The organism is Serratia sp. NPDC087055 (assembly GCF_044900985.1).
Lineage (GTDB): Bacteria > Pseudomonadota > Gammaproteobacteria > Enterobacterales > Enterobacteriaceae > Serratia.
This window is the reverse complement of the sequence record NZ_JBJDOG010000001.1, coordinates 2,127,015-2,184,106: the sequence shown is the minus strand read 5'-3', so window position 1 is coordinate 2,184,106 and position 57,092 is coordinate 2,127,015. Positions and strand designations below refer to the sequence as shown.

Below are 57,092 nucleotides of genomic sequence, written 5' to 3'. Positions count from 1 at the left end.
AAACCCAGCCAAACGCGCAGCCGGGAAAAGGTAAAATTGATTCTGGATTGTGCGACTGCACTGATCGCCGCGCAGGGCAGCGATGCAATGCGCATGAGTGAAGTGGCGCAGAATGCCGGTATTTCTATCGGGGCGCTGTATCAGTATTTCCCGGATAAAACGGCGATCGTCCGCGTGTTGGCACAAGGTTATAACCAGGAAGCGCGTGAATGTATTGAACAGGGGCTCGTCCAAGTCCAGTCGTTACCCCAGCTAATTGAAGCGTTTAACTGCCTGATCGATGAATATTATGCGTTGTTTCTGGCTGAACCTGTCATGCGGGATATCTGGGCAGCGACACAGGCCAACAAGACTCTGCGCGAAGAGGAAGTGGCGGAAAGCCGGCTGAACGGGGCATTGCTGGCAGCGGCGATACGTCGACTGCGGCCGCAAGCGGATCCTGCATCGGTTGAGCATGCTGCCTTCTTGTTGATGCATTTGGGGGAAGCCACGATGCGGCTCGCGGTGAGTACCGGCCCGGATGAGGGCCGCGAGTTGGTGGCGAGTTATAAACAGATGGCGGCAAAGATGCTGGCAGATGCCTAAAGCTTGTCTTGCACCAATGCCTGATTCCACTCTTCAGCCAGCAGAGCGTAAATCAGCTCATCACCCCACTCACCGTTGAAGCGATCATTTTGTCGTAGGTGCGCTTCTTTACGCATTCCCAAACGTTCAACCACGCCGATCGAGCTGCGATTGGCGGCATCGAGACGGGCAAAAATACGGTGAAAACCCACTTGGTTAAACCCGCGCTCCAGGACTGCCCGTACTGCCTCAATGGCATAGCCCTTACCCGCATAGGCCGGGTTGAAGATATAGCCAATCTCTCCTTGTAACGCGGCGCGATTGGCCAGCTTTAACAGGACTTCACCGATCAGATCGCCGCTGTCTTTCACCGTGACGGCACAATAAAAAACGTCTCCGTCTTTGCTAAAGCGCGAAGCCACTGCATCGGCAAGCAGGTCGGCCAGTTGCACGTCGTTGGGTGTTGGCGCGTACAGGTACCGATAAACCTCTGGCAAGCGATGGTAAGTTGCATAGGCATCGAGATCGGCAGGCGTAAAGCGGCGCAGTTGCAGACGTTCTGTGGCGAAGGGCAAGGTGATCACATTCAAAAATAGCTCCTTATTGTTGGGCAGGCTGACACCGGTTTTTCAACAAGCGGGGTAACAGTTTTTGCAGGGTTTGACCAGCGGTCATGATACTCAGAGCAGTCACTTGCAGCTCAACGTTGCCGGGAGTGATCGGGCCTTCGAGAATGAGGCTTAGCCTGCCTGATATCACAGACAGAATCAAAACCGATTTTCACCGAGAGACGGCATGAAAGCAAACAAGGAGCCAGCCCAACGGAGTAACGCCGTAAAAAGTTCTTCTCATAAGCGAAAATGGCGCTTCAATATAGCAGCTGCAGGGGGGTTTTAAAGGGTAAAGGCCCCATTCACCGCCTGAAATACAAGGGATGAATGGGGGTCAGATTTAACCAGCCACGGGCTTACTTAATCGCCATGGCGTCACGCATGGTATAGAACAGATCGGTTTGATCGGTTAGCCCAACCACGTTGGCGGCATGTGGGCCGTAGGCGGCGACCCGCAATTGTGTGCCGGTGTGCCCCTGAGAATCTTCTTCCGAATTCCCGTAGCTGATGGTCATTGGCGCACCATCTTTGGTGGTCAGCATTTGCGTCAGGCCGGGGGCCTTGGCATCGGCAGCGATAATCTGGCTGGAGTGGGCATGGTCAGCGGTGACGATCACCAGGGTATTGCCATCGGCACGGGCGAATTCCAGCGCTTTTTGTACGGCCTCATCCAAATCGACAGTTTCACCAAATTGACCGCATGGGTTAGCGGCATGATCTTGCTTGTCGATCGACGCCCCTTCAACCTGCAAGAAGAAACCGTTTTGATTGGTTTTCAGCAGATCGATAGCTTTTTCTGTCATGGCTGCCAGCGTTGGGATATCCGCAGTGCGTGCCGGGTTGTTTTCGCAGGTTACCGCCGGTTTGTCGATATTGCCGTGATAGGTGGCTTTCGGCCCTTGCCAGCGAACGGGCATATTACCGCCGGCAAACAGCCCCAACAGCGGTTTTTGCTGATTAGCCACGCTCACGGCGTTCAGGGCATCGAGGTTCTCAACCCATTGATAACCAAGTGCCGTTGCTTGGTCTTTCAGTGATTTTCCTTTCCACTCGCCGCTTTTCGCGAGCTGATTAAAGGATTTGGCACCTCCGCCGAGCGTGACGTCGGCGCGGGCTTTGAGTAACTGCTCACTGATGGAACCACGGCCACCGTTTTCCAGCGCGTTGGTTGCGCATTTTTCGCTGGTCTCTTCCGGGCCGTAGCATTTACGCGAGGTAACGTGAGAAATTTGTGCTGCCGGCGTAGCGTCTTGCAGTTCGGCAGTAGAGACGTTGCCCGTGGCTTTACCCGCAGCTTTGGCAATCTCTAACAGCGTCGGCTGATCTTTACCGTTGACGTCGACGCCGAGAGCCCCGTTATAGGTTTTAACACCACTCGACCATGCGGTCGCTGAGGCGGCGGAGTCGGTGACATAGTCGGGTTTGTGGGTTTTTTTATCGAGTGAGTAATGGGTATATTGGCCGGTCAGCGGCAGGGCATCGATGCCTTTAAAATAGCCGCCTGCACCTTCGGCATAGTTACGTGCCGAGGTAATTTCAGAATCACCCATGCCATCGCCGATCAGCAAAATCACGTTTTTGGCCGTGGTGTTGGACAGTGACGCTTTCAGTGCCGCGGTTTGGTCGCCGCTCAGTCGGCGTGCGCCACCAGGCTCGACGATGTCGCCGCGTGCTGCACGCTCGGAAAGGCTTGCGGTATTGACGGTGGTGTCATCGGCGAAGGCGGTGGCACACAGTAAGGCGGATAACACGGCACCGGCGATCAGGGAAACGGAATGTTGCATGGGGGAAAGCTCCTTGTCGTAATATAACAACATAATTAGCATCAATTTGTTACGTAAGGAGGGTAGAGCAGGTGCGTGACACTTTTATGACGGGAGTGAGAATGGGATAGCCGGGCGGCTATCCCAGGCGATAAATTATGCGTTACGGGCGGGGATATTCAAACCGCGCTGCACTGCCGGGCGTGCCAGGCCACGCTCCAGCCATTGTCCCACGCGTGGGAAACTGTCGAATTCAACCAGCTCGCGGGCTTCATAGAAGCCGATCAGATTACGCACCCAACCCAGCAGTGAAATGTCGGCGATGCTGTAATCCTGGCCCATGATCCAATCACGGCCTTCCAGTCGGCTTTCCAGCACGCCGAGCAGGCGCTTGGATTCATTTGTATAGCGTTCTAATGGGCGCTTATCCTCATATTCGCGGCCGGCGAATTTGTGGAAGAAACCAAGTTGACCGAACATGGGGCCGACCGCCGCCATCTGGAAGAATACCCACTGAATAGTCTCATAACGCAGGGCAGGATCCTGCGGCAGAAACTTCCCGCTTTTCTCCGCCAGATATAACAGGATGGCGCCGGATTCAAACAGGGCCAGCGGTTTGCCATCAGGACCATCGGGATCGATGATCGACGGGATTTTGCCGTTCGGATTCAGCGACAGAAATTCCGGTGTCCATGTCTCGTTCTTGCCGATATCAATCAGGTGCGGTTCATAAGGTAGACCTATCTCTTCCAACATGATGGAAACCTTGACGCCGTTGGGCGTAGGCAGAGAGTAAAGTTGTAGCCTTTCAGGATGCTGGGCGGGCCAGCGTTTGACGATCGGGAATTGGGTTTGATCGATCATGAAGAGTCCTCGGGTTGACGTTGTGCTTTCTCAGTATTGCAGCAAAGCTAACGCGGCGCAGGGTTAGAGCGTGATATCAAAATGTGCTTTCAGCACTTTTTTACCGGCGGGGGTGAGTTGCAATTCGCGGCTATCGAGTTGGCGTCGGATCCAACTGCGTTCGATAAATGTATTGAGCAACGCGGCACCCAGTGCGCCACCAAGATGGGCTTTACGTTCGCTCCAGTCCAGACAGCCGCAGGCGAAACGCCGCCGGGAAAGTGCCGCAGAACAGTCAACGCCCAACTGAGTTAAAGCCGTCCGGCCCATATCACTCAACCGGTAATGTTCGTCGCCTTCCAGCCAGCATAGCTGGTGCAAACGATCGTGCAATTTTACCGCGATTTCACCGGCCATATGGTCATAACAGGTACGGGCGAACTGCAGGGACGTTGGGGTACTGCTTTTTACGATGGGTTTTTCGACACCGGCCAGCGCCATCAGCGTTTCCAGCGCGGCTGCGACCGCCGGCCCGGCCAGACGGAAATAGCGATAGCGCCCCTGCTTGATACACAGGATCAATCGCTGCTCCAGCAGGCGCGCCAGATGGCCGCTGGCGGTAGAGGCCGCCACTTCAACCGCCGCACTGAGCTCCGTTGCGGTGTAGGCACGCCCATCCATCAGCAGGCACAGCATACGTGCCCGGGTTCGGTCGGCAATGGCGGCAGTCAGCGCTGCCAAACGGTCTTCAATATGGATGTCATTCATATTTCGAGCTTAGGCGAAGTATTGCAGTCCGTCTAGCGCTAGGATGTGTCTTCACACCGGCCTGGCGTGAGGGAGAACCTCATGGCAGTTTGCCCTGAATTTACCTCTGACAGGAGCACATTATGATTGCCGTTATTTTTGAATTGCAGGCTGCCGACGGGCAACGTGAAACCTACCTTAATTTGGCTGCCGAACTGAAACCGCTGTTGGCGGAAATTGACGGGTTTATTTCCATTGAACGTTTTCAAAGCCTGGCCGATCCGCAGCGGTTGCTGTCGCTTTCCTTTTGGCGTGATGAGGCGGCAGTTCAACAGTGGCGCAACATCGAACAGCATCGGGCTGCGCAGGCGCGTGGGCGCCATGACGTGTTGGCGTACTATCGCCTGCGGGTAGCAGAAGTGGTGCGCGATTATGGCCTGGATCAGCGGGAACAGGCCCCTCAGGACAGTCGCGGCTATCACGTTGGTTAAAAGCCCGCCTGAGCGGGCTATCAGGGCGCGATTATTTGGCTTCGCTGCCGACGTTCATTGCGCCAGCGTAGTTTGCCCCCATGCCCCAACTGGCGCCATGTTCACTGGCAATCTTTAAAACTCCGCCGGCCGTGTTTTTGTGGCTCCAATCCTGCTGCCATTCCAGCATCAGCGCCACCCAGTTTACCGGTGTGGCTCCGGCCTGAATCAGTCGCTGCATCGCATTGTGTTGAGTATCTGCGGTGATATCCCCGGTGACGTCCGACAAAATGTAGACTTCGTAACCTTCTCCCAGTGCAGACAGCGCCGGCAACATGACGCAACTGGCCGTCCACAGGCCGCCAATAATGATCTTCTTGCGACCAGACTGCTTGATTTGTTCCACCACCCGAGGATCTTGCCAGACGTTAATTGCGGTGCGGTCATACACCTTCAAATCAGGGCGGGCTTGGGTTACCTGCTGAAAAAACGGGCCAGCAAAGCTTTTGGCATTAGCTGAGGCCAAAATGGTGGGCACATTAAATACCTTGGCTGCTTTGGCGATGCCCGTGGCGTTGTTCACCAGGTTGGTCTGATCAATAGAGGAGATGGTCATGCCGAACATGTCTTGCAGATCGACCATCAATAACAGACTGTTTTCGGCAGTAAGGGGTTGAACGTAGCCAGCTTGACGCGTTGCGGTGTTCGCTGTCGGTTGCGCCAACGAGGCGAGCGGTGTTGCTGCGCTGCTCAGGCCGAGCAGCAGGGCGATGAGGGTCTTTTTCATTTTGAACTCCTTGATGATCAACTTATTGATTTCACTTCACGTTATGAAGTGGCTGATCTGGAGTTTACTGATGTTGTTTAGGTTAATAATCTGTGGTTTATTTAATTTATAATTAACTTTTTGGAAATTATATGGACGTTTTACTGGCGATGCGGGCATTCCGCCGAGTGGTTGAACGCAACAGTTTTTACAAGGCAGCCGAGGACTTGTCGGTAACACCCGCGGCCCTCAGCAAGCAGATCAAGCAGTTGGAAACTCGGTTGGGCACGGTGTTGATCGCGCGCACCACGCGTACCATGAGCCTGACCGAGGCGGGACAGCTGTATTATCAGGAGGCGTGTCGGTTATTAGCAGAGTTTGATGCGCTGGAGCAGTCGGTTGCTGATACGACTCAACGGGTGGCCGGCACGTTACGTGTCAATGCGCCGCTGTCATTTGGCCTGATGGTGTTATCACCCTTGTTGCCGCAGTTTATGCAACGCTACCCTGAACTTCAGGTTGAACTGACGCTGGATGACCGAGTGTTGGATGTGGTGGCGGCGGGTTTTGATATTTCTCTGCGTATTCGCCGCCATTTACCGGATTCTTCTCTGAGTGCCCGCGCCCTTGCCGAGGTACAGCAACGGATTTGTGCTGCACCGGCTTATCTGGCGCAATACGGCACTCCGCAGTCGTTGGTGCAGTTGCAGCAGCATCATTGTCTGGCATATTCATTAGCTGAAAAGCCTGGGCATTGGCATTTTACGTTGGGTGAAGAAGATATGAGCGTGGTGGTCAAACCGCGGTTCACTGCAAATAACAGCCTGATGCTGCGTGACATGATTGGCGCAGGGTTAGGCATTGGTTCGTTGCCATCATTTGTCGCCGATCCCGAAATTGCTGCAGGTCGGTTGGTGAGATTATTCCCGGATAGTGTCAGCCACACCCATCAACTGTTCGCGGTGTACCCGACGCGTCGCCATGTTCAGCAAAAAGTTCGGCTGTTTGCCGATTTTATCCGTGACACCTGGTGCGCTTAGCGCGTTTCTTTGATCGTTGACAGCCTGGTCCTTTTGTCATATTCATAACTGATGAACAGAAGCCTTTTTTCATTCGCGCAGATTATTATCACCATTCTCAGAGTGGTGGGATAGCGCGTCTGTTTTAAGCGAAACCCCGCCAGTCAGGCGGGGCAAAAAGGTCCTCCGACTGGCAATATAATATCCCCAGGAGGCACTTATGAAGAACCATCCCCCCGCCGTTTTACACCTGATGTGCGGTAAAGCCGGCTCCGGCAAGTCAACATTGGCGAATAGCCTGGCACAGCAAGCCGATACATTGTTGCTGGTTGAAGACAGTTGGTTGGCGACGTTGTATGAACAACAGATGGCGACCCTGCAAGACTACGCCCGTTATTCAGCTCGCTTACGCCAGGCGTTGAGTGAGCACATTGTGCAACTGCTGGCTAATGGGCTGTCTGTGGTACTGGATTTCCCGATGAATACGCCGGATCGCCGGCTGTGGGCCAGGCAATTAGCCGATCGGGCTGGCGTTGACCATTGCCTGCATTTTTTGGAAGTGAGCGATGCGCAGTGCAAGAGCCGGATAAGAATCAGAAACGAGCGCGGCGATCATCCCTTCGTGTTAACCGAAGAGGCATTTGATTTACTCACTCAATACTTTGTGGGGCCTTCGGAAGAAGAACGATTGACCATTGTCCGTTATGGCGATCAAGCGTAAACACCCTGTGTTAAGGCAGGCCCTGATTCGGGCACTGCCTTATGTAGCGTTATACCGTAGCGTCAAATGCACAATGGAAAGTGACCGTGCCCTGCGGGAATGGGCCACTGAATGACAGAGCCTGGAAATACTCAGCTGGAATGCCCGGCAGTGTCAGACCTGCCTGTGCCATGAAACCAAAGCGGCCGTAGTAAGTCGGATTGCCCAGCACCACACAACCCGCTCCGCTGCTTTCTTGCAGTTCGGTCAACAGTTGGCGGATCAATTGGCTGCCTATCCCCTGATTCTGGTAAGCCGGCAGCACCGAAACCGGCGCCAGTCCGTACCAGCCTTTCTCGCCGTTGCTGATCGTTACCGGTGATAAGGCGGCGTGCCCAATCAGTATGCCACCCCGCTCGGCAACCAAAGATAAGGATAAGGCACCGGCACGTCGCAGCGCGTTGACAATAAACTGCTCCGTATGGCTGCTGTGCTCCTCACTCAAAAATGCGGCAGCGGTCAGGGCTTCGATGGCGCAGATGTCGCCCGATTCTTCATGACGAATAATAAAAGTCATAACAGTCTCCAAATAAGAGTGAAACCGGCCAAAGCCTAGGCCTGACCGGTAAAAATGATTAGCGATTATCCAATTGCGCACGTACGGCTTTCAGCCCGGTGATAGTTACGCGATAAGGGCGTCCCTGGCGGGAAAGGATCATGCGTTTGGTTTTGAGTTTGGTAAAGATGGGTAGAGAGCAATCGGCCAGGCCTAGCCCTTCGCGGGTAAAGCATTGAACGTGGGTCACACGACCCGCGTTATCACGGGTGAACGCGATATAACCACCTTTAGCCAACACGTGCAGCACGCGTTGTTCCGCTTTGGAAATGTTCATGTTGAGAAATCCTGCAGTAAACCCAGATACACGCATCCCCACGCAAATGCGTGTCGGATACGTCAGAACCTCCTGCCAAAACGGCAAGGAAGTGACTATCGGGTCGCTACAATCTCCAACATACAGGCCTCGGGTAGTGAAAAACGCCAGAAAGGCGTTAGAACGCAGTTAATTTAGCCAAGGATTGTCGGGTTGTCAATTTGCCGGTGGGGGCCACCGGCAATGGGCTATCAGAAAGGTTTAGTGGGCAGGTATTTGCCGTCCAGGGTGATCACGGCACGTTCGCCACCGTCCGGGTCCGGCACTTTTTTGATGTCCAGTTTGAAGTTGATCGCGCTGATAATGCCGTCGCCAAACTGTTCATGCACCAGGGCTTTCAGCGTGGAACCATAAATCTGCACCATTTCGTAGAAGCGATAAATGGTCGGATCGGTCGGTACACCGCCAGGGATACTGCCGCGTAGCGGGATGGTTTGTAGCAGACGTACGGCATCTTCGTCCAGATCGAGCTTAGCGGCAACGGCGCGGGCAGCCTGTTCTGGGAGTGGATGCTGGCCCAGCAGCGCCGCGGTGACAAACGCCAGGCTCAGGCCGGTACCTTCATTAATCGCTTCGAAGGTCAGGTTTTTGCGGATCTTGGCGTCCATAATGATGTCGGTTAAGGCTTCGCGTGAAGATGAGTGATGCAGTGACTGTGTCATATTGTCTCCTTTAATAAATGAAATTAAAAACGGGCTACGGCAGGGGTTGCCGTGACTTCAGGATTAGTGGCTAACGGAATAAAGCGTCGGGTTTCACCATCCAGCGCTTCGATGCAGCCGCTGGCGATGTCGTAAACCCAGCCGTGCAGCTTCAGTCGCCCCTGTTCAAGCGCCAGGGCAACGGAAGGGTGGGTTTTAATATTGGTCAGTTGCGCGATGACGTTCTCACGGACCATAGCACTGACGCGTTCCCCTTCGGAGGCATGCGGATAAGCCTGATTGACCACCTTGGCGGAATCGGCGTAGCGCAGCCAGTTTGCTACGGTCGGCATATGATCCAGGCACTGGCAAGTGGCAATCGCCGTCATCGCGCCACAGTCGGAATGCCCGCAGATCACGATATCTTCCACGCCGAGCGCAGAGACGGCATATTCCACTGATGCGGAGACGCCACCCGGCTCGGGGCCGAACGAAGGCACAATATTGCCGGCATTGCGGATCACAAACAGGTCGCCAGGTTCACGCTGGGTAATCAGTTCCGGCACCAGACGGCTGTCAGAACATGAGATAAACAGGGTGCGCGGGCTTTGTTGGGTAGCCAATTGCTGGAACAATGCCGTACGTTCGACGAATGCTTCGCGCTGGAACTTCAGAAAACCCTCGATCACTTCTTTCATATTTTCTCCATCGGGTTGCTGTTAAGCGATGGATGCATCATGCGCCGTACTGGCTATAGGGTCTAAGACCCATTTATAATGATGGTCATAGGAATTACCAATAGTAGGTGCGCTATGCTGTTACGACACATCCGTTATTTTCTCGCCGTTGCCGAGCAGGGTAATTTCACCCGCGCGGCCGAAGTGCTGCATGTCTCCCAACCCACGTTATCGCAGCAAATCAAGCAGTTGGAAGAGCAACTAGGCACCCCCCTGTTTGATCGCACTGGACGCGCGGTACGTTTGACCGACGCCGGCGCGGCCTGGATGCGCTATGCCCGGCTGGCATTGCAAGATCTGGAGGCAGGAACGCGGGCAATTCATGATGTGGCGACATTGGAACGCGGTAGCCTGCGGTTAGCCATGACACCCACGTTTACCGCCTATCTGATTGGGCCGGTTATCGACGCTTTTTATCGGCGTTATCCGGGCGTTTCGGTGAGTATTCATGAAATGACGCAGGACAGGATTGAGGCGCAGTTGGCGGAAGATCGGTTGGATTTGGGCATTGCTTTCGGCCAGGCGCAATCGGCGGATATTGAAGCAGAGGATTTGTTTAGCGAGTCACTGAATATGATGGTTGGGACTCATCATCCGCTGGCTCAACAGCGCGAACCTTTGTCTGCGCAAGCGTTCGAACAGCAGCCGTTGGTGTTGCTCAGTGAGGACTTCGCGACTCGTCAGTTTATCGACGATTATTGCCAGCGGCTGGGCATTCGTCCCCGAGTGGCGATGGAGGCCAATGCGATTGGCGCCATCATTGACATTGTGCGCCGTAGCCAACTGGCGACCTTGTTGCCGGCGGCGATTGCCTTAGAAAACCCCCAGTTGCACCCGGTATCACTTATTGACGCCATGCCTGTGCGCCAGGTGGTAATGCTGCAACGCAAGGGTGCCTACCGTAGCGCAGCGTCGCAGGCGTTTATCGAGGTTTTGCATCGGCAAAATTTTATGTAGGGATGTCCGGGTATGCTGGCTAACCTGGCGGTCGCAAATCACGGGATCCTGGCGGTTTGCAGACAGAGTTCCTGCTGCCATCGCAGAGTCAAGAAATCAACCAGCGCTCGCGCTGCTGGCCCCACGGGCCCCGGCGGATAAACGGAATATACACCGGTCTCTCTGCCAGCCCATTTCGGCAATACCTGCACCAACGCCCCCAAATGCATGGCATCGGCCATGGTCACTGCGGAATGAAAGGCGATGCCTTGTCCGTCGAGGCAAAATTGCTTAACAGCATCACCATTGTCCGCACGCATTCGGCCCTTGGGGCGAAAAACGGTTTCACCCGCAGGACCAAACAGGCGCCAGTTATCGCCGTCGTGGCTTGCCGTCGATACCAGACAAGCGTGCTGTTGCAGTTCTTCCAGATCGGTGGGTTCGCCAAATTGTTGCAGATAGCGCGGTGAGGCAACCAGAATACGACGATTATTGAGAAGCTTACGCGCGACCAAACTCGAATCCGGCAAACGACCGATGCGGATAGCCACCGCCACGCGTTCCGCGACGATATCGACATAACGGTCGGTCATCAGCAGGTCTACGCGTAATTGGGGATATTGCACCATAAAGGACGACAGATGCGGTGCCACATGGAGGCGTCCAAAAGACAACGAAGTGCTGAGCCGTAGCGTTCCCCTTGGCTGGCTTTTTTCATCGCGCATGCGCTCATAAGCGATGCGTAATTGCTCAAGGGCGTTACTGCAATCAATGAAATAACGTTGTCCGGCGTCGGTGAGTGACATTGCGCGGGTGGTGCGATTGATCAGCAACATATCAACCTGCTGCTCAAGTTTCTTGACCAAGCGGCTAACTGCGGAAGGGGTCATGCTCAGCGCTTGCGCCGCCTTAGCGAAGCTTTGGTGTTCCGCCACGGCGACAAAGGCTTTCACCAGGTGCAAGGAAGGCTCTTCCATTCGTTCTCCTAAGGAATGAATGTCTGAAATTCGTGGCTATTATCATCCATATTTGCGGTGGTTAGAATGCGTTTTTTCGGGAGAATTTTATGGACCTCAATAATAACGCCAGCGTTTTTGCCCATTTACACCGTCAACCTCATCCATTGCGGCTACCCAATGCCTGGGATGCCGGTAGCGCATTACTGATTGAAAGCCTTGGCGCCGCGGCGATTGCGACAACCAGCGCCGGCGTTGCGTGGTCATTGGGCTATCGCGATGGAGATAAATTGCCGTTGGAGCTGCATCTTGCAAGTATTGCTTCGATAGCGCGCGTGATTAACGTACCGCTCAGTGTCGACATTGAAGGTGGCTATGCCACGGCGGAACACAGCCTTGAACGTGTAGTAGCACGTTTTATTGATGTCGGCGCGGTCGGTATCAATATTCAGGATGGCGTGGACCAGCCGCAAACGCTATGTGAAAAAATTGGCCTGGCGCGCAAAGTCGCGGAACGGATGGGCGTCAAACTTTACATCAATGCCCGTACGGATGTTTACGCGCGCAATTTGGTACCTGCCGCCATGCAGGTGGATGAAACGTTGGCGCGTGCCAAATTGTACCGCGACGCAGGGGCGGACGGCCTGTTTGTTTTGGGGGTGACCGATCCGCAGGCCATCCGTGAAATTTCCGACAATACGGAACTGCTGCTAAACGTGATCGCCTGGCCCGGTCTTTTGCCTGCCGATCAGCTTGCCGCCCTGGGAGTAAGACGGGTCAGCGTCGGCTCATGGATCCCGCAAACGTTATGGTCGCACACCGCAAAATTGACCACGGATTTTCTTACGGATGGCGGTTCCGAACCCTTGTTTAGTGACGCGGCACCCTATGCACACATCAATGGCTGTTTTCCTGATTGAGCCATCGCTCTATTGAGAATAGAAACGGGCTACGCCAGTGATTTCCAGCGTCACGTTAACCCCAAAAGATGAACCAAGCCGACGCCAAGGCAAATTAATGAGCTGAGGATAATAAAACGGTTGATCCTGCCGGTCCGCGTAAGGCGAAAGGGCCGGCAGCCCAACCCGAGGCGCTTAGCGTATGGAAATAACATTAATCTTAGGGTGTGATATGACACCTTAATAGCAGAAAGGAAAATAGAAAATAAGTGACAGCTTGAGGTTATTAACTTACTCATCATGGGTTAGATACAGAATAATAATATTATCTTTTGTAATCAGGTTGACGAGTTTATTTTGTGCAACTATTACTAATAAATATTGATGAATCAATAACTCAGCAACGAGGCGAGCATATGGAGCAAATTCTCCGGCATCCTCTGTTTTTGTTTTTAGCGCTTTTTGCCCTGATGTCGCTGGGGTCTTTGGGAAGTATTTTTCTGCTCAGAAGGAAAAAACGCCTTGATGGTGCAGAGTTGGATGATTTTAACCTTGTGCAAGGAGCGACCTTGACGCTGTTGGCGTTGCTGATTGGTTTTAGTTTTTCTATGGCCATCAGCAGATACGATCAGCGGAAAAACTATGAAGAAGAGGAAGCCAACGCCATAGGTACCGAATTTCTGCGGGCCGATTTGGTTTCCAGCGACAGGCGCGAAAAGATCCGCAGTTTGCTAAAACACTATGTCCAGCTGCGAATAGACTACTACCAGACACGCGACGTCAAAGCTCTGGCGGCGCTTGCCGAACAGACCAATGGGCAACAGGCGCAGCTGTGGGCGGAAATCCAGCAGGCGGCAAAAGAGCAGGCGACACCCATTGTCGCGCTGGCGGTGTCAGGCATGAACGATGTGATCAATACGCAGGGTTATACCCAGGCCGCATGGTTGAATCGTATACCGGTTTCCGCCTGGATCTTGCTGATCGTGATTGCGCTGATTTGTTGCATGTTGGTGGGATACAGCGCTCGGAGCCAGGTAGGGAAAAGTATTTTCCCGCTGGTGCTACCGGCGATGGTGGCTTTATCGATGGCGATGATCGCCGATATTGACACCCCCCGGGGAGGATTAATCAGAGTGGTACCGCAGAATCTGCTTAGCCTGCAGCAAAGCTTGCCTTAGTGATATCGACGGTACTGTTGCTGCGCTGCACCAGCCCGAATAGATGATTCAGGCCAGCGCCACGGAAAGCCAGCGTGTGATGGCTAGGGTCAGGTCGTGAACGTTCCCCTCAGTCTTTGTGCCTTTCTCTGAACAGGGTGGTTGCAATCAGGCTAATCGTCAGCATACCGGTGACGTACCACGCTGGAGCCAGTGGATTGCCGCTCACATCCAGCAGCCAAGTGACGATAAACTGTGCCGAGCCGCCAAACAGCGTCACGCCAAAAGCGTATATCATCGAGGTGCCGGTGGCGCGGACGTGGCGCGGTAGCGCTGAGACGATCAGCATGGTACTCGTTAACATGTTGATGCCCAGAGCGCCGATCAGCAGGATGCGGATAACGATGGCTAACCATAGATACTCGGCGGAACCCAAAAACCAAAAGGTCGGGTAAATCAGCACCAATGAGGCAAAAATCGAGAGAATCAGCGGTTTTTTGTAGTTTTGCACGCGATCCACATAGCGGCCAGCGTAATACACGGCGATGATTTGCACTATGGAAGCGACACAGCTGAACAGGTAGGCGACAGGACCTGCGATGTGATAGGTCTGCATCATATAGGTTGGCATATACAGCAGCACAATATAAACCATCACCGTGCCGGACATGATAATCAGCACGCCCAGCAGCAGGTCTTTGACGTGGTTACGCAGCAAATCCAGCACCGGGTTTGTCGAGGGGTGTTTTTTATCTTGTGCTTCCCCACTGTAGGTTTCTTCCAGGTGTTTACGGATATACACGCCGGCAGGAATGATCAGCAGGCCGATAATAAAGGGCACGCGCCAGCCCCAGGAGTAGAGCGCTTCTTCTGAGAGAAAATAGGTTAACAACAACCCGAAAGAGGCACCCAGCAGGGCGCTGATACCTTGGCTAATCGCCTGCCAACTGACAAAGAAACCGCGCTGATTGGCGCCAGCAGACTCCAACAACAACGTCGTGGCCGAACCGACTTCACCACCGGCAGCAAAGCCCTGAATGAGTCGCCCTACCACAATCAGCATGGGGGCGAAGACGCCAATCTGCGCATGGGTGGGGGCAAAGGCAATCAAAGCGGTACCGACGCCCATCAGGACGATGGTCATCAACATGGCCGCCTTGCGCCCGACGCGGTCAGCATAAGCGCCCAAGACCATGCTGCCCAGCGGACGCATAATAAACCCGACGCCGAAGACCGCCACCGACATTAATAAAGACCCGTAGGCGCTGTCGCTAGGGAAATACAGCTTACCGATAATAGCGGCAAAGAAGCTGTAGACGGTGAAGTCGAAGATCTCCAACCCGTTGCCCAGGCTGGCACCGAAGATGACCTTATAATTAACCGCCTTCTTTTCGGCGGTTTGATTCTCGGATAACGCGTTTTCTGCAGTGTTCATCATTATCTCTCGTGATAGGTTTTGGGTTTGTTATTCGTTATTTTTATTGGTAACGCCGCATGTTTCCGCCATGTCTGTAATCGGTACTGCGATCGGCGCTGACGGCACTCGCGTAATCACAAAACTGCAACCTTACATTTACATATACTTGTATGTACAAGTATGTGCAATACGCGTTCAGATAACCTGATTACAGTTGTATTGAATGTGATAATTATTTATTTATCAGTGTCTTATTTTTATTTTTCGAGATTATTGGCGAAAGGTTATGAATCGATTTAGTGAGCTATTACGCATAACCAGCCTAAATCAACGCAGGTTTTAAGAGTCCAATCACAAAACCAATTTTAGAGAGGGAAATAAGGTAATCAGGTGGTTAAAACAGAATAAACTAAAGCGTCTTCATCTATAGAAAGCCAAAGTAGCGAATGAAGCCGAATGCAGGATGACAATATTTTTATTTTCGCTTTCTTACCGTTGCCTATGTATTTCACACCAAGAAAACGGCGGACGTATTACTCTCGCCACGTAGGATTTTTTTCATTGCACGATGTGCCATCTCGTTATTCTATAGCGCCATTCTTCCGTGGACCGTTCGTACTGAGGTAGCCTTTATACTTGTTTGCCGGCACGAAGACCTACCTGACTGTTTTGATGCCAGGCTGGCCGCAGGGTGCTCTTTGTTTTTCTGCGCTTGCTGTCTGCTCAAATTGTCACCAAAACTTCCCGCGATCTCTTATCCCCGTTATGGCATAATGCGCGCCAAATCACATTCCCAATGATATGAAGAGCGAGCGCTGTGTTAAGCACTAACAACATCACTATGCAGTTTGGCAGTAAGCCGCTGTTTGAAAACATCTCTGTTAAATTTGGTGGCGGTAACCGCTATGGTTTGATCGGGGCCAACGGCTGCGGCAAATCCACCTTTATGAAAATCCTGGGTGGCGATCTGGTACCGAGCGGCGGCAACGTGTTCCTCGACCCGAACGAACGCCTGGGTAAACTGCGTCAGGATCAGTTCGCTTTTGAGCAATACAGCGTGCTGGACACTGTCATCATGGGCCACCATGAACTGTGGGCAGTGAAGGAAGAGCGCGACCGCATTTACGCGATGGCCGAAATGAGCGAAGAAGACGGCTATAAAGTGGCCGATCTGGAAGTGGCTTACGGCGAGATGGACGGTTACACCGCTGAAGCGCGTGCCGGCGAACTGCTGCTCGGCGTAGGTATTCCGGTTGAACAGCACTACGGCCCAATGAGCGAAATTGCGCCGGGCTTCAAGCTGCGCGTATTGCTGGCACAGGCGTTGTTCTCCGATCCAGAAATCCTGCTGCTCGATGAACCGACGAACAACCTGGACATCGATACTATTCGTTGGCTGGAGCAGGTGCTGAACGAACGTAACAGCACCATGGTTATCATCTCGCATGACCGTCACTTCCTGAACATGGTGTGTACTCACATGGCGGATCTGGACTACGGCGAGCTGCGTGTCTATCCGGGCAACTACGACGAATACATGACGGCGGCCACTCAGGCGCGTGAGCGTCTGGTTGCGGATAATGCGAAGAAGAAGGCACAGATTAACGAACTGCAGTCGTTCGTGAGCCGCTTCAGCGCCAATGCGTCCAAATCCAAGCAGGCAACTTCGCGTGCACGCCAGATCGACAAGATCCAGCTGGAAGAAGTGAAGGCTTCAAGCCGCCAGAACCCGTTCATTCGTTTCGAACAGGACAAGAAACTGTTCCGTAACGCGCTGGAAGTAGAAGCACTGACCAAAGGCTTCGATAACGGCCCACTGTTCAGCAAGTTTAACCTGATGGTTGAAGTCGGCGAGAAAGTCGCGGTGCTGGGCCCGAACGGTATCGGTAAGTCTACCTTGCTGAAAACGCTGGTGGGTGACTCTCAGCCGGACAGCGGCAGCGTGAAATGGTCTGAAAACGCCAAGATTGGTTACTACGCGCAGGATCACGAATACGAGTTCGATGACACCCTGACGGTATTCGACTGGATGAGCCAGTGGAAACAGGAAAAAGACGACGAGCAGGCGGTGCGTAGCGTACTGGGTCGTTTGCTGTTCAGCCAGGACGACATCAAGAAGAAAGTGAAGGTGTTGTCGGGGGGGGAGAAGGGCCGCATGTTGTTCGGCAAGCTGATGATGCAGCGCCCTAACATCCTGATTATGGATGAACCAACCAACCACCTGGACATGGAATCCATCGAGTCGCTGAACATGGCGTTGGAAATGTACGAAGGCACCTTGATCTTCGTTTCCCATGACCGTGAGTTCGTTAGCTCGCTGGCAACCCGCGTACTGGAAATGACACCGACCAAGGTTGTCGACTTTACCGGCAACTACGAAGACTATCTGCGTAGCCAGGGTATCGTATAACGCTTCGGTAGGGGCGCGCCCCTAACCAGTGACACGCTAAGGCGGGAGCAATCCCGCCTTTTTTGTTGCTGTTATTCCCCGCCACACACCTCACACTGCGGGTTCTTCGGCAGTTTCATTTCGCGGAACTGCAGGGTCATTGCATCAAACATCAGCAGTTTACCGGTGAGTGGCTGGCCATACTGCGCCAGCAGCTTGATGGCCTCCATGGCCTGCAAGGTGCCAATCGTGCCGACCAGCGGTGCCATTACCCCGGCTTCAACGCAGGTCAGCGCATTGTCACCGAATAACCGGCTCAGGCAGCGGTAACAAGGCTCGTCAGGTTGATAGGTGAAGACACTGAGCTGCCCCTCCATACGGATCGCCGCACCGGATACCAAGGGTTTGCGTTGTGCGTGACACAGGCGGTTCAGCAGGTCGCGCGTCGCCACGTTGTCTGTGCAATCGAGCACCAGATCGCAGGCGGCAATCTGCGCCGCCATCTGTTCGTCATTCAGTTGGCCATCAAGGGTATCAATGTGAACATGGGGATTGATCGCGCTTAATTCGATGCGGGCAGACTCCACTTTTGCCATGCCGATGCGCGCGTCGCGATGCAGAACCTGGCGCTGCAGGTTGGAGAGCGAAACGGTGTCGAAATCAACCAGCGTCAGGTGACCCACGCCCGCCGCGGCCAGATAGGGGGCGGCGGCGCAGCCCAACCCGCCGAGGCCGACAATCAACACCCGTGCGGCTTTCAGTTTTTCCTGGCCGTCAAAGTCGAAGCCGCGCAGGATAATTTGGCGGTTATAGCGAAGCGCTTCGGCATCGGTTAATTCCGGCAGCATGCTCAGTTCCTCAGCAGGGCGTTGAAGGGCTCAACTTCGACCATTTCGCCTGCGGCAACAAAGCCGCGTTCGCGCTCCAATACGATAAAGCAGTTACCCTGACTGAATGAACTGAATATGTGCGACCCTTGATGCCCGGTAGTGCTCACTTCCAACTCACCCTGAGCATTGCTGGTAAACACGCCGCGCTGGAAATCGAGGCGACCAGGTGCCTTCTTCAATGGCGTCAATGTGCGGGCTTTTAGGCGCGGTGGCAGATGCCAGTCGCTGTGCCCGGCCAGTTTCGCCAAGAGCGGTTGTACCAGTTGGTAGAAGGTCAGGGCTGCGGAAACCGGGTTGCCCGGCAGGCCACAGAACCAAGCATGCTTTAATTTACCGAAAGCAAAAGGTTTACCCGGTTTGATTGCCAGCCTCCAGAAACTGACTTCGCCCAACTCATCGAGCATTTGCTTGGTGTAGTCGGCTTCACCCACCGAGACCCCACCGCTGCTGATCACCACATCTGCCTGACTGTCCGCCTGTTCAAAGGCCGCGCGCAACGCATGTTGATCATCACGGATAATGCCCAGATCCAGCGTCTCACAGCCGAGTTGTTCCAGCATCAGGCGCACAGCAAAACGGTTGGTATCATAAATTTGACCGGCCTGCAGGGGCTGGCCGACCGGTTGCAGTTCATCACCGGTAGAAAATACGGCTACCTTCAGTTTACGCATGACCTGTACGTCGGCGACGCCGAGCGAAGCCAACAAGGGTAACTGTGCGGCACCCAATCTCACACCTGCGGGCAACACCTCTGCGCCCTGGCGGATGTCTTCCCCGGCCAAGCGGATATTTTGCCCGGTTTGCACTTCAACGGTGAAGCGTACGCCAGCCTCACTCACCTCTGCTTGTTCCTGCATGATCACGGCTTCTGTACCCGCAGGGATAGGCGCGCCGGTCATGATGCGGATGCAGGAATTTGCCGGCCACTCACCGTTGAATGGCGCACCGGCAAAGGCTTTTCCGGCCACAGGCAGTGGCGTGTTGGCCTGCAAGTCGGCGAGGCGCACGGCGTAACCGTCCATGGCCGAGTTGGCGAACGGCGGGACATCAATAGGGGATATCACCGGTGCGGCAGTAATGCGGCCCGCAGCGGCGGTCAGGGCAATGGATTCGGTCTGTTGCAGGGGAGAAAGCTGGCTGAGCATCTTCTCTAATGCCTGCTCCAGGGAAATAAGATCGGAAGTATGGCAATGATCCATCGGGGGAGCTCCGTAATCAGGGTGCGCGAAATTTTCGGCAAAGTAGGGGTATTATGAAGGATGCTATGCTGATGTATACCCAAAATAATTGGAGTTGCATCACGGCGACAAGAGCATTCATCCCCGGGAGCTTACTCAAGTAAGTGACAGGGGGGATGCTCGCAGTTAACACAGATGCCGCTTCAAGTATGAAGGGTATAAACAACAGGAGGCAGTGATGCACACACAGGTATTAGACTTCTGGTTCGACGAGATCGAACCGGCATTGTGGTTCAAAAAGGATGATAATTTTGATCGCCTGCTGCATACGCGTTTTAGCGAGATTTGGCATGCCGCCGCTGCCGGAGAGTTGGCTCACTGGCGAGAAACCATTGAAGGGCGGTTGGCGGAGGTGATTGTCCTTGATCAGTTCAGCCGCAATTTGTTCCGGGGTACGCCACGTTCATTTGCCAGCGACTGTATGGCATTGGTGTTAGCGCAAGAGGCGATCCGCACCGGGCAGTGTGAACAGCTCAGCCCGGTGCAACGTGGTTTTCTCTATTTGCCTTTTATGCATTCGGAGTCGGCATTGATTCATCAGCAAGCGCTGGCGCTTTACAGAGAACTTGATAATGGCGATCAGTTGGATTTTGAATTGCGGCATAAAGCCATTATCGACCGTTTCGGCCGTTACCCGCACCGGAATGCGATATTAGGCCGTGTCTCTACGCCGGAAGAAGAAGCATTTTTGTTGTTACCGGGATCGGGGTTCTGAATATTGATTTTCTGCGTTCAGCCTGCGTAAAAGCAGCAGGTTGAACCTGTGGTTTCGAAATGTTCAGAGATATCGGTTATTTCTTTAGATAATAGTTCTCCCTCCGTCAGGTGTTTTTACCAAAAATCCCAGTCGTTATTTATGACGTTTTGAGTGCGTTATAACCCACTGTTTTTATTCCATTAAGCTATTTCAATGTGCGAAATAATCTAAGCGGGCTACGCTAAAGGCTGAGTCATGACTTAATGCTTTACATAGAATGCCGGGCTAAATATAGTCGGGAAAAGATAAAATAAATAATTATCAGCCCGGAAACGGTGCGGGATTAACACAGGGTGTCAGGCAAATGAGCAAACCAGTGATTGCTATTCATGGCGGTGCGGGTGCAATTACCCGTGCGGCGCTGAGTGTTGAAAAGGAACAAGAGTATATTTTGGCGTTATCCAGCATTGTTGGCGCGGGTCAGGCGATTCTGGCCAGAGGCGGCAGCGCATTGGATGCGGTTACCGAAGCCGTAAGGTTACTGGAAGAGTGCCCGTTGTTTAACGCAGGCAAAGGTTCCGTGTTTACCCATCAGGGCACGCATGAATTGGATGCTTGTGTGATGGATGGCCGAACCTGTGATGCTGGCGCCGTGGCGTGCGTGAGTCGGATACGCAATCCGGTGCTGGCTGCGCGCGCGGTACTGGAAAACAGCCAACACGTCTTGTTTGCCGCTGAGGGCGCTGAGAAATTCGCCGCCGCCCATGGCCTGGAAATGGTCTCCCCCGACTTCTTCTTTACCCAACAGCGTTTTGACCAATTGCACCGTGCTCAGGCGGAGCAGGGGCGCGTGTTGCTCGATCATGACGGTGCCGCACAGACCGGTGAGCCGATTGATCCCGATCGTAAATTCGGCACCGTGGGTGCGGTGGCGCTGGACGTCATGGGCAACCTGGCGGCAGCGACCTCGACCGGCGGAATGACGAACAAACAAGCGGGTCGGGTCGGTGATACGCCCATTATCGGCGCCGGTTGCTATGCCAATAACGCCACCGTGGCGGTGTCTAGTACCGGCACGGGTGAGATATTCATGCGCGGCGTGTCGGCCTATGACGTTTCCGCCTTGATGGAGTATGCCGGTCTCAGCTTGCAGCAGGCCAGCGACCGGGTGGTAATGGAAAAGCTGCTGGCGATGGGTGGCAGCGGCGGCATGATCGCCATCGACAGCCAGGGTAACGTGGCGCTGCCTTTTAATAGTGAAGGTATGTACCGCGGTTTTGGTTATGTCGGCGATGCGCCGTCGGTAGGGATTTATCGCTAATCGATCGCCAGGAGGGTGCATGACTGAGACCTTAATGCCACCCGCGGCCGACAGTGGGTTAGTGCTGCCACCGCAGCGCGTACTGTCGGTGCGTGATCTGAGTATTCAATTTCATCAACAGAGCGAAACCGTCAACGCGGTGCGTAACCTGTCATTTGATGTCGATCGCGGTGAAACGCTGGCGATCGTGGGCGAGTCCGGTTCAGGAAAGTCCGTCACTTCGCTGGCATTGATGCGTTTAGTCGAGCAGGGGGGCGGGGAAATCGTCAGTGGTGCCATGCCGTTTCGGCGGCGTAGCGGTGACGTGCTGGATCTGGCCCAGGCGCCTCAGGGCATGCTGCGCAGGGTCCGCGGTGCCGATATGGCGATGATTTTTCAGGAACCCATGACCTCGCTGAATCCGGTCTTCCCGGTAGGTGAGCAGATCGCCGAATCCTTACGCCTGCACCAGGCAATGGATCACCGCACGGCGAAACAAGCCGCTTTACAGATGCTCGACCTGGTACGGATCCCTGAAGCCAAAGACGTGCTCAAGCGCTATCCGCATCAGCTTTCCGGCGGTATGCGTCAGCGGGTGATGATCGCCATGGCGCTCTCTTGCAAACCTGCTTTATTGATCGCTGACGAACCGACTACCGCGCTGGACGTGACCATTCAGGCGCAGATCCTGCAGCTTATCCGTGTGCTTCAGCAGGAAATGCAGATGGGGGTGATTTTCATTACTCACGACATGGGCGTAGTGGCGGAGATTGCCGACCGGGTACTGGTGATGCGCCAGGGGGAGAGCGTCGAACAAGGCACAGTGAGAGACGTGTTCACCGCCCCGCAACAGCCGTATACCCAGGCATTGCTGGCCGCGGTACCGAAGCTCGGTTCGATGGCGATGCAAGACTTTCCGGCCAAGTTTCCCTTGCCGGACGGTACGGACAATGGCGGGCCTCAGGACACCGTGCCGTCAGGCGCCTCGCCGATCCTACGGGTAGAAAACCTGGTTACTCGCTTTGATCTGCGCAGCGGCATTCTGAACCGTGTCACCCGTCAGGTACATGCGGTGGAAAATGTCAGCTTTGATCTTTACCCCGGAGAAACGCTGGGTTTGGTGGGGGAGTCAGGTTGCGGAAAATCGACCACCGGCCGTTCGTTGCTGAAGCTGGTGGACAGCCAGCGCGGTACCATTACTTTTGATGGTCGTCAGATTAATCAATTGAAAGGGTCGGCATTACAGCATGTGCGGCGAGACATTCAGTTTATTTTCCAGGACCCCTACGCCTCACTCGACCCACGTTTGACCGTCGGTTTCTCGATTATGGAACCCTTGCTGATACATAACGTGATGCGCGGCAAGGCGGCGCAAGAGAGGGTCGCCTGGCTGCTGGAGCGTGTCGGATTGAAACCGGAACACGCTCGGCGCTACCCACATGAATTCTCCGGCGGGCAGCGGCAGCGCATCTGCATTGCACGTGCGTTGGCACTCAATCCTAAAGTCGTGATCGCCGACGAGTCGGTGTCGGCTCTCGATGTGTCGATTCAAGCGCAGATCGTCAACCTGCTGCTCGATTTACAGCGTGAGTTTGGCATCGCCTTTTTATTTATCTCCCATGATATGGCTGTGGTGGAGCGTATTAGCCACCGCGTCGCCGTGATGTTCCTCGGGCAGATCGTTGAGATCGGCCCACGTCGTGCGGTGTTTGATAACCCCCAGCATGCCTATACGCGCAAGCTGATGGCGGCCGTGCCGGTGGCCGATCCGACCCATGATCACAAACGCCAGCCGCTGCTGGTAGATGAAATCCCCAGCCCGATCCGCGCATTGGGCGATGAACCCGTTACCGCACCGCTGGTGCAGGTTGGCCCCGGGCACTTTGTTGCCCGTCACCCGATCGCCGGTGCCTTTTAGTGACCTCAGGAGAAGCAAGCACCATGAAGCACACATTCAAACGTAAGGCATTAGCGGCCGTCGTGCTGCTGGCGGCGGTGGGCGCTGGCCCAGCTTGGGCAGCAAAGGATGCGGTGATCGCCGTCGCGTCCAACTTCACCACGCTTGATCCCTATGATGCCAATGACACGTTGTCACAGGCGGTGGCCAAATCCTTCTATCAGGGCCTGTTTGGTTTTGATAAGGATATGAAACTGGTGAACGTATTGGCTGATAGCTACGAGGTGAGCCCAGACGGTTTGACCTACACCGTCAAGCTGCACCCGGGGGTGAAATTCCACGACGGTACCGAGTTTAATGCCGAGGCGGTGAAGGTTAACCTGGATCGCGCCAGCAACCCGGACAACCACCTCAAACGCTACAACCTGTTCAAGATGATCGACAAAACCGAGGTGGTGGACGCCACCACGGTGAAGATTGTGCTGAAGGCGCCGTTCTCGGCGTTTATCAACAACCTGGCACACCCGGCAGCGGTGATCATATCCCCGGCGGCGCTGAAGCAGTACGGTAAAGAGATCGGTTTCCATCCTGTCGGCACCGGCCCGTATCAATTCGTGACCTGGAACCAAACCGACTTCGTCAAGGTGAAAAAGTTTGATGGGTATTGGAAACCGGGGCTACCTAAGCTCGACAGCATCACCTGGCGACCGATAGTGGACAACAATACCCGAGCGGCGATGTTGCAAACCGGCGAGGCGACCTTTGCCTTCCCGATCCCTTATGAGCAAGCCAAGGTGTTGGAAGGCAATGCCAAGCTTGATCTGGTGGCCGCTCCCTCGATTCTGCAGCGTTATATCAGCCTGAACGTGACTCAAAAGCCCTTTGACAACCTGAAGGTCCGTCAGGCGCTAAACTACGCCATCAACAAAGATGCGTTGATCAAGGTGGCGTTCTCCGGCTATGCGGTACCGGCAGAAGGGCCGGTGCCACCGGCCATCGATTTTGCTACCCGTTATAAGCCGTGGCCGTACGATCCGGCCAAGGCCCGCGAACTGCTGAAAGAGGCTGGCTATCCTAACGGTTTCACGACCACGCTGTGGTCCTCTCATAACCACAGTACTGCGCAAAAAGTACTGCAATTTGCCCAGCAGCAGTTGGCGCAGGTTGGGGTGAAAGTGACGGTCACTGCCATGGATGCCGGCCAGCGTGCGGCGCAGGTGGAAAGCGTTGGAGTGAAGGACACCGGGGTACGGATGTTCTATACCGGCTGGTCTGCGTCAACCGGTGAGGCAGATTGGGCACTGTCGCCGTTGTTCTCTACCCAGGCCGCACCGCCGAAGCAGTTCAACACGGCGTTTTACAGCAATCCGCAGGTGGATCAGGATCTGACCAGTGCTCTGGCGACGACCGATCGTGCCGAAAAGCAAAAACTGTACAAGGATGCACAGGATCGTATTTGGGCTGACGCACCCTGGATCTTCCTGGCGACAGAACGCCTGTTGTCCGCCAATAACAAGCAGTTGAGTGGTTTCTATGTAATGCCGGATACCTCGTTCAACTTTGACAATGCCGACCTTAAATAAGGCACCCATCCCCGCTCTCTTCGAGGGCGGGGTGAGGGGACTCGCGCGAGATGCTTAATTATTTTCTGAAACGACTGTTAGGCCTAATCCCGACGTTATTGATTGTCGCGGTGCTGGTGTTTCTGTTCGTCCATATGTTGCCTGGTGATCCGGCCCGGCTGGCGGCAGGCCCGGAAGCCGACGAGGCGGTGGTGCAACTGGTCCGTAAGGATTTGGGGTTGGACAAGCCGCTACCGCAGCAGTTTGTGCACTTTTTTGTCAATGCGCTGCAGGGGGATTTTGGCACCTCGATGGTATCCAAACGCCCAGTGAGCGAAGAAATCGGCTCGCGTTTCCTGCCGACGTTGTGGCTGACTCTGACCAGCATGCTGTGGGCGACGATCTTCGGTATGGGGATCGGCATGGTGTCTGCTGTATGGCGCAATAAGTGGCCCGATCGCCTTGGTATGACGCTGGCCGTTTCTGGGATCTCATTCCCCGCGTTTGCACTTGGTATGCTGCTGATGCAGGTGTTTTCCGTCAACCTGGGTTGGCTGCCGACGGTGGGCGCCGACAGCTGGCGGCACTATATCCTGCCCTCCATCACGCTGGGGGCGGCGGTAGCGGCGGTGATGGCGCGTTTTACCCGTGCTTCATTCGTGGAAGTGCTGCAAGAGGACTATATGCGCACTGCGCGGGCCAAGGGGGTACGGGAAACCATGGTGGTGGTGAAACATGGGATGCGCAATGCGATGATCCCGGTGGTCACCATGATGGGGTTACAGTTTGGCTTTTTGCTCGGCGGTTCGATCGTCGTGGAGAAAGTGTTCAACTGGCCGGGGCTGGGCAGGCTGTTGGTCGACTCGGTGGAGATGCGTGATTATCCGGTGATCCAGGCTGAAGTCTTGCTGTTTTCGTTGGAGTTTATTTTGATTAACTTGTTGGTTGACCTGCTGTATGCGGCAATTAACCCGGCGATACGCTACAAATGAGGACACGGGATGATTAAGCATTGGCGACGTAATGCCGTACTGAAAGCGCTACCGACGATGGATTCTCACGCAGTGCGTACGCCATGGCATGAGTTCTGGCGGCGTTTCCGCCAACAACGCGTGGCGCTGTTGGCCGGGGCGCTGGTGGTGGTATTGGCGGTAGCCGCATTGCTGGCGCCCTATCTGGTGCCCTTTGATGCGGAAAACTATTTTGATTATGACCGACTGAACGAAGGTCCTTCGTTAATGCATTGGCTGGGGGTGGATTCACTGGGGCGGGATATTTTTAGCCGCATTCTGATGGGGGCGCGTATCTCACTGGCTGCCGGGGTGTTTTCGGTGCTGGTCGGCGGCGTGATTGGGACGTTGCTGGGCCTGTTGGCGGGTTACTACGAAGGCTGGTGGGATCGCATCACCATGCGTATTTGCGACGTGCTGTTTGCCTTCCCCGGCATTTTGCTGGCAATTGGTGTGGTGGCGATAATGGGCAGCGGCATGGCCAATGTGATCATTGCGGTGGCCATTTTCAGCATCCCGGCATTTGCCCGGCTGGTACGAGGCAACACGCTGGTGTTGAAGCACCTGACCTATATCGAGTCGGCACGCAGCCTGGGGGCGTCGGACTGGACCATTATCATGCGGCATATATTCCCTGGGACGATTTCGTCGATCGTGGTCTATTTTACTATGCGTATCGGCACATCCATCATTACCGCCGCCAGCCTGTCATTCCTCGGTTTGGGCGCGCAACCCCCCACGCCGGAATGGGGGGCGATGCTTAATGAAGCACGAGCGGATATGGTGATTGCACCACACGTGGCGATTTTCCCCAGCCTGGCGATATTCATTACCGTATTGGCGTTTAACCTGTTGGGGGATGGGCTGCGAGATGCCTTGGATCCGAAATTGAAGGGATGATTTTCTGTGAGGCAGGGGCGGAGTGCGGCATAGTTTGATTGGTATACCCCTGCTTCATGAGTATAATTGATGATTATTTAATCCATGCGTCAAGCAGGGGTGAAAGTATGTCTGCAGTCAATAATAGCTCGACAAAAAAAACGGTAAACGTGACTGTTGATCGCGAACTTTTCCAGAAGGCAAAGGCTCTCGGCGTCAATGTATCCTCAGTATTGGCTGATGCTTTAAATGCTCGGGTACGCGATATTGAAATTCAACAATGGCGTGAGGAAAATCGACATGCATTGGAAGAGCTCAACCGTATTTCTGAAGAGAATGGTTTGCTTTCTGATGAATACAAGGTGTTCTGACTATGCAGTTCACGGTTTATCATAATACGCATCCTGCCTCCGCTTACCCTATCTACTGGATGTTCAAAGCGATCTTCTTGATGTCCTTTCGACAAGATTAGTGATTCCTCTCTACCCTCTGGACAAAATCAGAACGAAAATTCCTCCGCGTTTGTGTCCGGAAATTGAGGTTAATGGGGCGCGTTATTTGGCTATGACGCATGAAATGGCCAGCGTGCGGCGGACGCAGATTGGGGATGTTGCTGGTAATGCGAGTGAACAGAGAAATCAAATTAAGGCCGCCATTGATTTTCTGATTGATGGTTTCTGATTAAATCCTGTCGTCAGCCCCCGTTGAATATTCTATTACCGGAGCCGAAATGCGGTGTGCTGGCTTATTTCGCCATCTGGAAAGTGTGCAATCTGGCGCAAGCCTTTTACCCTTGGTACAAAGGTATAGAGACAGTTTCTTCGCGTTCTGAGTAAGGGATTTGGCAGTCATACGCCGCCAAACCCCTTTATTTGGCTTTATTTATCGGAACAGATGCTCGGCGTGGAAACGCAGATGGTCTTCAATAAAACTGGCGATGGTAAAATAGCTGTGATCGTAACCCGGCTGGATGCGCAAGGTCAGCGGCCAGTCGCGTTGGCGTGCCAGTTCGGCCAGCTTGGCAGGTTGCAGTTGATCGGCCAGGAATTGATCGTCATCCCCCTGATCCACCAACACCGGCATTTTTTCCGCACCATTGGCCAGCAGATGACAACTGTCATATTGCAGCCACTGATTTTCGTCATCCCCCAAATAGGTGCTGAAGGCTTTACGCCCCCAGGGTACCTGGCAGGGGTTCACGATCGGCGCGAACGCCGAGACAGAACGGAAACGCTGAGGATTGCGGAATGCCATCATCAATGCACCGTGACCGCCCATAGAGTGACCGAAAATCGACTGACGGTCGCTTACGCTGAAATGCTGATTAATTAACGCCGGCAACTCATCGCTGATGTAGTCGTACATCCGGAAGTGTTTGTCCCAGGGAGCCTGGGTGGCATTCAAATAGAAACCGGCACCCTGGCCCAGATCGTACCCTTCATCATTGGGGACATCCTCGCCGCGTGGGCTGGTATCAGCCATAACCAGTATCAGTCCCAGTTCAGCAGCGATGCGCTGTGCGCCGGCCTTCAACGTGAAGTTTTCATCATTGCAGGTCAGCCCCGACAGCCAGTACAGCACCGGCGGCGGGTTATCGTCGCGCGGTGGTGGCAGATAGATGCTGAAAGTCATGTTGCAATTCAGGCTCTGCGCCGCATGGCGGTAGCGCTGTTGCCAGCCGCCGAACATACGGTGCTCTTCGAGAAGTTCTAATGACAAAGTCATCTCTGCCTCCTGGCTTATTTTTTATCGAAGTGAATAACGGAACGGATAGATTTGCCTTCGTGCATCAAATCGAACGCCTCGTTAATCTGTTCGAGTCCCATGGTATGCGTAATAAAGTCGTTCAGAGCGAACTCGCCGTCCATGTAGCGTTGGACAATACCTGGCAGTTGCGAACGGCCCTTCACGCCACCAAAGGCGGAGCCACGCCACACACGGCCGGTCACCAGTTGGAACGGACGGGTAGAGATCTCTTGACCGGCACCGGCTACACCGATAATGACGGATTCACCCCAGCCTTTATGACAACATTCCAGCGCCGAGCGCATTACGTTGACGTTACCGATACACTCGAAGGAGAAATCAACGCCGCCGTCGGTCAGTTCGACGATCACATCCTGAATCGGCTTATCGTAATCTTTCGGGTTGATCAGATCGGTCGCGCCCAGTTTGCGTGCCAAATCGAATTTGCTGGTGTTGATATCAATGCCGATGATGCGGCCTGCACCGGCCATCTGTGCACCGATGATGGCCGACAAACCAATGCCCCCGAGGCCGAAGATAGCGACGGTATCGCCTTTTTGCACCTTGGCCGTGTTGATCACCGCACCCATGCCGGTGGTGACGCCGCAACCCAGCAGGCAGACTTCTTCCAGCGGGGCTTCTTTACTGATTTTTGCCAGTGAAATTTCCGGTACCACGGTGTATTCGGAGAAGGTTGAAGTACCCATGTAGTGGAAGATGGGCTTGCCGTCTTTGAAGAAGCGGGTGGTGCCGTCCGGCATCAGACCTTTGCCCTGGGTGGCACGGATCGCCTGGCACAGGTTGGTTTTGCCGGATTTACAGAATTTGCACTCGCCGCATTCTGGGGTGTATAGCGGGATCACATGATCGCCGACTGCGACGCTGGTGACGCCTTCACCGATAGCCTCAACCACGCCACCGCCTTCATGCCCGAGGATCGCCGGGAATACGCCTTCTGGATCTGCACCAGACAGGGTGTAGGCATCCGTGTGGCAGACGCCGGTGGCGACGATCCGCACCAGCACTTCGCCTTTTTGTGGTGGCATCAGATCGACTTCTTCAATCTTCAGTGGCTGGTTCGGGCCCCAGGCAACGGCGGCACGGGTTTTGATCATTTCCATCATAGTCTCCAGTGGTCTATTTTTTAAATCAGGCTATATCGATAGCATTTGGTAAGTCGTAGGCAGTATTTTCAACCGTGGCGGTTTCTGCCTGTTCAATGATTAATTCTTTCAGGGCGCGTACGTTTGGCCCAAAGGCGTCGCGTCGCCACAACAGCCAGGTGGCGGTTTGGGCGATATCATCCGGCAGGGTATGCACTTTTACTCGTTCATGACCCGGTAGCAGGCTGAGGACAGAATGCGGGATCATCGCCAACCCCGCACCGCTGGCAACGCAGGCCAACATCGCGTGGTAGGACTGTATTTCCATCACTTGGCCTGGAAGCACACCTTCACGCTTGAACCAGGATTCCAGCCGCAGTCGGTAAGAGCAACTGGCGCGGAAGGCGAACAAGGTTTCACCCTTGGCGTCTTTGGCGTTATGGATCGGCAGGTGGTCGAGACAGGAGATCACCACCATATGTTCGGGGAAGGCGATGCAACCGTTGAGTTCATCGTACTGGACCGGCCCGTCGACCAAGGCGGCCGCCAGTGTGCCGGCACGCACACGTTCCGTGATTTCGCCGGAAGTGCCGGTGCTCAGCGACAGCGAAACCTGCGAGAAGCGCTGGTGATACGCCGCCAGCAATGTGGGCAAACGGGTGGCGGCAGTGCTTTCCATTGACCCAATGGCGAAGTTACCTGCGGGCTCACCGGCATGAGTGATGCTCATGGCCTCTTCGCTCAGTGCCAGGATGCGATGGGCGTAACAGAGAAAATTATGGCCCATCGGTGAAAGCCGCAGGCGCTGTTTTTCGCGGATAAATAGATCGGTACCCAGTTCCACTTCGAGCTGGCGCAGGCGTGTGGTCAGGTTCGACGGCACGCGGTGCAATTGCTCGGCGGCACGGGCGACAGAGCCCGTTTCGGCAACGCTGCAGAACATTCGGAGCTGGGTCAGATCCATAGCATTCTCTTTTCGTGATGAACTTGATGAGCATTATTCAGTTTTTGTAAGTGTAATGCTACGGCATGATACTGGCAACTTTCTTTTAACAGTTTGGATAACACTACATGGCCATAAGAATTGCCCTGAGCGGTTTTATTGCGTTGATCGTCGCCATGGGGATTGGCCGTTTTGCCTTCACCCCGCAGGTGCCGCTGATGATTGCCGAACACCAGTTCACCCTGACCGGGGCTGGATTGGTGGCAGCCATCAATTATTTGGGGTACCTGTGCGGTGCTTACGACGCTATGCGTGCCAGCCGACATGTCGAGCGTCGACTGTGGCTGGGCGTGTGGGGAGCCGTGCTCTTGACGCTGCTTTCCGCCTGGGTTCAGGGCGAGTGGTGGCATGGTGCCGTGCGCTTTTTCATCGGTTGGGCCAGCGGCTGGTCGATGGTATTGGTCGCGGCCTGGACCAACGAGCGGTTGGCACACTATGGCCGGCCGGCACTCAGTGCCGCGGTGTTTGCTGGCCCAGGGGCCGGGATTTTTATCAGCGGCATGTTGGCGGTCGGCATTCACAGTATGGCGCTGACAGCGTCACAAGCCTGGATGGTGTACGGTACGTTGGCGCTGGTGCTGATCGGCGCAATCAGCATTAACCTGCCGAAGGCCGGCGAGTTACACCGGCCAAATGTTGCCCCAGAGCCGCTGCTGCTCACCCCGGCGCTTAAGCGCCTGGTATGGAGCTACAGTTTGGCAGGCTTTGGTTATATTCTGCCGGCCACCTTCCTGTCGCAGATGGCGGCCGCACGTTTTCCTGGCAGTGTCTTTGCGCAATTTGTCTGGCCGATCTTCGGTGGGGCGGCAGTATTGGGGATTATTCTCGGCATTCTGACTCGACACCGGCTGACGACCCAGACGCGTTTGGCTATCACCCTGTGGGTACAGGCGTTAGGGGTTTTAAGTGCGGAAATTGTGCCGGGGGTTGCCGGGCTGGCGTTGGGGGCGCTGCTGACCGGCGGTGGTTTCCTCAGTGTGGTGCAGTTATCTATCCAGCACGGCCGCGAGTTGGCGCCCAACCATGCACGATATATGGCGGGTTTATTGACCACCGGTTACGCGATTGGTCAGTTAGTCGGCCCTACGCTGTCGGCCTTATCAACCGCACTGACCCATAGGTTGGAGCCTGCATTATACATTGCCGTCGTGGCGTTGATCGTGGCCGGTCTGCTGGTGGTCAATACGCCGGCACGCGAGCTGGCGCGAAAACCGATGCCGCAATGATTAAATTCCGTACAAAAAACGTGGAATAGCCGCAGCTGGCCTGATTGTGCTAAATGCGAATATTTCACCTGCGGATGAAACACAATCACTGGATAATCCCCTCACTCTCATCTAGAGTGGGGGCAAAATCTTGACTGGGTTCACGTTATTAACTGCGGAAACTTCTGTCGTCAGGAGAGTATGCAATTCACTCATCTGCTCGGTAAAACAGCCGGATGAGCGAGTTCAAGTCCGTTGGAGAGAAGAAATGACATCATTAAGTAAAGAAGCTGCATTGGTTCATGCAGCGCTCGAAGAGCGCGGTCTGGAAACTCCGTTACGCGGCGAAGTGCTGGATCGCGAGACGCGTAAACGTCGTATTAAAGAGCACATGACGGAAATCATGCAGCTGCTTAATCTCGATCTGTCCGACGACAGCCTGGCGGAAACCCCACACCGCATCGCCAAAATGTATGTCGATGAGATTTTCTCCGGCCTGGACTACGCCAACTTCCCGAAAATCACCGTCATCGAAAACAAGATGAAGGTGGATGAAATGGTGACGGTGCGTGATATCACCCTGACCAGTACGTGCGAACACCACTTCGTGACGATCGACGGTAAGGCGACTGTGGCCTATATCCCGAAAGATGCCGTTATCGGTTTGTCTAAAATCAACCGTATCGTGCAGTTCTTCTCCCAGCGACCGCAGGTGCAAGAACGTTTGACTCAGCAGATCCTGGTGGCTTTGCAAACCCTACTGGGGACCAATAACGTGGCGGTATCGATCGATGCGGTCCATTATTGTGTTAAGGCGCGCGGTATCCGTGACGCGACCAGCGCCACCACCACCACCTCGCTGGGTGGGCTATTCAAGTCCAGTCAGAACACTCGCCAGGAATTCCTGCGCGCGGTGCGCCATCATCAGGGGTGATGTGGGTTCACCGAACAAGAACAGGCGCCTGCGGGCGCCTTTTTTAATGACCGGAATACAGCGGTAAAATAATGAACAATGCTCCGATAACACCGCTGCCGCGCATCGCCACGCTGGACTGCGTGCGCGGTATCGCCATCCTTGGCATTCTGCTGCTGAACATCAGCGCCTTTGGATTGCCGAAAGCGGCCTATCTTAACCCTGCCTACCTGGGGCTGCCGTCGTCGCGCGATGCCTGGACCTGGGCGCTGTTGGATATTTTCGCTCAGGCCAAATTTCTGGCGATGTTCGCACTGTTATTTGGTGCCGGTTTGCAGATGTTGCTTCGCCGCGGCAAAGGCTGGATACGTGCACGGTTGTCTTGGCTGGTGCTCTTTGGCTTGGCCCATGCCATCTTCTTCTGGGACGGTGACATTCTGTTGGCCTATGGGTTGATTGGCCTTGTGTGCTGGCGGATGATCCGCGATGCCAAAGAAACCTATCAACTGCTGAAAACGGGCGTGGTGCTGTACCTGATCGGCGTAGGGGTACTGCTGCTACTGGGCTTTATCTCGCACGGTGAACCGGGCGGTTTTTGGCAACCGGGCGTGGCAGAGCTGCAGTATGAGAAATTCTGGAAGTTGCAGGGGGGAATGGAAGCCTGGCGCAGCCGCACCGATCTGCTCTCTTCGAGCCTGTTGGCGATTGGCGCGCAATACGGCTGGGAACTGGCGGGCCTAATGCTGTTCGGTGCCGGGTTGATGCGCAGTGGCTGGCTGCGTGGGACTTATTCTCCGGGTTACTATCGTCGTCAGGCGGCCTGGCTGATACCGCTTTCATTGTTAATTCAATTACCGGCAGTGGCATTGCAATGGCATCTTCACTGGGACTACCGCTGGAGCGGTTTTTTATTGCAGGTGCCGCGTGAACTGGGCGCCCCCTTGCAGGCCATGGGGTATCTGGCCTTGTGCTACGGTTTCTGGCCAACGCTGTCGCGCCTACGTATCGGCCATTGGCTGACGCAGGTCGGGCGTATGGCGTTGAGCAATTACCTGCTGCAAACGCTGATTTGCACCACGTTGTTCTACCGCTTTGGCTTGTATCAGCAATTTGACCGTCTGCAATTATTGGCGTTTGTTCCCGCAGTTTGGTTGGCTAACCTGTTGTTTTCAAACTTGTGGTTGCATTATTTTGCTCAGGGCCCGGTTGAGTGGCTATGGCGCAAGTTGACTCGTCTGGCTGCCGGCAAAACGGAGGCCAAGGTACTGAACTGAGATCTGGCGCAGGTAGGTTAAAAAAATGTATGTAAACGTTTTCTTTCCTGTGACGTAATTCACGCAGAGGAGGAGGACAAACGGGGTAGGATAGCGCCACTGTCAACTACCCCGACCTCAGGATCTTTCATGACCTCTGTTCACCCAACCACCATTCGCGACGTGGCGAAGCGTGCGGGCGTGTCCGTGGCGACCGTCTCCCGCGTGCTCAACCACAGTGCCCTGACCAGCAAAGAAACGCGTGAACAGGTGCTCAAAGCGGTGGCCGAACTGGGTTATCGGCCCAATGCCAATGCGCAAGCACTGGCGACGCAGAGCAGCGATACCCTCGGAGTCGTGGTGATGGACGTCTCCGATCCCTTCTTCGGCGCATTGGTGAAAGCGGTAGACACTGTCGCGCAGCAACATCATAAATATCTGTTGATTGGCAACAGTTACCATCAGGCGGATAAAGAGCGCCACGCTATCGAGGTACTGCTCCGGCAGCGGTGTAATGCATTGATTGTTCATGCAAAAACCCTGTGTGATGCAGAATTGATCGGCTTTCTTGATCAGGTGCCGGGTATGGTCTTGATCAACAGAATTATCGCGGGTTATGAACATCGCTGCGTCGGCCTGGACAATATCAGCGGCGCAGAGATGGCAATGCGTTTGCTTTTATCACAGGGCCATCAGCGTATCGGCTATTTGGGCTCCAACCACCCCATTGAAGATGGTCCGTTACGTCAGCAGGGCTATGCGCAGGCGATGGGCACTGCCGGCCTCGCGACGCCAGACAATTGGCGTGCCTATGGTTCGCCGGACTTGCAGGGCGGGGAGTCTGCAATGATCGAATTGCTGAGCCGTAACCTGCACTTGAGCGCCGTGTTCGCCTACAATGACGCCATGGCTGCCGGTGCCATGGCGGTGTTGAAAGAAAACGGTATCACAGTACCGCAAAATTTCTCGCTGGTGGGGTTCGATGACATTCCTATCGCGCGCTATACCAGCCCGAAACTCACCACGGTACGCTATCCCATTGTTACCATGGCGACTTTGGCGACTGAACTGGCCCTGCAGGGAGCAGCAGGCCAGCTGGAGACTCAGGCCCGTCATTTGTTCATGCCTACCCTGGTGCGCCGCCATTCTGTTGCCCCTTGGCAAAGTGAGGCGACGGTCACTCTCTGAACATTTAATCTTGTGTAACCGTTTTCAATTTGTGAGAAAATTCACAGATTATTAACATCACGCCGTCTATGCTCTAGGCGTTTTCCAGCGTAAAGGCACTTGCCGCTGCTGTTTTATCTCACGCTGGCGTCCTATTTTTCAGGAATAACATGATTCACGGATGACAGGGAAACTCCCAGGCCCGGTCGTGCACTCACCACCGGTGACCCTTGGCCAAATACTGAGCAAGACCCTACATAAACCGGAGACACACAATGAATAAGAAGGTTTTCACCCTGGCCGCGACGGCCGCAGCCATGATGTTTGGCGCCGCAGCACACGCAGATACCCGTATTGGCGTCACTATTTATAAATACGACGACAACTTTATGTCGGTGGTTCGCAAGGCAATCGAGAAAGACGCCAAGGCCTCTCCGGATGTCACTTTGCTGATGAATGACTCACAGAACGACCAATCCAAACAGAACGACCAGATCGATGTGCTGATTGCCAAAGGCGTAAAAGCGCTGGCGATCAACCTGGTTGACCCGGCAGCTGCCCCGGTGGTTATTGATAAAGCACGCGCAAACGATATCCCGATCGTGTTCTACAACAAAGAGCCTTCACGTAAAGCGCTGGACAGCTATGACAAAGCGTATTACGTGGGAACCGACTCTAAAGAATCCGGCGTGATCCAGGGTCAATTGATTGAGAAGCACTGGAAAGCGAATCCGAACTGGGATCTGAACAAAGATGGTCAGATTCAGTATGTGTTGCTGAAAGGCGAACCAGGCCATCCGGACGCTGAAGCACGCACCACCTACGTGGTGAAAACACTGAATGACGACGGCATTAAGACTCAGCAGCTGCAAATGGATACCGCAATGTGGGACACCGCACAGGCGAAAGACAAGATGGATGCCTGGCTATCTGGCCCTAACGCCAACAAAATTGAAGTGGTTATCGCCAACAACGATGCAATGGCGATGGGTGCGGTAGAAGCGCTGAAGGCACATAACAAATCCAGCATTCCGGTCTTCGGTGTGGATGCGTTGCCTGAAGCACTGGCGATGGTGAAGTCCGGAGCGATGGCGGGGACAGTATTGAACGATGCCGACAATCAGGCTAAAGCCACTTTCGAATTGGCGAAAAACCTGGCTGCGGGCAAACCGGCTGCCGATGGCACCAAATATAAGATCGAAAATAAAGTGGTTCGTATTCCTTACGTTGGTGTAGATAAAGACAACCTGTCTCAGTTTGTCAAATAAGTGCTGAGATAACACACAATGAACCCGTTTGCGGTGCGCTAACCCGCGCCAACACCAGGAAAGCCGCAAACGGGGCATTTATTATTAAAAGACCGACAAGCCAGGTGTATTTATGGCCGACAGCCCACGCGAATTTTTACTGGAAATGACCGATATCAGTAAGTCATTTCCCGGCGTCAAGGCATTGGATAATGTGAATCTGCGTGTTCGTCCGCACTCCATTCATGCGTTAATGGGGGAGAACGGCGCGGGGAAATCGACATTATTAAAATGCCTGTTTGGCATTTATAAAAAAGATGCCGGCAGTATTATTTTTCAGGGCCAGGAAGTTGATTTCAAAAGCTCTAAAGAGGCATTGGAACACGGTGTTTCAATGGTTCATCAAGAGTTAAACCTGGTCTTGCAGCGCACCGTGATGGACAACATGTGGTTGGGGCGTTACCCGACCAAGGGCATGTTTGTCGATCAGGACAAGATGCTGAAAGACACTCAGGCGATATTTGACGAGTTGGATATTGATATTAATCCACGGGATAAAGTGGGGACGTTATCGGTATCGCAAATGCAGATGATCGAAATTGCCAAGGCTTTCTCCTACGACGCTAAAATTGTCATTATGGATGAGCCGACATCGTCACTGACGGAAAAAGAGGTGAATCATTTATTCACCATTATCCGCAAGTTGAAAGAGCGCGGCTGCGGCATTGTTTATATCTCGCACAAGATGGAAGAAATCTTCCAACTGTGCGACGAAATCACCATTCTGCGCGATGGTCAGTGGATCGCCACCCAGCCGCTGGAAGGGCTGGATATGGACAAGATCATCTCAATGATGGTGGGGCGTTCGCTCAGCCAGCGCTTCCCAGACAGGCAGAATACGCCGGGCGAGGTGATCCTGGAGGTGAAGAACCTGACGTCGTTGCGTCAGCCTTCGATTCGCGATGTTTCCTTCGATCTGCATCAGGGGGAAATCCTCGGCATTGCCGGGCTGGTGGGGGCCAAACGTACCGACATAGTGGAAACCCTGTTCGGCATTCGTGAGAAAATCGCTGGCACCATCAAGCTGCACGGCAAAGTCATCAACAACCACAGCGCGAATGAAGCGATAAACCACGGTTTTGCCTTGGTGACGGAAGAGCGTCGTTCCACCGGGATTTACGCCTATCTGGACGTTGGCTTCAACTCGCTGATCTCCAATATCCGCAACTATAAAAATAAAATCGGCCTGCTGGACAACGCGCGAATGAAAAGCGATACCCAGTGGGTGATCGATGCTATGCGGGTTAAAACACCCGGTCATCATACCAATATTGGTTCGCTGTCCGGCGGTAACCAGCAGAAGGTGATCATCGGCCGCTGGCTGCTGACTCAGCCAGAAATATTAATGCTGGATGAACCGACGCGCGGCATCGACGTTGGTGCCAAATTCGAAATTTATCAATTGATGACCGAACTGGCGAAGAAGGGCAAGGGGATCATTATTGTCTCGTCTGAAATGCCGGAGCTTTTGGGAATTACCGACAGAATATTGGTGATGAGTAATGGTCAGGTTGCGGGCATCGTTAATACCAAACAGACCTCGCAAAATGAAATTTTACGTCTCGCATCCCTGCACCTTTAAGGATCAGAATTATGAACGCGCTGAATAAGAAAACTTTGTTCACCTATTTTAAGGAAGGTGGCATTTACGTGGTATTGCTGGTGCTGCTGGCAATTATTATTATCCAGGATCCGACATTCCTCAGTTTAATGAACCTGAGTAACATCCTGACTCAGTCTTCGGTGCGCATCATTATTGCACTGGGCGTAGCGGGGCTGATTGTCACGCAGGGGACTGACCTGTCAGCCGGACGTCAGGTTGGGTTGGCGGCGGTGATTGCGGCGACGTTATTGCAGTCAATGGATAACGTCAATAAAGTGTTCCCGCACATGGAAACCTGGTCGATTCCGCTGGTGATCCTGCTGGTGTGTGCCGTTGGCGCCGTGATCGGCTTGGTTAACGGGTTGATTATTGCTTATCTCAATGTGACACCCTTTATTACTACGCTGGGTACCATGATTATCGTGTACGGCATTAACTCGCTGTATTACGACTCTGTCGGCGCGTCCCCAGTGGCGGGGTTTGATCCCAAGTTCTCGACCTTTGCTCAAGGATTCCTGCGTTTCGGGGACTTTAAGCTGTCGTACATTACCTTCTACGCCATCATTGCGATTATTTTTGTCTGGATCCTGTGGAACAAGACCCGCTTCGGTAAAAATATCTTCGCTATTGGCGGTAACCCAGAGGCGGCAAAGGTGTCAGGCGTGAACGTGCCGCTGAACCTGATCATGATTTATGCGCTGTCCGGCGTATTCTATGCCTTCGGGGGGCTATTGGAAGCGGGCCGTATCGGTAGTGCCACCAACAACCTTGGCTTTATGTATGAGCTGGATGCGATAGCCGCGTGTGTGGTGGGGGGCGTGTCCTTTGCCGGCGGGGTGGGGACGGTGCTGGGGGTGGTGACCGGGGTGATCATCTTCACCGTCATCAACTATGGACTCACCTATATCGGTGTTAACCCTTACTGGCAGTACATCATCAAGGGTGGCATTATTATCTTTGCCGTGGCCTTGGATTCACTGAAGTACGCCAAGAAAAAATAGTCGCGGTTCAGGGATGGAAACGGCCAGCATCTGCTGGCCGTTATTGTTTTGACCGAAGGAATTAAGACTATTTGGCCTTTTGCTTTTCCGCTGCCAGCTTGTGTTCCAGCTCAACCAACTGTTCAGGCGACACCGCCGGATAACCTTGAGCATCTTCAGGTACGGTATGCATGGCGGAAATGGGGATCAGCGGGCCAAGGAAGCGGGGTTCGCGTTTGAGAATGTACAGATCGGTCAGCGCGCCAAGGCGGGCGAAGATCTCGCGAGCACGCACCGTCATCATATCTTTCGGTGAAGGTACCGCATAACACTGCGCCTGGATCCCCATATGCAACGCAATAAACAGCGCACGTTCGCAGTGGAAGCGTTGCGTGATGATAATAAAGTCGTTGGTATCAAACACTTTTCGGGTACGTACGATGGAATCCAGCGTGCGGAACCCTGCATAATCCAACACGATGTCGCTGGGCGCCACGCCTGCTGCAATCAAATCGCGGCGCATGGTCATAGGTTCGTTGTAGCTTTGCTGGGCATTGTCACCGCTCAACAGCAGGTATTTTACCTTACCGCTGTTGTAGGCGTTGATCGCCCCCTGAATGCGGTAGCGGTAATATTGGTTGATTACGCCGGTACGGTAATACTTGGCGGTGCCGAGTACCACACCCACTTGCCGATGGGGCAGACCTTGTAGCTCGTCATAGATGTAAGGCGCGGTTTTCCAGCTGATCCAGCGATCAAGCGCGAGAGCTGAAGCCATCACCAGTGCAGTAATGATGAACAGGCTGATGATCAGGCGTTTCCACATGTTATTGCCTTACGCGCACAGGGGCCAAAAAAGATGGCTCAAGGCTACTTTACCTGACTGGTTGAAGCAAGCTTGTCCCTCTCTCAAGCGCGCATTACGCGGCATTTTTAGGCAATGTTACCCATAAAAAAAGCCCGGTTAACCGGGCTTTATCTGCTTCATCTTTATCAATCAGAATGAGGTGCGCTTGTAGCTGCGATATTGCGGACGCCAGAAGTTGTGTTCGATGGCTTTTGACAGCGCCTCTTCAGAGGTGACGACGGCCATTCCCTGCAGTTGAGCTGCTTTACCGACTTCCATTGCGATGCATTTCGACACGCCCTGAATATCATCGATATCCGGCAATAAGGCACCATGTCCATCGGTCGCTAACGGCGAACATTCAGCCAATGCTCGGCTCGCGGCCATCAACATGGCATCGGTAACGCGGGTGGCGCCGGAGGCCAGAACGCCCAAACCAATCCCCGGGAAGATATAGGAGTTGTTGCACTGGGCGATAGGGAACAGCTGGTCTTTATAGCTCACGGGGGCGAATGGGCTGCCGGTTGCCACTAACGCTGCGCCATCGGTCCAGTTGATGATGTCTTCCGGGCGCGCTTCCACGCGGGAAGTCGGGTTGGACAATGGCATCACGATCGGACGCGAACAATGCTTGTGCATTTCGCGGATCAGCTCTTCGGTGAACAGGCCCGGCTGACCAGACACGCCAATCAGAATGGTTGGCTTGGCGTTACGTACGACATCCAGCAGTGAAATGGCATCGCTTTCTGTCTGCCATTCGACCAGATTTTCGCTTTTTTGCACCAGCTTGCTTTGGAAATCGAGCAGGTTAGGCAGCTTGTCGGTCAGCAGGCCAAAACGGTCGACCATAAAGACGCGCGCGCGGGCTTCATCTTCGCTCAGGCCTTCGGATTTCATCTGCGCGATAATTTGCTCGGCAATACCACAACCGGCGGAACCTGCACCAAGGAAGGTTACGGTTTGATCACGCAGTTGCCTGCCCGCCGCACGGCTGGCGGCGATAAGGCTGCCAAGCGTGACGGCTGCGGTACCCTGAATATCGTCGTTAAAGCAGCAGATTTCGTTGCGGTAGCGGTTCAACAGCGGGGTGGCGTTATTCTGCGCAAAGTCTTCGAACTGCAACAACACATTCGGCCAGCGACGTTTTACGGCCTGAATAAATTCTTCTACGAAAGCGTGGTATTCATCACCAGAAATACGCGGGTGGCGCCAACCCATGTACAGCGGATCATTCAGGCGTTGTGGGTTGTTGGTCCCGACATCCAGCACTACCGGCAGGGTATAGGCGGGGCTGATACCGCCGCAGGCGGTGTACAGAGACAGCTTACCAATAGGAATACCCATGCCGCCGATGCCCTGGTCGCCCAGGCCGAGAATGCGTTCACCGTCGGTGACGACGATCACTTTGACGTTTTGCTTGGTGGCGTTTTGCAGCATGTCATCAATGCGATCGCGGTTCGGGTAGGAAATAAACAGCCCACGCGCACGGCGATAAATATCGGAGAAATGCTCACAAGCTTCACCCACCGTCGGTGTGTAGATGATTGGCATCATCTCACTCAGGTGTGAGTCAAGCAGACGGTAGAACAGGGTTTCGTTGGTGTCCTGAATGTTACGCAGGTAAATGTGCTTATCGCTGTCGTTTTTGAAATCCTGATACTGGCGATAGGCACGTTCTGCTTGTTCTTCAATGGTTTCTACGGCATCAGGCAGTAAGCCTTGCAGGTTAAAATGGCTACGTTCTTCTTCAGTGAAGGCGCTGCCTTTATTCAGCAGCGGGAATTCCAGCAGAATAGGGCCAGCATAAGGGATGTAGAGGGGGCGTTTGCTTTCGTATTCAAGTTCCATGGCTTTTGCTCTTCAACGTATCGGATAACTTTATGGGGTAGATCCTAAAAGATCGGGAAAATATGTACAGCAATTGTTATCGGATCATGAGGTAAATTGGCGCAATTATCGACGATCACGCCCTAATTTAACTAAAGAAAGTGTTTTAAGACGTGAATGCCATTGTAATCGGCTTGCGGGGCTGTTAACAGCGGTGCCAGGCAGCACCGCCAGGAGGCAGGATTAGAACGTGATGCGGCTGACGTCTTGGCAGCCGAGGGCGGCCAGCGTTGCGCGCGTAGCATCCCATTGCGTGAGAATGGCACTTTCCGGTTCAGCCAGCACTGCTCGGCTCACTTTTTGGCAATCGCGGCCGGAGACATTCATCAGAATTAACGCGGCTTGCAGGGGAGGCAGACTTGGGTTGAACGCGGCGTTTTCAGCATAGCGGCCAGTGTAAATGGTACCGTCTTCGGCTTCTAGCGCAACCCCGCTGTGCGCATTGCTGTAGGGCGCATGGCTCTGATTGGCTGCTGCCAGTGCGGCTTTTTCCAGTTCGTGGGTTAGCGTCAGTTGGAAGCCGTGATCGACCCGATCCATCAGCAGTGTGGTGATATCCAGGTCTTTGGGGCCGAAGGCATCTGGCAGATAATCGCCAAGAGTTGCAGGTTCACGGCCAGGCAGGCGGATTTTCAGAGCGGTACCGCTGTTGAGCTCGTTCATAAACTGGCGGCAGTGGCCACAAGGCGTGTAGTTCACCGTGATGGAGACCAGGGCGGTTTCGCCGCGCAGCCAGGCATGGGTTACGGCACACTGTTCGGCATGAATGGTCTGCTGCATCGGCGCGCCACTGAACTCCATATTGGCGCCAAAATAGAGATTGCCGCTCTGTCCGCGGGCAATGGCACCGACATAGAACTTGGAGATCGGGGCTAACGAGCAGGCCGCCGCCAGGGGCAGCAGAGCAAATGCCAGAGCATCATCATCCAGCCCGCAGCGCTGCTTGATTGCATCCACCTGTTCTGCCTTAAGCATGGCCGGAAAATCAGGCGCATCAATATAAGGTAATAGGGCGGATTGCAATGTGGCGGGCAGTTCACCGAAAGCGGTTTGAAAACGCGGGTGCATAGAAACTCTCTCTACAGGTTAACGGGATAACATTCTAGGCAGCTCAGCGTGAATAAAGTGTGATGAAAATCTCTTTATTGATGAAATCAATGCAATGAAATGCATAATTGCGGGACGTATCGCAAGTTTTAAGCCTTTCAACCGAACAGGTGCAGCAACACCGGGAACAGAAACGGCGCCAATAGCGAGGTAATGATCCCGCAGATGACTAACGCAAGTGAGCCGAATGCACCTTCCTGATAGTCCATTTCCGCACAGCGCGCCGTGCCCAGCGCATGTGATGCTGTCCCCATTGCCAACCCACGTGCCGAACGGGTCGTGATGCCTAATATTTTGAACAAGGTATGCCCGAATACGGCGCCGAGAATACCGACGAAGATAACGCAGACGGCGCTGATCGCCGGAATGCCGCCAAGCGATTCTGCGACCGCCATCGCGATGGGCGTCGTGACCGATTTAGGCATGATGGACGCGGCAATCTCCGGTGTGGCCCCCATCCATAATGCGATAGCGCCACCGCTGATCATGGCCGTCATGCTGCCGATAAAACAGACGGCGATGATGGACTTCCAGCGAGCGCGAATCTGGTGCAATTGCTCATAAAGCGGGTAAGCCAGTGCCACTACGGCCGGTTGTAGCAAGTCATTGAGGATTTTACTGCCCTGAAAATAACGCTCATAAGGAATGCCCGTCAGCAATAGCAGGGGAATAATCACCGCCATTGACACCAGTAATGGGTTGAGCAATGGCATATTCAGCCATTGGGCCAGCTTGCGTGCTGCGAAGTAGACCGCTAGCGTCAGCGGCAATGACCACCAGATTTCATGGATCATTTTTCTCCCTCCGCTGCATCAGACTTGCCGACGATGCGGCGTTCTCGATGGAAATAATGTGAGGTATAGCCGACAACGACTAACACCATCAGAGTACTTACGGCGCAAGAGATCACCAGTGGGCCGAGGTGTTCGATAATCTGGTCATAGTATTTCATCACGCCAACACCGATGGGCACGAACAAGAGCACCATATAGCGGATCAACAGATGACAGCCTGGTTTGACCCACTTGGCGGGCATAATCTGTGTGGAAAGCAGGGCGAACAGTAGCAACATACCGATAATGCTGCCGGGAATGGCGATCGGCAACACTGCCGCGAGCGCATTGCCAATAAACAAACAAAGGTAGATAAGGGCGATTGCCCTCAGGTATTTCCAGCACAGAGTGAGTAGCTTGGTCATAACTTAATCCTGTTTAACCGATGCATTCATCATACAATTAAACTGTGACCTTAGCCACAAATCACACCATGAATTCGCTCTATGACGACTATGCCGATTGAGCCGGTTGACAGTCGTCATTAAGCCGCATGCTCATTCTGCACTGACAGCATTATGGGTGTCCAACTGCTGTTTTTGCGCCAGGCGGTGCCCGAGGAAAAAGAATAACAGGCTAAATAACGCGGCGGCTATTAACATCATAAACATCATGTATGGTGCCGTGTAGCTGAGAATAAACCCGCACAGCACCGGATTGATGGCGCCGCCCAATGCACTGAGGTTTTGCACGCCGTAGTAGCTGCCTTTGAGATGCGGCGGCGCGATAAAATCGATAAACATATACTCCACAGGGATCACAATGATTTCCCCCAATGTGAATACCGCCATGGCCGCGATCCAGAGCCAGAGCGATTGCCCTGCCAACCAAAACCCCAGCAGCCCCAGAATGAAAAATAGCGTGCCCAGCGCCAGCCAGCGCAGCATGTTTTCCTGACGCATTCCTCGGCTCAGCACATATTGCAGGGCAATAACGATACAGGCGTTGACGATCATCACTGCGCCAATCACCTGATAGGCGAACTCTGCATTCGAGACGGTAATCAGGTATTGCGACAAATAGCCGGTGAACTGGCCGAAAACGACCGCCCCGAGTGTACTGCCAAGGGTAAAGTAAATCAGCCGACGATCGTTACGCAGGATTTTCAGCGTCTGGCGGAAATTCGGCGGTGCGGTAGGTATCACATCGCTTGCTGGTGGGGAGGGAACGCGCTGTCGGCGCAGGCTAAAATTCAAGGTTGTCACCGTGAGTAAAGCCAACCCGCCGGAAAGGTAGAAAGGTAACAATGGGTTCAGCCCTGCCACCATCACGCCCAGTGATGAACCTACCGCCCAACCCACGTTCACCAGCGTGTAGTTGATGGAAAAGGCTTTGATACGCTGTGCAACCGGCAGCCAGTCGGCAAAACAGGCTTTGATAGTAATGCCCAGTACGGAATAGGCAGTATGCAGGATAGCCAACACCACAATGATGCCACCCGGACGCGGGATCCAAGGGATAGCGAAAAAGCTCAGGGCAAACAGCAGAATGGACGTCAGAATGAGCGTGTTCTTGTTGAATTTATCCACCAGGTAACCGCCGTACAAACTGGCGAAAATACCGATTGCCAGACTGATGCCCAGAATAATCCCGACACTTTTCGGCAGTAGGTGAAAATGCCCGGTAAGATAAATGGTAATGAATGGCAGAGTCACGCCGCGGCCGATGGTTAAGACCAGCGAACTCGCCAGCAGTGCGTTAATCAGTGGTGGGAATCCCTTCATGTCAGACCTGTTCATGCATACAGTTATTAACCCAATAGGGATAACATAGCGTATTTTAACCAACAAAGAAGGGGGGAATAGGCAATTGTGTGAAAAAAGAGGCTACCGGAATAGCCTCAGAGGAATGGGCTCATTGGCCTGTTTTGGCCTGCAACGTGGCGAACCAAGGCTGGATGAAAGCATCGCTGCTGCCCCAGCCCGGAATAATTTTAGCCAAACTGGCGACATTGACAGGACCAGGCTGACTGACCAGGAGTGCCTGCGGGATAGATGCGGCTTTAAATTCGTAGGTTGCCGGCGTCGGTTCGCCGGCAATTTTGTTCGCCACCAAACGTAAGTTGACTGCACCAATGAGCTTGGTATCCACTGCCACGCTGACTTTCCATGGGCTGTTGGCCTCGCGCATCAGTTGCAGATCCTGATTGGATATGTCGATGCTGTAGAGTTTGATTTCGGTGCGGCCGTTTTCTTTCAGCGCTTTATAAGCCCCTTGGCTGAAGGCGTCCCAGGTGCCCCAGATAGCGTCAATCTTGCCTTTCGGGTATTTGGCCAGTACAGCACCCACTTTATTGGCGGTATCCCCTTGTACGTCGGATGAGACAGCACCAATCGATTCCAGCTCATGAATGCCCGGATTTTGTTTCAGCAACTGTTGATAGGCTGCCTGACGGCGCTCCATCGGCGGGAAGCCAGCGACCCAGAGCTTGATAATATTGGCTTTGCCGTTGAAGTCCTTGATCAACTGTCCGAAGGACTCATTCGCCAGCGAGGCGTCATCTTGCTGTGAAACTGTGACGCCAGGAATACTGCCGCTGATATCGGTATCAAATGCGGATACGGCAATGCCTGCTGCGGCAATGCGTTTGACCAGCTCGGTCGAATAAGGCGCACGCCCCTGCGAGAGGATAATACCGTCATATTTCTGGCTGATGGCTTGGTTTACGAAATCTTGGAAACGTGCATCATCACCATTGCTGAGAAAGGTATCGACCTTAAAGCCCAGCTTCCGACCCTCCTGAAGCGTACCGGCGAGAAACTGGGTGGTGTTGTCGTCAGACCCCAAATTACGGATTACCGCAATACGGATCGGTCCCTGATGTTGCGCGATGGCCGCAGGTACTGGCGTGGGTGTTTCTGCCGCGAACAGCGGCAAAACGGTCAGCAGGCCAATGGCCAGCAGCGGGGTCTTTAAGGTTTTCATTATTATTGGCTCCGAAAGCAGGTGAGATCTATCCCGGTAAGACGCTATTTATAGCAGTCTTTCCTTCTGGACGTCTACTTGTAATATCGGAGTCCCGTAACGGGCACTGGCCTTACGGGCAATGGATCTGGCGTTGCCCTTCGCCGAACGAGACGGTGAGGCGTTAACGTGAGGGAATGCAAATAAAAAGGGCCGAGCAAGCTCGACCCTTATGGCAGGAGAAAAGGTGTTATTTCACCTGCATCCCTGGTTGTGCGCCGCTGTCCGGGCTAAGCAGGAAGATCTCTTCTCCACCTGGGCCGGCAGCCATCACCATACCTTCGGAAATACCAAAGCGCATTTTGCGTGGTGCAAGATTGGCAACCATGATGGTCAGGCGGCCTTCAAGCGCTTTGGGTTCTGGGTAAGCGGAGCGAATGCCTGAGAAAATCTGACGCATTTCACCGCCCAGATCCAACTGCAGCTTAAGCAGCTTATCCGAGCCTTCAACAAAGTCGGCACTTTTGATCAGTGCGATACGCATATCAACCTTGGCGAAATCGTCAAAAGTGATCGTATCCTGAATGGGATCGTCAGCCAGCGGACCGGTGACAACTTTAGCCGCCGCCATGTCTTCTTTCGACGCGCTTACCATTTCATTGACTTTGTCCAGATCGATACGGTTGAACAGCGCTTTGAATGGATTGACCTGATGGCTCAGTAACGGCTGCTGAATGCTATCCCAGCTAAGCTCACAGTTGAGGAAAGCTTCGGTACGTTCGCTCAGCGACGGCAGCACTGGCTTCAGGTAGGTCATCAATACACGGAACAGGTTGATGCCCATTGAACAGATGGCTTGTAAGTCGGCATCGCGGCCTTCTTGTTTCGCCACAACCCAGGGTGCCTGCTCATCCACATAACGGTTAGCCAGATCGGCCAACGCCATGATTTCGCGGATTGCCCGGCCAGACTCACGGCTGGCATAGGCGTCGGCAATACTTTGCGCCGCGTCAACGAAGGTTTGGTACAGCGCAGGGTCAGCCAGTTTGTCGGCCAGTTGGCCGCCAAAGCGTTTATTGATAAAGCCAGCGTTGCGAGAAGCCAGGTTCACCACTTTATTGACGATGTCGGCGTTCACGCGCTGCACGAAATCTTCCAGATTCAGGTCGATATCGTCAATGCGTGAAGACAGCTTGGCGGCATAGTAGTAACGCAGGCAATCGGCATCCAGGTGTTGCAGATAGGTACCGGCCTTGATAAAGGTGCCGCGAGACTTGGACATCTTGGCGCCGTTCACCGTCACGTAACCGTGTACGAACAGGTTGGTCGGTTTGCGGAAGTTACTGCCTTCCAGCATTGCTGGCCAGAACAGGCTGTGGAAATAAACGATGTCCTTACCGATAAAGTGGTACAGCTCGGTGGTGGAGTCTTTGCGCCAGAATTCGTCAAAGTCCAGATCGCCACGCTTGTCGCACAGGTTTTTGAATGAGCCCATGTAGCCGATTGGCGCATCCAGCCAGACGTAGAAGTATTTGCCAGGTGCGTCTGGGATCTCAAAGCCGAAATACGGCGCATCGCGTGAAATATCCCACTGTTGCAGACCAAATTCAAACCACTCCTGCATCTTGTTGGCAACCTGTTCTTGCAGCGCACCTGAACGGGTCCAGGCTTGCAGCATGGCGCTGAACTCAGGCAGATCAAAGAAGAAGTGCTCGGAATCGCGTAATACCGGCGTAGCGCCAGAGACCACGGATTTCGGATCGATCAGCTCGGTCGGGCTGTAGGTTGCACCGCAAACTTCACAGTTATCACCGTATTGATCCGGTGATTTGCATTTTGGGCAGGTGCCTTTTACGAAGCGGTCAGGCAGGAACATGCCTTTCTCCGGATCGTACAGCTGAGAAATTGTCCGGTTTTTAATAAAGCCGTTTTCTTTCAGGCGACCATAAATCAGGCTCGACAGCTCACGGTTCTCATCGCTATGGGTTGAATGATAGTTATCATAGCTGATGCCAAAACCGGCGAAATCCTGTTGGTGCTCCTGGCTCATTTCCGCAATCATTTCTTCTGGCTGAATGCCTAACTGCTGAGCTTTCAGCATGATCGGCGTGCCGTGCGCGTCGTCCGCACAGATGAAATGAACCTCGTGGCCGCGCATTCGTTGGTAACGAACCCAGATATCTGCCTGGATGTGCTCGAGCATGTGGCCGAGATGGATGGAACCATTTGCGTACGGTAGCGCGCACGTCACCAATAATTTTTTCGCGACTTGAGCCATAGTGAGAACTTGGTTTCTGTAATGAATAAAAAGGGTCTTCGATGTTACCCGATCGTGTCCGCTACGGCTAGGGCGGTTTCTTTATGCAGAGATGCGTCGGCGGGCGCGCAGTTCTGATATGCTAGACGGGAAGCTATCCATTCAAAATCAAGGAGCCGGGATGAGCGCAAAATCCCCTGAGCAGACTAACCCCGAAGTTCTGCGTGCCCTGGTGACCGGAGTATTGGCCGCCTTTGAACACCCGACGTTAAAAAACAATCTGACTGCGCTGAAGGCCATTCACCATTGCGCGCTGCTGGACAATGTACTGCATATTGAATTGACCATGCCATTCGCCTGGCAGAGCGGTTTCGAGGTGCTGAAGGACACCGTCAGTGCAGAGTTACTGCGCGTGACCGGCGCTGAGGCTGTCGACTGGAAACTGAAGCACGATATCACCACGTTGAAACGTGCGAACGATCAGGCCGGCATCAAAGGCGTGCGTAATATTATTGCTATCAGTTCCGGTAAAGGCGGGGTGGGTAAATCCACTACGGCGGTTAACCTGGCATTAGCGCTGGCAGCGGAAGGGGCCAAAGTCGGTATTTTGGACGCTGACATCTATGGCCCGTCGATCCCGAATATGCTGGGCACTGAAAATGAACGCCCAACGTCACCAGACGGTCAGCACATGGCGCCGATAGTGGCGCATGGCCTGGCAACCAATTCGATTGGTTATCTGGTGACTGACGATAACGCCATGGTCTGGCGTGGGCCTATGGCCAGTAAAGCGCTGATGCAACTGTTGCAGGATACGCTTTGGCCGGATCTGGACTATTTAGTGCTGGATATGCCACCAGGCACCGGCGATATCCAGTTGACGTTGTCGCAGAATATCCCGGTTACCGGGGCTTTAGTGGTGACCACACCGCAGGACATCGCGTTGCTTGACGCTGCTAAAGGTATTGTCATGTTCGAAAAAGTTCACGTGCCGGTTTTGGGCATCGTGGAAAACATGAGCGTGCATATTTGCAGCAATTGCGGTCATCACGAGCCCATCTTTGGGACCGGTGGGGCTGAGAAGCTGGTGAAGAAATATAACAGTCGGCTGTTGGGGCAATTACCGTTGCATATTTCACTGCGCGAAGATTTGGATCGCGGCGAGCCGACGGTGATCAGCCGCCCGGACAGTGAGTTTGCCGAACTGTACCGTCAACTTGCCGGTCGTGTTGCCGCGCAAATGTACTGGCAGGGTGAGGCGATCCCGACGGAGATCTCTTTCCGCGCGCTGTAATCATACCGCTGGCTTAAAAACAAAACCCCGGACAAGTTCCGGGGTTTTGTTTATGGGGCTATAGCCTGTTTGTGCAAATCCGCCCGCGTATACGGGCGCTCTACCTGCGCCAAGACAGTAGCAATATGTTCCAGCAACCCTTGCGTTGGTGCAGGTTGCCGTACTCCCATCAGTGCCATTGGCAAGGCCAATGCCACGACAATCTGCGGTGTAGAGAGCTGAGGGCGAGGCTTGCCGCGCTGCAACCACAAAAATAGCGTACTCGCCAGATAGCCAAGTATCAGGCCGCTCACCACCTCTGAAGGAGAATGTACGTGGATAGCTAACCGTGATAGCCCTATGGTGACAGGCAATACCAGCCCCACAACCAGCGCCATGCTGCGTACTGCATGTGAAAAACGCCCGGTCAGCGTCCAGAGCAGAACCGGCCAGATACTGGCCGCCAACGCGGAGTGGCCGCTAAAGCCAGTAAAGTCATAACTTTTTATCCCAATGCCCCACCCCATGAAAGCGAGCTTGGATACGCACACTACAGCACCGGCGCAGCCGAAGATCAGCGCCCATTGCCAGCCAGCGGTACGGGTCGCACGTGAGGCAACAAGTACGGCAAAAAGAATCAGCGAGCAGGGCAACAGCAACATGCTGTCGCCAAAAAATGTCAAAAAATGCCAGTCCAGCACGTTAGTCTCCGGTGAAATGCAAAATCCTATTTCAAGGATAATCATCAAGCCACGGAGTTTACCCTGTGACGCTGGATTGCCCTAGACGCAATAATCTTAAAACCGATGAATGCCACTTATGGCGAAATAACCAGAGATAGCGCTCCGTTGCCAACAATATAGTCTGGCGCAATGCCCGCTAACTCCCTATAATTGTCGCGTTTTAGTTCCCCTCCTTCACACTACGAAATCAGGTCTTTAATTTTATGACTGACAAGCCGCATCAGTGCGTCATTATTGGTATAGCTGGCGCATCTGCCTCCGGAAAAAGCCTTATCGCCAGTACGTTATATCGTGAACTTCGCGATCAGGTTGGCGATGAACACATCGGCGTGATTCCTGAAGACAGTTACTACAAAGACCAGACTCATCTAACCATGGAAGAACGGGTCAAAACAAACTATGACCACCCGAGTGCCATGGATCACAACCTGCTGTTCCAGCATTTGCAAATGCTGAAATCGGGCAAGGCGATAGAGTTACCGCTGTACAGTTACACTGAACATACACGTAAGAAAGAGACCATTCACCTGGAACCTAAAAAGGTGATTATTCTTGAGGGGATCCTGCTGTTGACGGATATCCGTCTGCGTCAGGAAATGAATTTCTCGATTTTTGTCGATACGCCGCTGGACATTTGCTTGATGCGTCGAATGAAGCGTGACGTGAATGAACGTGGCCGTTCGATGGATTCGGTGATGGCGCAATACCAGAAAACCGTCCGCCCTATGTTCCTGCAGTTTATCGAGCCTTCCAAACAATACGCCGACATTATCGTTCCACGCGGTGGGAAAAACCGTATTGCGATCGACATTCTAAAAGCCAAAATTAGCCAATTCTTTGAGTAATGCTGCTCAATGGCCGGAAACCCCTGGTTTCCGGCCTGCGGGCAACTATTTACGCTGCGGCGTAGACCTTTCGCCCGTTGTGTGGCAATTTTTGTTTTAGTGACACGCCTTGATGGAGATGAAGAGATGAGACTGTGCGACCGTGATATAGAAGCCTGGCTGGATTGTGAAAAACTGGTGATTTCACCGCGTCCGCCGATTGAGCGTATTAACGGGGCCACAGTGGATGTCCGTTTAGGCAATCAGTTCCGTGTGTTCCGCGGTCATACTGCGGCATTTATCGATCTGAGTGGCCCGAAAGACGAGGTCAGCGCTGCGTTGGACCGCGTGATGAGTGATGAGATCGTTCTGCCAGAAGGAGAGGCCTTCTTCCTGCACCCGGGTGAGCTGGCACTGGCAGTGACTTTGGAGTCGGTAACGTTGCCGAACGATCTGGTGGGTTGGCTGGACGGCCGCTCCTCCTTGGCGCGTTTGGGGTTGATGGTTCACGTAACCGCACACCGTATCGATCCGGGCTGGCAGGGCCGCATTGTTCTGGAGTTCTATAATTCGGGTAAGCTGCCGCTGGCATTGCGTCCGGGTATGCTGATCGGTGCGTTAAGCTTTGAACCGTTGTCCGGACCGGCAGCACGTCCTTACAATAGCCGCCAGGATGCAAAATACCGCGATCAACAGGGTGCAGTAGCCAGTCGAATTGACAAGGACTAACCGCGCTGGTGGTCGGGTTAGTGTGGCGCTGACAAGAGGATGGCATGAGAAGATTACTGACGACTTTGGCGATTTTACTGGTGGTGCTGGTGGCCGGAATATCCGCGCTGGTGCTTTTGGTTAATCCGAATGATTTTCGTGCCTATATGGTTACGAAGGTCGAACAAAAGAGCGGTTATCATCTGACATTGGATGGCGATCTGCGCTGGCATATTTGGCCGCAGCTCAGCATTCTTGCAGGGCGCATGACGCTGACCGCACCTGGGGCCAACGCGCCAGTGGTGAGCGCGGATAATATGCGCCTTGACGTTAAATTGCTGCCGTTGTTGTCGCATCAGCTGTTTGTGAAACAGGTAATGCTGAAAAATGCCGTCATCCGCCTTACGCCCGACAGCGAAGAACAAAATCAACCCAATGCACCTATCGCGCCTGCGGGCAATTCTGCAGAGTCGGTAGATACGCCATGGAAGTTTGACATTGATAATCTGAAGGTTGTGGACAGTCTGCTGATCTGGCAGCGTGCCAACAACGAACAAATCAACGTTCGCGATATTAATCTCACCTTGAAGCAAAATGCCAAACGCCAGGCGCAAATGGAACTTTCCAGCCGGGTGAATCGTGATCAACGCGATCTGACTTTCAACATGGTGGCGGATATCGATCTGCAGCAATATCCGCGACGCATTGCGGCCAATATCAGCCAATTCAATTACCAACTTGAAGGTGCGGATATTTTGGCCGGTGGTATCAAGGGTGATGGCAGCGCTCAGATGGTGTACCAACAAATGCCGCAGCAAGTCGCGTTAAGCCAGCTGACCCTCAGCGCCAATGACAGCCAATTCTCGGGCGGGGCCAGCGTGCAGATGGGCGATGTGCCTGCCTATGTGTTGAATTTGACATCCACGGCAGTAGATTTGGACGCACTTTCTGGTTGGCAGTCCAAGTCCAGTTCACAAGAACAGCAAGCACCAGGCACGACATCTGCGCCGGTGATTGCCAATCAAATGGACGATCCACAGCAAAATCTTGAAGTACTGCGTGACTTTAACGCACAGCTTAATTTGAGCGTTGATCAACTCACCTATCGCGGCATGAATATTGTTCATTTATCAACGCAAGCGGAAAACCAGCAGGGTTTGCTGACGGTACATTCACTCTCGGGGCAGCTGGCCGGGGGCGATTTCGCGTTGCCTGGCTCGCTGGATGCACGCCACAGCCGGCCAGTGATCGCCGTGAAGCCGGTAGTGCGGCAGGTTGAGTTGGGCACTGTACTGAAAGCGTTCGACATGCCACAGGTATTAACCGGCAAACTCAGTATGCAAGGGGATTTGACGGGCGATCGCTTGACATCACAGTCGTTTGAGCGGCGTTGGCAAGGAACCGCTCAATTGACAATGCAAGATGCGCAACTGCATGGCCTGAATATTCAGCAGTTGATTCAGCAAGCGGTGGCACGCAACGACAGCAGCGTGAGTGGGCAGAAAGATTACCAACGTTATACCGAAGTGAAGCAACTGTCGGCAAAAGCGAGTTTGAATAGCGGTACGGTAAAATTCACCGAGTTGGGTGCAGATTCGCCATTGTTGAATCTGAGTGGTAGCGGTACGGTGGATATGCCAGGTAAGCAGTGTGATATGGCGCTGAATGTACGAGTAACGGGTGGTTGGCAAGGGCGTAGCGATCTGATCGAACAGCTGCAGAAAACGCCTATCCCGCTCCGTGTTTACGGCCCGTGGAGCCAGCTCAACTACCAGTTACAGGTTGATCAGATACTGCGTAAAACGCTGCAGGACAGGGCGAAAGAGGCGCTGAATAAGTGGGCTGATAAGAACAAGGATTCGCGCGAAGGCCAGGATCTGAAAAAACTGCTTGATAAGCTTTAAAGTCAAAATATGGGGGCAATGCCCCCATATTTTTAACGTTAATGGATGTTAGTCAGATATTTTTCCATATCCTTTCCATACACCGGGGGTTCCTGCTTCTACACATCGCCAACCGTCCCATCCACCTGCGGTTGGGGCGCTATTTACAATTCGGTCACCTTGGTTAAATCTACCGGAGATAGGAGCTGCACTTCCGTGCATAATTCGTACATTGCTTGGAACAGAGATTTTTTGCTCCATTGCAATACTTTCACTTCCAATTATATTATTGGCATAATAAATTCCGTTAGTGCAATCAAATACCATGTTACCTAAGACAGTGCTATTGATAAATGAATGTGATGATTCCTTCATGCCCTGACTCTTCATAAAAGTAACATTTTTTGAAACAGTAACTCCATCAAAATGAGCCCCAAGAGAGGGGGAGGATGAATCAATGACAGACAATGAAGTAATTGCACCACCAAACCATCGCACAGATCCAGATATATTATTTAGGATGACATTTGTTGCTGTTACATTTGAGAATTGATGATTACCACTATAGGACGATATCTTTATTTCATTTGTGCGGCAATTTGATAATGCTAGTGTACCTTTTTTACCCTCTGCAATTGTAGTTATATTCCCACCCAATGAGCGGCCACCGCTCACTGTAGTTACTCCGTATCCTTTAATAAGGATGGCATTTCTAAAACGGGAACCTGCATGCTCTACTATTTGCACATCAGCATTACCTATCTCTAAAAAATCTCTTTGTCCCCATTGTTTAGGTTCCCTTATTTCTGCATGTGTCTGATTAAACATGAGCCCAATACCATTATCTATACGTACATAAGGGCTGCAGTTGTTGTTTTCAATCTGACAGTTATTAAATCTGATCATATTACAAATGTCTTTTCTTATCGTACTTGTCAGAAATAATGCCGGATGAGTGGTCTGCGTATTGTCGGAGATGTTACCAGTAGAGTAGCCACTTTCCTGAATGTTAGTGGCTTCGAACACAGAATCTTGCACTTTATCGAGCCAAAGAGCACACCCGCGAAATGAGTAAATCTGAACATTGTTGGTATATACATAACTTACATTGGTAAGGCGGAATGCACTTAGTGTGAAGTGGTTTCCATTGAAAGATAGATTTTCTATTCTTAGACCCCAGCTGAATTGTTTTTCAGTATTGTACTCAATAAGAATTACATCGGGATCTTTTGGGTCCTCGCTAGGCATAATGATACAATATCTTGTATTGCTTCCTCGGAAGACGCCAGCCCAATTCCCTGGTATCTTCAATACTCCTGGTTTGAGGTATGTTATACCACTTGGAAATACTAGCTCAACTCTGTAGTTGTTTACCACTGATTCTTGGAGAATATTAGAGTTTTTTTCGCCATATTCCGGGGCGCCTATTCTGATCCCTAACCATTCAATTGGCCATATATTTGTCGAAACTGAATCAACTCTTACCCAGCACCAGGTATCATTTACACGGATGACGATTCCGCTTTTTTCTGTCAGATCTTCTGACTGTACCGCATAAAACTCGCCACCACCGGTAGACTTTACATTGTCTTCTGCATAGAAGCTAACTACATCAATTTTTTGGCCGGGAAATTGTGGGGTTATTTTCTTTAAATTATCGATGTCAGGGCAACGACCTATATATTTCGCGCCATCATATTCGGAAAGTTTAGAAGAAAGTAATGATGCGCTATTGTTTGTGACAATTTCACTTTCAACATTATTTGACACAATACTACGAACACCCTCTGCGGCATAAGCTTTCCCCACTAAAATACCAGATGTTCCTGCTATTATGGTTTTAACTAGACCTCTTCGGTTCATATGTATTCCTTAGGTTCGAAGCAATAAGTTAATGGAATCTTCTCAAGAATAACACTAGGTTATTACTTGTAAAATAAAATTTGTTAAATAAGATTTCAGTTTGTGGTTTTTTGTTTGCATGAAGGTTTTCGATTCGTGAGATATGTGAATAATGTTAATTGATTACGTTTTGCATCTCAAATTTTAAAATTTAAAGGTAGGGGGTATTTTATTATTTGATTTGCATCACTTATTGTTTTAGTGATATTTGTAACATTTGGCTTGGATTATTTTAAATAACGCATTTCACTAAACTTTTGGGGTTTTTCCTATGTGGGAACTTGTTGTTGGTACCGTAGTCGCGGCGGGCGTTGGGCGCTATATCATCAAAGGCTACTCTGCGACGGGAGTTCTGATGGTGGGCGGCCTGCTCCTCTTGGCCATCAGTGCCTTGATGGGCAAGAGCCTGTTACCTGCAAGCGCAGTATCTACGGGGTGGCGCACGACGGATATCATCGAGTATGTCAAGATCCTGCTGATGAGCCGCGGTGGCGATCTTGGCATGATGATCATGATGCTGTGCGGGTTTGCGGCTTATATGACACACATTGGTGCTAATGATGTGGTCGTAAAGCTGGCCTCACGTCCCTTGCAGATGATCAACTCCCCCTATCTTCTGATGGT

The 57,092-nt window shown here is 53.2% G+C and carries 54 protein-coding genes (2 of these 54 cut by a window edge); 28 read left to right on the top strand and 26 right to left on the bottom strand.

The genetic code is table 11. The annotated features are described in order from the left end of the window. Positions 1-585, top strand: the 3' portion of a protein-coding gene (locus tag ACI2J2_RS10335; protein ID WP_209634140.1) for a TetR/AcrR family transcriptional regulator. 39 nt of this gene lie to the left of the window's left edge; only the last 585 of its 624 coding nucleotides appear in the window; its start codon lies off the left edge, out of view; the stop codon is at positions 583-585. On the opposite strand, the gene ACI2J2_RS10330 is transcribed toward ACI2J2_RS10335, so the two are convergent. The 4 genes from ACI2J2_RS10330 to ACI2J2_RS10315 form a co-directional block, all read right to left on the bottom strand. Next, entirely contained in the window at positions 582-1,148 is a 567-nt protein-coding gene (locus ACI2J2_RS10330; protein WP_404760288.1) for a GNAT family N-acetyltransferase, read from the bottom strand. The two genes, ACI2J2_RS10335 and ACI2J2_RS10330, sit on opposite strands and share 4 nt — an antisense overlap. Before the next feature lie 383 nt (positions 1,149-1,531). Next, a complete protein-coding gene (gene phoA / locus ACI2J2_RS10325) occupies positions 1,532-2,959 on the bottom strand; it encodes an alkaline phosphatase (RefSeq protein ID WP_404760023.1) in 1,428 nt (475 codons plus the stop codon). A gap of 135 nt (positions 2,960-3,094) precedes the next feature. Further along, positions 3,095-3,802 carry a glutathione S-transferase N-terminal domain-containing protein gene (locus tag ACI2J2_RS10320; protein ID WP_209632403.1) on the bottom strand — a complete coding sequence of 236 codons (708 nt, stop codon included), beginning with the start codon at positions 3,800-3,802 and terminating at the stop codon, positions 3,095-3,097. 63 nt (positions 3,803-3,865) lie between these two features. Beyond that, a complete protein-coding gene (locus ACI2J2_RS10315; RefSeq protein ID WP_209632404.1) occupies positions 3,866-4,549 on the bottom strand; it encodes a helix-turn-helix transcriptional regulator in 684 nt (227 codons plus the stop codon). A 122-nt stretch (positions 4,550-4,671) separates the two neighbouring features. Between ACI2J2_RS10315 and ACI2J2_RS10310 the strand changes: the two genes are divergently transcribed. Beyond that, entirely contained in the window at positions 4,672-5,019 is a 348-nt protein-coding gene (locus tag ACI2J2_RS10310) for an antibiotic biosynthesis monooxygenase (RefSeq protein WP_209632405.1), read from the top strand. A gap of 31 nt (positions 5,020-5,050) precedes the next feature. Here ACI2J2_RS10310 and ACI2J2_RS10305 read toward each other — a convergent pair whose 3' ends face one another. Then, the gene (locus ACI2J2_RS10305; RefSeq protein ID WP_209632406.1) at positions 5,051-5,785 is read right to left on the bottom strand and encodes an isochorismatase family protein; all 735 of its coding nucleotides are present in this window, start codon (positions 5,783-5,785) and stop codon (positions 5,051-5,053) included. A 131-nt stretch (positions 5,786-5,916) separates the two neighbouring features. Between ACI2J2_RS10305 and ACI2J2_RS10300 the strand changes: the two genes are divergently transcribed. After that, positions 5,917-6,804, top strand: coding sequence for a LysR family transcriptional regulator (locus tag ACI2J2_RS10300; protein WP_209632407.1), 888 nt, complete (start codon positions 5,917-5,919; stop codon positions 6,802-6,804). Between the two features lie 199 nt (positions 6,805-7,003). Next, positions 7,004-7,504 carry an ATP-binding protein gene (locus ACI2J2_RS10295; protein WP_209632408.1) on the top strand — a complete coding sequence of 167 codons (501 nt, stop codon included), beginning with the start codon at positions 7,004-7,006 and terminating at the stop codon, positions 7,502-7,504. Positions 7,505-7,553: 49 nt separating this feature from the next. On the opposite strand, the gene ACI2J2_RS10290 is transcribed toward ACI2J2_RS10295, so the two are convergent. The 4 genes from ACI2J2_RS10290 to ACI2J2_RS10275 all read right to left on the bottom strand — a co-directional run bounded on the left by ACI2J2_RS10290 (position 7,554) and on the right by ACI2J2_RS10275 (position 9,754). Then, positions 7,554-8,060, bottom strand: coding sequence for a GNAT family N-acetyltransferase (locus ACI2J2_RS10290; protein WP_404760022.1), 507 nt, complete (start codon positions 8,058-8,060; stop codon positions 7,554-7,556). Between the two features lie 58 nt (positions 8,061-8,118). Next, positions 8,119-8,376 (bottom strand): YjhX family toxin, encoded by a 258-nt coding sequence (locus ACI2J2_RS10285; protein WP_209632410.1) that lies wholly within the window; start codon positions 8,374-8,376, stop codon positions 8,119-8,121. Between the two features lie 230 nt (positions 8,377-8,606). Continuing rightward, positions 8,607-9,077 carry a cyanase gene (gene cynS, locus ACI2J2_RS10280; RefSeq protein WP_209632411.1) on the bottom strand — a complete coding sequence of 157 codons (471 nt, stop codon included), beginning with the start codon at positions 9,075-9,077 and terminating at the stop codon, positions 8,607-8,609. A 23-nt stretch (positions 9,078-9,100) separates the two neighbouring features. After that, on the bottom strand, positions 9,101-9,754 hold the full coding sequence (locus tag ACI2J2_RS10275; protein WP_209632412.1) for a carbonic anhydrase: 654 nt from the start codon (positions 9,752-9,754) through the stop codon (positions 9,101-9,103). A gap of 114 nt (positions 9,755-9,868) precedes the next feature. Between ACI2J2_RS10275 and cynR the strand changes: the two genes are divergently transcribed. After that, positions 9,869-10,750: a transcriptional regulator CynR gene (cynR, locus tag ACI2J2_RS10270; RefSeq protein ID WP_404760021.1), complete on the top strand. Its 882-nt coding sequence runs from the start codon at positions 9,869-9,871 to the stop codon at positions 10,748-10,750. 38 nt (positions 10,751-10,788) lie between these two features. On the opposite strand, the gene ACI2J2_RS10265 is transcribed toward cynR, so the two are convergent. Continuing rightward, complete coding sequence (locus ACI2J2_RS10265) at positions 10,789-11,706, bottom strand: LysR family transcriptional regulator (RefSeq protein ID WP_265557152.1); 918 nt, start codon at positions 11,704-11,706, stop codon at positions 10,789-10,791. Between the two features lie 89 nt (positions 11,707-11,795). On the opposite strand from ACI2J2_RS10265, the gene ACI2J2_RS10260 reads away from it, so the two are divergent. Together ACI2J2_RS10260 and ACI2J2_RS10255 are read left to right on the top strand one after the other, a co-directional pair. Beyond that, a complete protein-coding gene (locus ACI2J2_RS10260) occupies positions 11,796-12,605 on the top strand; it encodes an isocitrate lyase/phosphoenolpyruvate mutase family protein (RefSeq protein WP_404760020.1) in 810 nt (269 codons plus the stop codon). Positions 12,606-13,000: 395 nt separating this feature from the next. After that, positions 13,001-13,762, top strand: coding sequence for a hypothetical protein (locus ACI2J2_RS10255; RefSeq protein ID WP_265557150.1), 762 nt, complete (start codon positions 13,001-13,003; stop codon positions 13,760-13,762). A 109-nt stretch (positions 13,763-13,871) separates the two neighbouring features. Here ACI2J2_RS10255 and ACI2J2_RS10250 read toward each other — a convergent pair whose 3' ends face one another. Beyond that, positions 13,872-15,179, bottom strand: a complete 1,308-nt coding sequence (locus tag ACI2J2_RS10250; protein WP_404760019.1) for an MFS transporter — start codon at positions 15,177-15,179, stop codon at positions 13,872-13,874. Between the two features lie 796 nt (positions 15,180-15,975). Here ACI2J2_RS10250 and ACI2J2_RS10245 point away from each other — a divergent pair. Continuing rightward, the gene (locus ACI2J2_RS10245) at positions 15,976-17,568 is read left to right on the top strand and encodes an ABC-F family ATPase (protein WP_209632421.1); all 1,593 of its coding nucleotides are present in this window, start codon (positions 15,976-15,978) and stop codon (positions 17,566-17,568) included. A gap of 71 nt (positions 17,569-17,639) precedes the next feature. On the opposite strand, the gene moeB is transcribed toward ACI2J2_RS10245, so the two are convergent. Next, positions 17,640-18,395: a molybdopterin-synthase adenylyltransferase MoeB gene (gene moeB, locus ACI2J2_RS10240; protein WP_265557148.1), complete on the bottom strand. Its 756-nt coding sequence runs from the start codon at positions 18,393-18,395 to the stop codon at positions 17,640-17,642. Positions 18,396-18,397: 2 nt separating this feature from the next. Continuing rightward, complete coding sequence (gene moeA, locus ACI2J2_RS10235) at positions 18,398-19,636, bottom strand: molybdopterin molybdotransferase MoeA (protein WP_404760018.1); 1,239 nt, start codon at positions 19,634-19,636, stop codon at positions 18,398-18,400. A 217-nt stretch (positions 19,637-19,853) separates the two neighbouring features. Between moeA and ACI2J2_RS10230 the strand changes: the two genes are divergently transcribed. From ACI2J2_RS10230 to ACI2J2_RS10195, 8 genes are all read left to right on the top strand, one after another. After that, the gene (locus tag ACI2J2_RS10230) at positions 19,854-20,390 is read left to right on the top strand and encodes a DUF924 family protein (RefSeq protein WP_404760017.1); all 537 of its coding nucleotides are present in this window, start codon (positions 19,854-19,856) and stop codon (positions 20,388-20,390) included. Between the two features lie 346 nt (positions 20,391-20,736). Further along, on the top strand, positions 20,737-21,693 hold the full coding sequence (locus tag ACI2J2_RS10225) for an isoaspartyl peptidase/L-asparaginase family protein (protein ID WP_209632425.1): 957 nt from the start codon (positions 20,737-20,739) through the stop codon (positions 21,691-21,693). Between the two features lie 19 nt (positions 21,694-21,712). Beyond that, positions 21,713-23,590: a dipeptide ABC transporter ATP-binding protein gene (locus tag ACI2J2_RS10220; RefSeq protein ID WP_404760016.1), complete on the top strand. Its 1,878-nt coding sequence runs from the start codon at positions 21,713-21,715 to the stop codon at positions 23,588-23,590. Positions 23,591-23,613: 23 nt separating this feature from the next. Beyond that, positions 23,614-25,152: a glutathione ABC transporter substrate-binding protein GsiB gene (gene gsiB / locus ACI2J2_RS10215; protein ID WP_209632427.1), complete on the top strand. Its 1,539-nt coding sequence runs from the start codon at positions 23,614-23,616 to the stop codon at positions 25,150-25,152. 50 nt (positions 25,153-25,202) lie between these two features. Then, on the top strand, positions 25,203-26,123 hold the full coding sequence (gene gsiC / locus ACI2J2_RS10210; RefSeq protein WP_209632428.1) for a glutathione ABC transporter permease GsiC: 921 nt from the start codon (positions 25,203-25,205) through the stop codon (positions 26,121-26,123). Positions 26,124-26,132: 9 nt separating this feature from the next. Next, entirely contained in the window at positions 26,133-27,041 is a 909-nt protein-coding gene (gsiD, locus tag ACI2J2_RS10205) for a glutathione ABC transporter permease GsiD (protein ID WP_209632429.1), read from the top strand. 107 nt (positions 27,042-27,148) lie between these two features. Then, a complete protein-coding gene (locus ACI2J2_RS10200; protein ID WP_209632430.1) occupies positions 27,149-27,391 on the top strand; it encodes a type II toxin-antitoxin system CcdA family antitoxin in 243 nt (80 codons plus the stop codon). Positions 27,392-27,491: 100 nt separating this feature from the next. After that, on the top strand, positions 27,492-27,701 hold the full coding sequence (locus ACI2J2_RS10195) for a CcdB family protein (protein WP_314586822.1): 210 nt from the start codon (positions 27,492-27,494) through the stop codon (positions 27,699-27,701). A gap of 201 nt (positions 27,702-27,902) precedes the next feature. Here the strand turns inward: ACI2J2_RS10195 and fghA are convergent, their stop codons facing one another. Genes fghA through ACI2J2_RS10180 form a run of 3 tightly spaced genes read right to left on the bottom strand, consistent with a single transcriptional unit; the run spans position 27,903 to position 30,833 of the window. Continuing rightward, positions 27,903-28,745, bottom strand: coding sequence for an S-formylglutathione hydrolase (gene fghA, locus ACI2J2_RS10190; protein WP_404760015.1), 843 nt, complete (start codon positions 28,743-28,745; stop codon positions 27,903-27,905). Between the two features lie 14 nt (positions 28,746-28,759). After that, on the bottom strand, positions 28,760-29,887 hold the full coding sequence (locus tag ACI2J2_RS10185) for an S-(hydroxymethyl)glutathione dehydrogenase/class III alcohol dehydrogenase (RefSeq protein WP_012005990.1): 1,128 nt from the start codon (positions 29,885-29,887) through the stop codon (positions 28,760-28,762). A gap of 28 nt (positions 29,888-29,915) precedes the next feature. Further along, a complete protein-coding gene (locus ACI2J2_RS10180; protein ID WP_209632432.1) occupies positions 29,916-30,833 on the bottom strand; it encodes a putrescine utilization regulator PtrR in 918 nt (305 codons plus the stop codon). A 107-nt stretch (positions 30,834-30,940) separates the two neighbouring features. Between ACI2J2_RS10180 and ACI2J2_RS10175 the strand changes: the two genes are divergently transcribed. From ACI2J2_RS10175 to mglC, 7 genes are all read left to right on the top strand, one after another. Beyond that, positions 30,941-32,098, top strand: a complete 1,158-nt coding sequence (locus tag ACI2J2_RS10175; protein WP_265557142.1) for a YbfB/YjiJ family MFS transporter — start codon at positions 30,941-30,943, stop codon at positions 32,096-32,098. A gap of 247 nt (positions 32,099-32,345) precedes the next feature. Then, positions 32,346-33,011 carry a GTP cyclohydrolase I FolE gene (folE, locus tag ACI2J2_RS10170; protein WP_004942347.1) on the top strand — a complete coding sequence of 222 codons (666 nt, stop codon included), beginning with the start codon at positions 32,346-32,348 and terminating at the stop codon, positions 33,009-33,011. 71 nt (positions 33,012-33,082) lie between these two features. Then, a complete protein-coding gene (gene yeiB / locus ACI2J2_RS10165; RefSeq protein ID WP_280921259.1) occupies positions 33,083-34,264 on the top strand; it encodes a DUF418 domain-containing protein YeiB in 1,182 nt (393 codons plus the stop codon). A 129-nt stretch (positions 34,265-34,393) separates the two neighbouring features. After that, a complete protein-coding gene (galS, locus tag ACI2J2_RS10160; RefSeq protein ID WP_209632434.1) occupies positions 34,394-35,431 on the top strand; it encodes an HTH-type transcriptional regulator GalS in 1,038 nt (345 codons plus the stop codon). 254 nt (positions 35,432-35,685) lie between these two features. Next, positions 35,686-36,678, top strand: a complete 993-nt coding sequence (gene mglB / locus ACI2J2_RS10155) for a galactose/glucose ABC transporter substrate-binding protein MglB (protein ID WP_037420206.1) — start codon at positions 35,686-35,688, stop codon at positions 36,676-36,678. A 112-nt stretch (positions 36,679-36,790) separates the two neighbouring features. Next, positions 36,791-38,299, top strand: coding sequence for a galactose/methyl galactoside ABC transporter ATP-binding protein MglA (mglA, locus tag ACI2J2_RS10150; protein ID WP_209632435.1), 1,509 nt, complete (start codon positions 36,791-36,793; stop codon positions 38,297-38,299). Positions 38,300-38,310: 11 nt separating this feature from the next. After that, positions 38,311-39,321 (top strand): galactose/methyl galactoside ABC transporter permease MglC, encoded by a 1,011-nt coding sequence (gene mglC, locus ACI2J2_RS10145; protein WP_012005998.1) that lies wholly within the window; start codon positions 38,311-38,313, stop codon positions 39,319-39,321. 67 nt (positions 39,322-39,388) lie between these two features. Here mglC and sanA read toward each other — a convergent pair whose 3' ends face one another. The 8 genes from sanA to metG all read right to left on the bottom strand — a co-directional run bounded on the left by sanA (position 39,389) and on the right by metG (position 49,156). After that, entirely contained in the window at positions 39,389-40,126 is a 738-nt protein-coding gene (sanA, locus tag ACI2J2_RS10140) for an outer membrane permeability protein SanA (protein ID WP_265555337.1), read from the bottom strand. A 171-nt stretch (positions 40,127-40,297) separates the two neighbouring features. Next, positions 40,298-41,995 (bottom strand): NAD-dependent malic enzyme, encoded by a 1,698-nt coding sequence (locus ACI2J2_RS10135; RefSeq protein WP_209632437.1) that lies wholly within the window; start codon positions 41,993-41,995, stop codon positions 40,298-40,300. A 222-nt stretch (positions 41,996-42,217) separates the two neighbouring features. Further along, the gene (cdd, locus tag ACI2J2_RS10130; RefSeq protein WP_209632438.1) at positions 42,218-43,102 is read right to left on the bottom strand and encodes a cytidine deaminase; all 885 of its coding nucleotides are present in this window, start codon (positions 43,100-43,102) and stop codon (positions 42,218-42,220) included. Positions 43,103-43,239: 137 nt separating this feature from the next. After that, positions 43,240-43,935: a CidB/LrgB family autolysis modulator gene (locus ACI2J2_RS10125; protein ID WP_209632439.1), complete on the bottom strand. Its 696-nt coding sequence runs from the start codon at positions 43,933-43,935 to the stop codon at positions 43,240-43,242. Further along, complete coding sequence (locus ACI2J2_RS10120) at positions 43,932-44,339, bottom strand: CidA/LrgA family protein (RefSeq protein WP_209632440.1); 408 nt, start codon at positions 44,337-44,339, stop codon at positions 43,932-43,934. The genes ACI2J2_RS10125 and ACI2J2_RS10120 overlap by 4 nt, the downstream gene beginning before the upstream one ends. A 132-nt stretch (positions 44,340-44,471) precedes the next feature. Beyond that, the gene (locus ACI2J2_RS10115; RefSeq protein WP_209632441.1) at positions 44,472-45,698 is read right to left on the bottom strand and encodes an MFS transporter; all 1,227 of its coding nucleotides are present in this window, start codon (positions 45,696-45,698) and stop codon (positions 44,472-44,474) included. Positions 45,699-45,828: 130 nt separating this feature from the next. After that, the gene (locus ACI2J2_RS10110) at positions 45,829-46,899 is read right to left on the bottom strand and encodes a sugar ABC transporter substrate-binding protein (protein WP_209632442.1); all 1,071 of its coding nucleotides are present in this window, start codon (positions 46,897-46,899) and stop codon (positions 45,829-45,831) included. Positions 46,900-47,128: 229 nt separating this feature from the next. Further along, the gene (metG, locus tag ACI2J2_RS10105) at positions 47,129-49,156 is read right to left on the bottom strand and encodes a methionine--tRNA ligase (protein ID WP_404760014.1); all 2,028 of its coding nucleotides are present in this window, start codon (positions 49,154-49,156) and stop codon (positions 47,129-47,131) included. A 160-nt stretch (positions 49,157-49,316) separates the two neighbouring features. On the opposite strand from metG, the gene apbC reads away from it, so the two are divergent. Further along, on the top strand, positions 49,317-50,429 hold the full coding sequence (gene apbC, locus ACI2J2_RS10100; RefSeq protein WP_209632444.1) for an iron-sulfur cluster carrier protein ApbC: 1,113 nt from the start codon (positions 49,317-49,319) through the stop codon (positions 50,427-50,429). A gap of 50 nt (positions 50,430-50,479) precedes the next feature. Here the strand turns inward: apbC and ACI2J2_RS10095 are convergent, their stop codons facing one another. Then, positions 50,480-51,109: a phosphatase PAP2 family protein gene (locus ACI2J2_RS10095; protein WP_209632445.1), complete on the bottom strand. Its 630-nt coding sequence runs from the start codon at positions 51,107-51,109 to the stop codon at positions 50,480-50,482. A 245-nt stretch (positions 51,110-51,354) separates the two neighbouring features. Here ACI2J2_RS10095 and udk point away from each other — a divergent pair, with 245 nt between their 5' ends. The 3 genes from udk to asmA all read left to right on the top strand — a co-directional run bounded on the left by udk (position 51,355) and on the right by asmA (position 54,587). Beyond that, the gene (gene udk / locus ACI2J2_RS10090; RefSeq protein ID WP_004942376.1) at positions 51,355-51,996 is read left to right on the top strand and encodes a uridine kinase; all 642 of its coding nucleotides are present in this window, start codon (positions 51,355-51,357) and stop codon (positions 51,994-51,996) included. Between the two features lie 126 nt (positions 51,997-52,122). Then, positions 52,123-52,704: a dCTP deaminase gene (gene dcd, locus ACI2J2_RS10085; RefSeq protein ID WP_012006010.1), complete on the top strand. Its 582-nt coding sequence runs from the start codon at positions 52,123-52,125 to the stop codon at positions 52,702-52,704. A 44-nt stretch (positions 52,705-52,748) separates the two neighbouring features. After that, positions 52,749-54,587, top strand: coding sequence for an outer membrane assembly protein AsmA (gene asmA, locus ACI2J2_RS10080; protein WP_404760013.1), 1,839 nt, complete (start codon positions 52,749-52,751; stop codon positions 54,585-54,587). A 48-nt stretch (positions 54,588-54,635) separates the two neighbouring features. On the opposite strand, the gene ACI2J2_RS10075 is transcribed toward asmA, so the two are convergent. Then, positions 54,636-56,429: a hypothetical protein gene (locus ACI2J2_RS10075; RefSeq protein WP_404760012.1), complete on the bottom strand. Its 1,794-nt coding sequence runs from the start codon at positions 56,427-56,429 to the stop codon at positions 54,636-54,638. Positions 56,430-56,739: 310 nt separating this feature from the next. Between ACI2J2_RS10075 and dcuC the strand changes: the two genes are divergently transcribed. Next, positions 56,740-57,092 carry the beginning of an anaerobic C4-dicarboxylate transporter DcuC gene (dcuC, locus tag ACI2J2_RS10070; protein WP_404760011.1) on the top strand. 1,006 nt of this gene lie beyond the right edge of the window, so the window shows 353 of its 1,359 coding nt (coding positions 1-353); its start codon is at positions 56,740-56,742; the stop codon falls past the right edge of the window.

Bases quoted from the DNA above. Each gene is read 5' to 3' on its own strand.
- moeB (WP_265557148.1), bottom strand. From the start codon at position 18,395: ATGCTGCCGGAATTAACCGATGCCGAAGCGCTTCGCTATAACCGCCAA.
- fghA (WP_404760015.1), bottom strand. From the start codon at position 28,745: ATGACTTTGTCATTAGAACTTCTCGAAGAGCACCGTATGTTCGGCGGC.
- ACI2J2_RS10175 (WP_265557142.1), top strand. From the start codon at position 30,941: ATGGCCATAAGAATTGCCCTGAGCGGTTTTATTGCGTTGATCGTCGCC.
- ACI2J2_RS10135 (WP_209632437.1), bottom strand. From the start codon at position 41,995: ATGGAACTTGAATACGAAAGCAAACGCCCCCTCTACATCCCTTATGCT.
- ACI2J2_RS10275 (WP_209632412.1), bottom strand. From the start codon at position 9,754: ATGAAAGAAGTGATCGAGGGTTTTCTGAAGTTCCAGCGCGAAGCATTC.
- ACI2J2_RS10300 (WP_209632407.1), top strand. From the start codon at position 5,917: ATGGACGTTTTACTGGCGATGCGGGCATTCCGCCGAGTGGTTGAACGC.
- folE (WP_004942347.1), top strand. From the start codon at position 32,346: ATGACATCATTAAGTAAAGAAGCTGCATTGGTTCATGCAGCGCTCGAA.
- ACI2J2_RS10310 (WP_209632405.1), top strand. From the start codon at position 4,672: ATGATTGCCGTTATTTTTGAATTGCAGGCTGCCGACGGGCAACGTGAA.
- metG (WP_404760014.1), bottom strand. From the start codon at position 49,156: ATGGCTCAAGTCGCGAAAAAATTATTGGTGACGTGCGCGCTACCGTAC.
- ACI2J2_RS10295 (WP_209632408.1), top strand. From the start codon at position 7,004: ATGAAGAACCATCCCCCCGCCGTTTTACACCTGATGTGCGGTAAAGCC.
- udk (WP_004942376.1), top strand. From the start codon at position 51,355: ATGACTGACAAGCCGCATCAGTGCGTCATTATTGGTATAGCTGGCGCA.
- apbC (WP_209632444.1), top strand. From the start codon at position 49,317: ATGAGCGCAAAATCCCCTGAGCAGACTAACCCCGAAGTTCTGCGTGCC.
- ACI2J2_RS10265 (WP_265557152.1), bottom strand. From the start codon at position 11,706: ATGGAAGAGCCTTCCTTGCACCTGGTGAAAGCCTTTGTCGCCGTGGCG.
- ACI2J2_RS10075 (WP_404760012.1), bottom strand. From the start codon at position 56,429: ATGAACCGAAGAGGTCTAGTTAAAACCATAATAGCAGGAACATCTGGT.
- ACI2J2_RS10230 (WP_404760017.1), top strand. From the start codon at position 19,854: ATGCACACACAGGTATTAGACTTCTGGTTCGACGAGATCGAACCGGCA.
- ACI2J2_RS10220 (WP_404760016.1), top strand. From the start codon at position 21,713: ATGACTGAGACCTTAATGCCACCCGCGGCCGACAGTGGGTTAGTGCTG.
- mglB (WP_037420206.1), top strand. From the start codon at position 35,686: ATGAATAAGAAGGTTTTCACCCTGGCCGCGACGGCCGCAGCCATGATG.
- ACI2J2_RS10180 (WP_209632432.1), bottom strand. From the start codon at position 30,833: ATGGATCTGACCCAGCTCCGAATGTTCTGCAGCGTTGCCGAAACGGGC.
- ACI2J2_RS10185 (WP_012005990.1), bottom strand. From the start codon at position 29,887: ATGGAAATGATCAAAACCCGTGCCGCCGTTGCCTGGGGCCCGAACCAG.
- ACI2J2_RS10115 (WP_209632441.1), bottom strand. From the start codon at position 45,698: ATGAAGGGATTCCCACCACTGATTAACGCACTGCTGGCGAGTTCGCTG.
- dcd (WP_012006010.1), top strand. From the start codon at position 52,123: ATGAGACTGTGCGACCGTGATATAGAAGCCTGGCTGGATTGTGAAAAA.
- ACI2J2_RS10250 (WP_404760019.1), bottom strand. From the start codon at position 15,179: ATGATGAACACTGCAGAAAACGCGTTATCCGAGAATCAAACCGCCGAA.
- ACI2J2_RS10125 (WP_209632439.1), bottom strand. From the start codon at position 43,935: ATGATCCATGAAATCTGGTGGTCATTGCCGCTGACGCTAGCGGTCTAC.
- yeiB (WP_280921259.1), top strand. From the start codon at position 33,083: ATGAACAATGCTCCGATAACACCGCTGCCGCGCATCGCCACGCTGGAC.
- sanA (WP_265555337.1), bottom strand. From the start codon at position 40,126: ATGTGGAAACGCCTGATCATCAGCCTGTTCATCATTACTGCACTGGTG.
- ACI2J2_RS10315 (WP_209632404.1), bottom strand. From the start codon at position 4,549: ATGAATGACATCCATATTGAAGACCGTTTGGCAGCGCTGACTGCCGCC.
- ACI2J2_RS10320 (WP_209632403.1), bottom strand. From the start codon at position 3,802: ATGATCGATCAAACCCAATTCCCGATCGTCAAACGCTGGCCCGCCCAG.
- galS (WP_209632434.1), top strand. From the start codon at position 34,394: ATGACCTCTGTTCACCCAACCACCATTCGCGACGTGGCGAAGCGTGCG.
- ACI2J2_RS10285 (WP_209632410.1), bottom strand. From the start codon at position 8,376: ATGAACATTTCCAAAGCGGAACAACGCGTGCTGCACGTGTTGGCTAAA.
- mglC (WP_012005998.1), top strand. From the start codon at position 38,311: ATGAACGCGCTGAATAAGAAAACTTTGTTCACCTATTTTAAGGAAGGT.
- ACI2J2_RS10120 (WP_209632440.1), bottom strand. From the start codon at position 44,339: ATGACCAAGCTACTCACTCTGTGCTGGAAATACCTGAGGGCAATCGCC.
- ACI2J2_RS10260 (WP_404760020.1), top strand. From the start codon at position 11,796: ATGGACCTCAATAATAACGCCAGCGTTTTTGCCCATTTACACCGTCAA.
- phoA (WP_404760023.1), bottom strand. From the start codon at position 2,959: ATGCAACATTCCGTTTCCCTGATCGCCGGTGCCGTGTTATCCGCCTTA.
- ACI2J2_RS10200 (WP_209632430.1), top strand. From the start codon at position 27,149: ATGTCTGCAGTCAATAATAGCTCGACAAAAAAAACGGTAAACGTGACT.
- cdd (WP_209632438.1), bottom strand. From the start codon at position 43,102: ATGCACCCGCGTTTTCAAACCGCTTTCGGTGAACTGCCCGCCACATTG.
- cynR (WP_404760021.1), top strand. From the start codon at position 9,869: ATGCTGTTACGACACATCCGTTATTTTCTCGCCGTTGCCGAGCAGGGT.
- asmA (WP_404760013.1), top strand. From the start codon at position 52,749: ATGAGAAGATTACTGACGACTTTGGCGATTTTACTGGTGGTGCTGGTG.
- mglA (WP_209632435.1), top strand. From the start codon at position 36,791: ATGGCCGACAGCCCACGCGAATTTTTACTGGAAATGACCGATATCAGT.
- moeA (WP_404760018.1), bottom strand. From the start codon at position 19,636: ATGGATCATTGCCATACTTCCGATCTTATTTCCCTGGAGCAGGCATTA.
- ACI2J2_RS10290 (WP_404760022.1), bottom strand. From the start codon at position 8,060: ATGACTTTTATTATTCGTCATGAAGAATCGGGCGACATCTGCGCCATC.
- gsiB (WP_209632427.1), top strand. From the start codon at position 23,614: ATGAAGCACACATTCAAACGTAAGGCATTAGCGGCCGTCGTGCTGCTG.
- ACI2J2_RS10225 (WP_209632425.1), top strand. From the start codon at position 20,737: ATGAGCAAACCAGTGATTGCTATTCATGGCGGTGCGGGTGCAATTACC.
- gsiD (WP_209632429.1), top strand. From the start codon at position 26,133: ATGATTAAGCATTGGCGACGTAATGCCGTACTGAAAGCGCTACCGACG.
- cynS (WP_209632411.1), bottom strand. From the start codon at position 9,077: ATGACACAGTCACTGCATCACTCATCTTCACGCGAAGCCTTAACCGAC.
- ACI2J2_RS10110 (WP_209632442.1), bottom strand. From the start codon at position 46,899: ATGAAAACCTTAAAGACCCCGCTGCTGGCCATTGGCCTGCTGACCGTT.
- ACI2J2_RS10305 (WP_209632406.1), bottom strand. From the start codon at position 5,785: ATGAAAAAGACCCTCATCGCCCTGCTGCTCGGCCTGAGCAGCGCAGCA.
- ACI2J2_RS10255 (WP_265557150.1), top strand. From the start codon at position 13,001: ATGGAGCAAATTCTCCGGCATCCTCTGTTTTTGTTTTTAGCGCTTTTT.
- gsiC (WP_209632428.1), top strand. From the start codon at position 25,203: ATGCTTAATTATTTTCTGAAACGACTGTTAGGCCTAATCCCGACGTTA.